Origin of the sequence: Glycomyces buryatensis, from assembly GCF_004912275.1 — a bacterium.
GTDB lineage: Bacteria > Actinomycetota > Actinomycetes > Mycobacteriales > Micromonosporaceae > Glycomyces > Glycomyces buryatensis.
In genome coordinates this window covers 55,200-109,099 of sequence record NZ_STGY01000056.1, presented here as the reverse complement: position 1 = coordinate 109,099, position 53,900 = coordinate 55,200, and the positions used below count along the sequence as shown (strand labels likewise).

The following is a 53,900-nucleotide window of genomic DNA, read 5'->3' as shown; positions in this document are numbered from 1 at the left end:
CTTCGTCGTCGGGGTGAAAACCGGCTCGGGCAGCTTGGAACCTTCAAGCAGTCCCTCGGGGAGCTGCACGCCGGAGATCGCCCCATCGCGCGTGTACTCGCGCAGACCGAGGCCGGCCAGGTAGCCGCGGGCGATGCACTCGACCGGCAGCATCTCCAACTTCTTGCAGCGGATCGCACGTCCCGCGAATTCGGCAGGGACGTCGTCAGCCGAGATGACGTGGTTGGGTACGAGGTCGGCGAGTTGGTTGAACCACCACAAGCTCAACGCGGTCAGGAACTTCCCCTTCTCGGGGATCGGGGTCGGGAGGACGACGTCGTAGACGGAGACCTTGTCGGAGGCGACGAGGATGATGTCGCCGCGGTCCTCGTAGACATCCCTTACCTTGCCGGAGTGAAGTAGTTGCACAATCTCAGTCCTCTGTCTCGGAGTGGATCTCGTAGCTGTAGGTCGACCAGCGGTCGGCAACACTCACGGACTCGCCGTACTCGACGACGTCGCCCTCCGCGTCGGTCAACCAGTTCCGGCCTCGTTTAATCGGCGAGCCGACCTCGACCTGAAGCAGTTCGGCGTCGCGCTCGGCGGCGGCCGAAGCCGCGGACTGGTCACGGCCCGCGGTGATACGCCGGTTGGTGGTGCGCTCGATATACGCGGGCGTTCCTTCCGGAAGTCGCTCCGCCACGAGCAGGTCTGGAGAAGTGGTGGCGAGGCTTCCGTTGAACCAGCTTGTCGACACGGAGACCGGCGTCTCAGATTCCCGATTGATCGTCACGCGCAGACGACGGATCACCGGGGATCCGGTCTCGAGCCCTAGGGCTACCGCGACCGGTTCCGGCGCAGGCACCAGCTCGGTTTCGAGGATGCGCGCGTATTCGTTGTCGGGGTAAATCCGCCCTGAACTGCGGATCGAGCGAAGCCGGTCCTGGGCGGTCCTGTGAGCCTGTTGGTCGCGGACGAAGGTTCCCTTCCCAAGGATCGTCTCGGTGAGCCCCTCGCGCCGCAGCACGGTCAACGCCTTCATAGCGGTGTTGGGCTGCACATCCCAATCGTCGGCGAGCTGCCGTGCCGAGGGCACCTTGTCGCCGACAGCCAGATCGTCATTGGCGATCTTGTCGCGCAGGTCTTCGTAGATCTGCTCGTAGGCCGCTTTCGTGCGTTGAACTTTCGGCGACACCGCAGTCCTCCTAACTCCGTGGTACACCGTGTACTACTACACAATAGCTTGCCGTGAACTCGCAAGCATCTTCGCAGGCAGGCGGGTGATTTGGACCCCAGGTTGACATGCGTAGTACTACACGATACAGTCGTGTGTAGCACTACACGCCTTGACGTACAAGGCGGCTCTGAATGTCAGGTGCTGCGGCAAACGCCACCGGTGTGTGAAGCAGCCCAAGGCATTCGCTCTGTCGAACAGTCGCTCGCGACTCGACGACGAAGCGTGTTGTTTGAGATCTCAACAGGGTGTTTGTGGTTCCTGTCCCGCCGGTCGACGTGCCGCGTGGGGGCAGGAATACGGCCCGGTGTGCAAGGTCGCCCGCTCGAACAAGAGCTACGGGCCTCCTCGATCCGGGACGCCCACAGCGCTGGGGACACAGCGCCACCCGCCCGCACTCGCGGGCAAGAGAATGGGGCCTGACATCCGTCACGGATGTCAGGCCCCAAGCAGGTTCTGGAACAAGCTGTTCCCAGTTCAGTTGCTCAGCATCACCAACGCGTAGGCCGCGATCGTGGAGTCATCCGTGATTTCGCCGGCTTTGATCATCGTTTCGACGTCGGCTCGGCTGAACCACTTGTGGATCATGTCTTGTTCCTCGGTCTCCCGGTTTGGAGTGCCGTGCTGAAGCTCGGTTGCCACGAAGATGTGGAATCCTTGGCTGCTCATTCCCTTTGCGCAGTAAAGAAACCCGATCTTCTCAAGCTGGCCAGCAGCTATGCCGGTCTCCTCGGCCAGTTCCGCAGTAGCAAGAGCTTCTGCCGTGCCGGTCTTGCCCTGTGGAAACGTTCCCTGCGGGAACTCCCAGCTTCGAGCGCCAACAGGGTAACGGAACTGTTCGACCAGCCAGAACCCATCCGACTCCTCAGGAACGATGAGCGCGAAGTCGGGCTTCTCGACGACCGAGTAGATGCCTCTCGAACCGTCACGCCTCTCGATCTCATCTTCCCTGAGGGTCATGTAGGGGTTCTGATATGCGACTTTGCTCGCCACTTGTTTGATGTCGGGATCCCGGTCTGCGATGGTCACGGCCGTCCTCCAAAGCGGTAGATCACATCATGTCGCTCACCGACGATGATCTTGTTCGTGACCTCCATGATTCGTTCCCGCTGGTCGTAGCACCGTCGCCAGGTCGTGAGGACTGGCTGGCTCGCCTCGATCTCCAGAACTTCTTGTTCGTGGGCTCTCGGGAGCCGGCAGGTGACGGATTCTTCGAACATGAGGTCGTGCCCCTTCTCCTCGAATCGAGAGTAGATGCCACCGGGACCGGTGTTGACCTGCATGAGGGCCGGAAACTCCGCCATCGTCTCAGGCGGAATCCACGTAGTCGAAATCTGGAATGGCGGGTCGCCGACGACACCTTGAAGTCGTGCGCGCTCAACTAGAGGCGCTCCTGTGGTGACCCCAAGCCATCGCGCGAGGCGAGCATCAGCGACCGCCTCAGACACTTTGGTCTCCGTGAAGGGTTCCCTTCCGGACTGAGTGATGGAGACGTGCACTCCTCGCCAGTCGCCCACCTGGCGGGTCACATCAGCCGCATCTCGTTGAAGAGTTTCGCCTGCCCTGACCTGCGCGCCGACCCCGGACTTGATGACGACCAGTTCTTGCTCTGCGAGCATCCGCACCGCTCTGCGCACCGTCGAGCGATCGACCTCGTACTGGTCTGCCAGCTCGCGTTCGGCTGGAAGCCAGTCTCCTGCTTTGTAGGTGCCCTTGAGAATCAGCGCGCCAAGAGCATTGGCGACCGTCTCAGCCTTGGTTGGTGGTTTAGCCATGCCTCCCCCTAATCCGGACCAGCACCCAACCATAGCCCTTCCATGAGGACCTACCAAAAAACTTCCATTGGTAGGTTGACGGTAGCTTCATGGTATGCCTACCATGAACCAACCAAATCGCTTCCTGGGTTTCTGTCCAAACGGTCACCAGCTCTGGAAGTTCGTTGGAGGGCCAATTGCGGTCTGACAGCGGGGTGCGTTGTTTGAGAACTCAACAGGGTGTTTGAACTGTTCCCGTCGCCGCGCAGATCGCGCCGTGGCCGGAACGTCCCGGCAAGCAAGGACGACCACTCCCTCACCGGGAGCCACGGGCCCATTCCCTGACTGGGGAATAACGGGCCTCCTCGAGACCGGGACCAACCCTGAGCGGAGGGACACAGCGCACTCTCGCCGCAAACACTGGCGAGACACCACCGGCCCGTCGTCGTTCTCAACGTCCGACGGGCGCACCCAGGCCGCGGGGGCGCGGACCAGTCCGCGCCCCCGCCCCTGAACACGATTCAGCCCCTTCGCGGCGTCGAGCCCCGCTCCGCCGCACCTCACAGACCTTCCCCATTTTCGTTTCACGGCAGCGCGAACCGCGCCGGTCGTTCACCATGCCGCACTCATTGCGGCGCAACCGAAAGGAAATTCCTTTGCAGTCTGTCAACACCGAGAACCTCGACTTGAAGGGTGATGCCGCTACCGCCATCAAGGCGCTGCGTATGCGCGCTCGGGGAATCCTCCCGTCGAAGATCATGAAGTTCCTCGACATCGACTATGCGACGTACCGGAACTGGATCACCGGCGGCCTCGACGACACCGACGCCGAATACGAGATCGTCATCGACCTGACCGCCGAAATTCGGCGCCTGGGCACCTCGGCGGTGGCCGCATCATGAGCCGCCCCCGCCGAATCTCCCGTCCGCACGCTCCGCACTTCAGCTATACGCATCCGCTCGCCGAAGCCGCGACCCGCCGCTGCAAGACCGAGCATCCGCTCTACCGCAGCGGCAAGAACAAGGTCGCCTGCGGCAGATGCTGGGAGGCGGTGATCCGCGCCGACGCGCTCCTCGCCGCCGACGTGCAACTGCCACAGCATCCGCCGGCATTTGACCCCAAACTGGTCGACCAGGTCGCGGTCGACCGAGCCATGAACGGCGAGGCGCCCGCACCGAACCTGACTCCGACTGAACGAGACATGGCCGTACGCAAGCTGCGCGACCAGGGGCTCAAACGCTCCGAGATCGCCCTACGCCTCAGCGTCTCGAAAAGCATCGTCGATCGTGCCCTCGCCGAGCGAAGCGAGCGGCCGCCACCGGTACTGAGCATCGCGGCCGCGTGAATCTCCCGATCGATGCCTTGGCGGCACTGACCGCCGCCACCCAATCGGCCTTCCCCGGCCGGTCCAACCCTGAAGGGAGACAAGTATGACCATGGCCCTCGCCTCCAAACCGCTGTCGGCAATGACCGAGCGGTACTACAAAGTGTCCGAGGTCCCGGCCTTCGTGCCGCTCAGCGAATCGGAGGTTCGCCGACGCCTTGAGAGCGGTGGACTCGGCGGCATCCGGCTCTCCACCCAGTCCTGGCGGGTTCCGGCCTCAGCCCTGCGGGCGATCGATGCCCAGCTGCGAGGCATGCCTGTCGAACCGCCTGAGCCGTTCGGCGACAAGACCTTCCTGCGACTCCAGGAGGCCGCGAAGCTGCTGCGGATCGACCGGCGGCACCTGACCGCTTTGATCGACTCCGGCGCCTTCCCCGGCGCTGTGCTCGGCAAAGTCCGGTTCATCTCCGCTGAGTTCCTGCTCGACCTCGAACGCGAGGCGGTCGAAACCCAGACTCTGGTCGACGTCCAGGAGTTCTTCCTCCTGCGCCAGGTCGCCGCCCAGAACCTTGAGGCGGTGAACGGCTGATGGGCAGGGACATCACGCTCGGCCGAGGTCGTGTCGGGCACACCTCGTGGGAGCGGCACAGCGACCGGTGGGGCTCGGTCTTCCTGGTTCCCGGGCCGGGGACGTTCGACGAGCGCACCGCCGTCGACTTCGCCAAGGCCCCGGTCGGCAAGGTCGGCGAACTGCGCGCCATCGTCACTGTCCCCTACCGGCCGGGACGCCCTCCTCGCACCGAGGCCGCCAAGAAAATGCGCGAGCACTGGAGGAAACAGGCGCCGAAGCAGGGCACGGTCTTCGTGCTCGGCCACGGCGAACTGTTCGCCTGGACCCTCGACGAGGGCGGCCGCGTCGGCGAAACCGGCCGGAAGGTCCTCATCGGCGTCAAGCCCCTCGACGGGCGCGACGAGGACTGGCTGGATCTGACCGAGGTCGGGCGTGTCGACGAGGTCGAGCTGTTCTTCCGCGAAGGCGGTGAACCTCGATGAGACTGCTCGATCGGCTCAACGCGGTGCCCGGGTCGGCGAACTCGGTGCTCTACGGCGAGGCCGCGCAGATGCCGCGGCTCGTGTTCGGGCACACCAGGGCTGGCGGGTTCAACGCACTTCCCTCGCCGATCCGGTTCGCGCCCGGGCCTGAGTCTCTGGTCGCGTTCGCGGCCTGGGCGAACATGGCCGGCCACTACCAGCTCGCTCCCGCCGAGCGCGACACGCACGCGGCCGGCGAGTTCGAGTGCCGGGTCTACCTCGCCGGGACCGAGGTCCGGGTGTGGGTGCCGTTGTACGGCATGAGCGTCCAGACCGCGATCGACGTTGTCGATGCCGCCCGCCGGAAGGCGGTGGCCGCTCGTGGCTGAGTTGCAGATGCGCCTGACGGGCCGATCCGCCGAGGTCATGGCGGTCGTCGAGTCCATGCGCGAGGAGGCGGTTGAGGATGATCCGCCGATCCTGCTGAACGTCTCGCCGCCCTACCCCACCAGGGGCGGCAGCGGCGATGTCCGCGTCTATCTGAAGTTCGACGGCACCCGCCTGGCCGCCGAAATGTGAATCACCCAGTCCAGCAACCAAATTCGAAAGGAACTCCTGCCTTGAGCATCAAGACCGACCTCTACGCCATGTGGGGCGCACGGGCCACTGAAGCGGCTAAGCGCATGAACGAGACGGGCTACTACTCAGCCGAACACACCATCAACCGCCACAAGCTCGACGCCTATGAGGACGGCTGCCGCCTGGTCCACTCCGCCGAGGGCACCGGTCACCTCAAGAACGCGCTGCGCAGGCGGATGAGCAACTACTTCCAGCGGGAACTGCGCGACTTCTACGCCCGCATGCTCAACGACGTCGAGACCGCGCTCGAGGGTGACGATGCGAAGAAGGAGGTGCGGTGATGGACCCAGCGATGATCACCGGCTTCGCCGCCGGCGTTGCCGTCTCCTCGTCCGCGGTCGGTCTGACCGCCTGGGTTACGGCACACCGGCTGCTTGGCCGGGCCGAACGCGAAGCGCACACCGACGCCCTGACCGGGCTGCTGAATCGGAGGGGGTGGGAAAGGGCCGCCGGGGCAAGGACCAACTCGACCGGCGGCGCCCAGGACCTGTATGTGATCCTCGCCGATTGTAACGGCCTCAAGCAGGTCAACGACGTCTACGGGCACGAGGCCGGCGACGAGCTCATTGCCGACGCGGCCGCCGCGCTGAGCGCGGCGGCCCCGGGTGCTCTGGTCGCCCGCCTCGGCGGCGACGAGTTCGCACTCCTGGCCACCTCGAGAGTCTTCGAGGCGCTGCGGGCCCGGCGTGCGCCGGTGGTCGCGATCACCGAGCAGGCCCCCGGCGGGGATACCGTCTGGTCGCGCATCGCCATGGGCGCGGCGCGATTCGACGGCGATCTCTCCGAGGCGATGCGGCGGGCGGATGCGGCGATGTACCGCAACAAGGCCACCGGCGACGGCATCTTGTGCGTCTTCGACCCCTATGCCGACGACCACGCCACGGCCGACCGGCCGGCGTTGCGCACCCGCGACCTCCCCGCCCGCACCGACGTGCCCGTCCACCAGGTGGAGGTGGCCTAACTTGTCCACTGTCTATCAGCGGGCGCTGCTCGCACTCGAGGACGCCGGTCTGCCGACCGGCACCATCGGCCCCGCCCACGCCGGGCTTCCCGGCCTGGGCGAACGGTCCGGCTCCAAGCTCGTCGAGCAGCTCCTCGAACTCGATGAGGACCAAGCCGAGACCCTCGCCGCCGCCGTGAGCGAACACGCGGGTGGTGAGGGCCGGTGAACGAGACCATCGCTGTTTTCGCGGCCGTGAGCGCCATTTTGGGAGCGGCTCACGCGGTGGGTGACCACTGGATCCAGCATCAGGCCGACTCGGACGCCAAGGGACTGCCGGGCTGGATCGGTCGTCTCGCGTGCGTCAAGCACGTCGCGACCTACACCGCCACCGCCGTCATCGGTTTGGGGCTCGCGCACCTGTACCTGGACCTGAGCACCGAGCCCGTCCCGACCGCGATCGGCCTGGGCGTCTCGGCGGTCAGCCACTACATCGCCGATCGGCGCGAGCCGCTGCGGCGCATCGCGAACGCGCTCGGCAAGCAGGACTTCTACCGTCTCAAGTCTTTCGGCATGAACGGCGCCTACCTGCTCGACCAGTCGTGGCACGCCGGATATCTGGTCTGGGCCGCGCTCATCATCGCCGGCGGCACCGACCGCTTGGCACTGACCGCGCTCCTGGCGGTCACGGTGACCGCGTTCCTCGGCTACAAGGTGGCCCGCGCCGAACAGCGCTCGGGGCGCCTGGCCGAACAGGTCGCACCGGTCTCGCCCGCGGTCGCCACGCCCGTCCGCCAGGAGGTGGAGGTCTAGATGCGCGCCTTCACCGTCCGACCGCCGTGGCCGGACTTGATCGCCCGTGGCGGCAAGACGATCGAAAACCGTGTCCGCCGCACCAACTACACCGGGCCCGTCGCCGTCCACGCGGGTAAGACGCTCGCCGTCGCCGAATGGGAATGGGCCCGCAAGACCTTCGGCCCCATCCTCATCCCCCGCAAAGACAACCTCGTCTTGGGCGCGGTCGTGGCGGTCGCCGATCTGGTCGACTGCCACGCCGCGGGTTGGCCTTCGGCGTGCAACACGGCCGCCTGCAAGTCCTGGGGCGAGATGGGCGGCGACATCTGGCACTGGGTCCTCGCCGATGTCCGTCCCCTCGCCGAACCGGTCCCCGCCAGAGGCCAACTCGGGCTGTGGACCCCCGACCCCGACCTCACTGCCGCCATTGAGGCGGCCCTCGACTGCAAGGAGTAAGAGCGCTTTGAAAATCCACATCGACGGCTCCACCGTCATCATCGACCACACCACCTTCGTCGTGCCCCCGAACACCCACCACACCCACCGCGGCATAACCATCAAATCCGACGCCTCCGGGAAGGTCACGATCGTCGGCCCCGACCCCCGCTTCGACCTCACCGTCACTGTGGAGGCCACTCGATGAAGTCCACCTCCGAAACCGACGTGATCTACGTCGACGACCTCCACGCCTGGGCCAAGGGCGACCTGCGCACCATGGCCGCCCTGCAGTTGCTCGACGAGTCGAACCTGATCGCACACATCTGGATCGACCGGTTCATCAAGACCGATCCCTGGCTGCATTTCGACTTCGACGCGATGAAACGCCAGATCCGCCGCGCACCGTTCTCGGGCGCCGAGCAGTCCATCGCCGAAGCGGCCCTGTCGCTGGCCGGGAAGCTCGACGTCGACCTCGGCTCCCTCGCACTCAGCCTCGACCAGACGAACCTCACCGCGCTCCTGGACGCCATCGCCCAAGCGAGCGGAAAGCCGGAGGTGCGCTGATGGGCAAAAGCAAAGCAGCACAGCGCATCCACGGTCTCGCTCTGATCGCCGCCAGTGCCGTTATCAAGCGCGAACTCCGCAAGGAAGTGAGCGCCGTCCGCAAGGCCGACTTCGCCGCCCTAGACCTGACCTGGTACCTGACCGACTACGACGATGACGCCGACTTCGAGGCGACCTTGTACATCAGCGATCGCCAAGACCTGGTGGCGTTCGGTCGCCTGACCGTGCGGTACGGCGACGGGACGTTCAACGAGCGGTTCGGCGACTTCGAGACCCGCATACGCCTAGGCGACTTCACCGTCCGGGTGCGCACCACATGCGCGAAGTACACGTTCGGGTCCACTGAATCCGGTCAGGTTCTGCAGGACGCAATCACCAAGGCTTCCGGGGTTTTGGAGGCGGCCCGGTGATCCGCATCGAGGACGACCGGATGGTCGCCGAGGCTGGCGGGCACGTCGCCCTCCGCAGTGACACCGGGGCGTGGCGGGTGCCGTGGATGCCCGAACGCAACCTGACCGAATACGCCGCCCGCGCGGCAATGGCAATCGCCGAACGCGACCTGGCCCGGCTCGGGCCGCTCCAGGCCGGGGACTTCCTGGCGCTGGAACGGTTCCAGATCGACCGGGCCCAAGCGCTTCCCTGGGCGGCCCCGGTCAACTATTACCCCCGGCAGTGGAATCGCGAGACGCTCACCGCGATGGCCGATCGGATCGGCGAGGTCCTCGCACACGTCGGCACCGTGCCCGACGTCGGCGCCTGCAAGGCGGGCGAGTACCTCACCGCCAAGCTCGGCTGCGAGGTCTCGCCCGAGGCCGTGACCGAACTGGCCCGCCAGGGCCTGATCGATACCGCCGGGGACTACAAGGACCACCTCCTCTACTCGGGCTACAGCCTCGAATCCTTCGACGACGCAGCAGCCGCTACTCGCGCAGGCGAGAGCGGCCGTGAACTCCACGGCGACGAGGCCGCCGCCGTACTCGGCATCCGCCGGGCCGACTTCGACCACCTCGTACGGGCCGAACGCGTCGTCCCGGTCCGCACCTACCAAACGCGGTTCGGCACCGCCGTCGCCCTCTACCGCGCCAGCGACCTGACCGAACTCGAAACCAAACACCGCGACATCGACTGGGCCGCAGTCCGCGCCACCGGCAAAGGGCGCCGCTCGGCCCTGGCCGCTCTGACGACCTACACCGAACCGACCGACACCGACTAACGCTCCGGAAGGAGGCGACCGACCATGCCCACAACCGACACCGACGACAACGAACCGATCCTCGAATGGTGCCCCCGCTGCGACCGACCGGACGCGATGTGCGAGTGCGACCGAACACCGAACACGACCGTCACCGGGCACCCCCGTCAGGGGCGAACCGAGCCAGGACCGAACACCGGACACGAGACCGAACACGCCACAGCCGAACACCGGACACCGACCGAACAGACCGAAGCCGAGGTGGCGAACACCCGCCGAACAAAGCATCGCGAACACAAGACCAAGCCGCCGGGCGAACAGCGATGGTGGGACGCCCTGGCCGCGTGGATGGTCGAGTGGGGCGCCCTGGTGCCGATCTGGTTCCTCGCCGGCGCGCTCGGCGTCGCCGGGTTCGCAGTGTCCTTCCTCACCGTGGAAGAGAAAGCGCGAAGCTGGTCCCCCGAGGGTTACGCCTGGCTGTTTCCCACCGGGATCGACCTGGGCATCATCACCTTCACGCTCTTGGACATCTTCCTCGCCCGCCGCGGCAAACGGATCCCCTGGCTGCGTTACGTGCCTTGGGGTTTGACCATAGCGACGATCTACCTCAACGTCACCGCCTACACCGCGCTCGAAGCGCAGATCGCCCACGCGGTCCTGCCAAGCCTGTGGGTGGTGTTCACCGAGGCCATCGCCCGGATCATGAAGCTCAAAGCCAAGGAAGAGGCCACGACCACCCGCACCGTCCCGCTCATCCGCTGGGCCTGCGCCCCGATCGCCACATTCATTCTGTGGCGGGCGATGCAGCTCTGGGCCATCGACTCCTACGAGGACGCGTTGAAGCGCGAGGAGGAACGCCAACTGGCCAAGGCGGTCATGAAGGCCGAGTTCGGTTCGGTCCGCGGTGCCAAACCGGAGCTGCGGGTCCGCTACCGACAGCGGAAAATCACCGTCGCCGAAGTCCTCACCGCCGCGAGCGAACACGACATCGGCAAGTCTGGCGCATCGGGACGAGGGCGCGAGAAAACTGTTCGCCGAACGTTGTCCGACCGGCGTTCGGCCCCTGCCGACGGCTCGGGCCGCAACCCTGTTCGCGATTCCAGAACCACCGAACACCGGACACCGAACAAGCCCGGGGCCCCTGTTCGGCCGCAGCCGAAGAAGACCGGACCGAACACGAACGGCCGAACAAGCAAGGACGGCCGTTCGGCGAGTGTTCGGCTCGGCGAGGCGCTCGCCGCGTTCCGCGCCGAAGGCGTGCCGAACCCGACCGTTCGCGACCTCGCCGACCGCGCCGAGTGCGCCCCGTCGACCGCGCACACCTTCGTCGCCGATCTGAAGAAACGAAACGGCAAGTAATGGCCGGGCGCAGGCGAGGCACGGGACGCACCCGGCAGTCACTAGCCCGAATCCATCGGCGGCGAGCGGATCTGCCAGATCCGCTCGCCGCCGAACCTCGAAAGGAGAACCGACATGACCGCTGAAGCAGCGCCGTGGAGCCCGTTCGAGGACGTGCCCGCGGACGCCGAATCGCCCACTCAGAGCCCGGCAGTCCCGGCTAGGGACACCGAGCCTGCACCCTGCACTCTGCAGCGGCATCTGCACGTCGTGCCCGAATCGAACGCAGGTCAGGCGGGCGATGCCACTGGCGAGACGCTGCACTCTGCACCCGATCCGGCCCCCGCGAGTGCAGACTCCGCCGCGGCCCCGCCCGTCCCCGAACTTGCGGAGACGAGCGAGGCGGCGGCAGCCGAGGAAGCCCCAGTCGAGGTGGCCGCGACTGGTCCTTCGATGGCCGACCGGCTCGCCGGGGTGCGGGCGATCTGGGTGCCGCCGAACTGGCGGACCGAGCGTCCGGCCTCGCTCGACGAGGTCATCGCCTACGCCGACACCGCGCCCTGGTGCGCCGGGGACGGCAAGGCCCGAAAGGCCGGGCGCGCCTACAACCGTCTCGTGGCCGTCCCGGTCTCGGCGCTCGCCTACGTCATCGCCTGGATCTTCCAGCGGCCCGGCCGCGCCGCCACCGTCGGCCTGGTGGCTGGCCTGTGGGGCCTGGTGCTCCTTGTCGCGTTCTAGACCACTTCCGCATCGAACCCTTTCCACCGCAATCGACTACACCGAAACGAGGTACGACTCATGGAATTCATCGCAACCGGCAGCCTGATCACCTGGGCGGTGCTCGCGCTGTTCAAAGTCCACCCGAAAGCCCAGTACGTCTTCTTGTTCCTGTTCGGTCTCGGCGTCGCCGGCGGCATCGCCGGGGAATGGCTGGGCAAGATCGGCGCCTGGCTGGTCGAGCTGTCCTCCATGGGATCGGGCGCCCTGCTCGGCGCTTCCGCCGGGTGGGCGATCGCCCTGGGGATCGTCCTGTTCTGGACCCTGGTGATGATCCCCAACAACCTGGAGCCGGCCGGGGCCGAGTCCGCTGGGGGGAAGGGCTGGGTCCACTGGACCAGCATCGCCTTCTCGCCGCTGGTCGCCCCCATGTTCGGCATCGTCTTCGGCACGCTGACGGCGCTGGGTTAAGGGGTAGCAATGATCGAACTCATTGTCATCGCCGCCATCACCACCGTGTTCACCCACGCGGTCGGCATGCGCGTTACCGACAGCATCCATGCCGTCAAGGGCACCGAGACAGCCCGGATGAAAAAGCTCGCCGCCCGCCGCGAGGACCGCGCCAACGGCAACCGCCGCGGCTTCGGCCTCTACATGGACGAAGCGTGGGAGTCCGCCGCGGCCCGGCGGCGCAAGACCATCGACGAGTACGGCTACCGGCCCGGGCTGCGGGCGTGGCTGGCGTCGAAGTGGATTGCGGGCTGGGCCAAGGCGATCGACCGCCACGGCCCGACCGCCGACCAGGTCGAGCCAACCAAGTCCAAACCGGACTCGGAAGAACAGGTCACCGACCAGGACACGCTCGGCGCGCCCGTCGTGATCGATGCGGAGTTGGAGACCAAGTCGGGCGACACCGTCGCCGACGCCTTCGACTCGATCCCCCGAAGCCGCGAACCCGAGCCGGAGGTGCCACCCGCCACCGTCGATGACGGGCCAGAACCGGTCACCGGCTTCGAAATCGAGGTCCCGACCATGCCCGAGTGGGAGGGCGGCACAGCCGCCGAGAACCACGCGGCCGAGGACACGGAAATGAACTGGACTCCGTTCGGAGCCGTGTCGGAGCCTGCGCGGACCAATCCACTGTCGGCGTTCAGCGGGGCCCGAAACCCGCACCTGCTCGAACGAGAATCCGAGCACGAGTACCTGCGCGAGCACTACGGCGCGACCGACGCCGACATCCTGTGGCTGCTGACCGACCACGTGCTGCCGAGCCAGTCGATCAAGCCTGACCTTGGCGAGTGGGTTACTCCCGGGCAGCGGCAGGAGAAACTGCTCGACCATGCCCGGGACATGGCGCGCAACGCCTACGACGACTCCTACGGCTACTCCCATGCCTACAAGTCCGCGCCGCCGCGCGCCTACGCGCAGCTGCTGGAGGACGTCGGCGGCGAGCCGAAGGACCGGCTGTGGGCCGACCTCATCCGCAAACAAGCCTCCGGCGACGACGCCGAGGACGAACGCAAGATCCGAACCCAGTGGCTGCTGAACCGCGGCGTCGCCATACCCGAACGGCCCGACGGCGCACCAGAGGACTGGAAATGGCCCGGCTTTGCCTGGGACGAATTGCTCGATCACGAACAGGCCCAACAGGAGCAGCCCGCAGCTACCTCTGACCAGAACCCGTCCGACAACGAACCGATCAACAACAACATCCAGGAGGAATCCATGTCGAACACCTCAGGCGAGGTCCCCACTCTCCCCGCCGCTCTGCGCTTCAGCGCCGAAATGATGGAGCAGATCACCAACGCGATGGTCGCCGTCGACCAGTCGAGAGCTTCTCTTCTAGACGCCGGGGTTGACAACGAGCCCATCTCAGCGCTGCACCGAGCGCTGGAGGGCCTGAGCGCTGCGAGGACCGCCTTCAACGAATTTGCGGCCGAGATCGGCCGTCACCAGTCCGTGGCCGACGCCCTCCGCGCGGCTCCGTCGGCCGGTAACAAGGAATACCTGCTCGGCGGGTAATCACCCAACGGCGGCAGGGCCGGTGGCCCTGCCGCCCCCAACCATCGAAAGGAGCAGACGACCATGACGGCGATCAGCCGCGACGACAAGGGGCGCTTCGTCACCGCCGAATCCGAGGCCGGCCCGATCCGCGCTCAGGCACTGCCGCACCTGCTGGCCGGCTTGGCCTGCGCCGCAGCCACTCTCGGTTGGGTCCTGGCCGCCTTCGCCGATCTGCTCGGTCTGGTCATCGCCGCGACCGTTGCCACCACGGCCGTTGCCGCCGTCGCCGTCGCGATCGCCGCGAAAGCTCGCACCTGGCCCCGCTCCCGCGTCCTCGCCGCCTCAGCCGCCATCGCCCTGGCGTGCGGGTGGTCGCTGGTGTGGGTAGTGGCCGGCCCGTCCCTGACCGCCGCCGCCATCGGCGCCACCCTCTGGCTCCCGGTCTCATGGCCCTGGTGGGCCCCGCGGCGCCTGGCCAACCCCGACCCGAACGCCTTGCCCGTCACCGAGGTCCTCGAAGGCGAGATCATCGAACCCGAACCTGAGCTTGGCTCAGCTGAGCAGTTGGTTGTCAAGTGGACCGAGCGCCTGGCCAAGTCCGGCGGCGTCCTGGCCGGCACGATCCTGAGCTGGGAGTTCGAGACCGAACACACCATCGTGTTCCGGCTCCAGCTGGTGCCTGGCGCCCAGACGCTCACCGAAGCGGTCAACGCCCTCCCCAAGATCGCCACCGGGCTGAACACCCTGGCACCCAAGCTCATCGTCGAAGACCACCCCGACTTCGAAGACGCCTCTCTGGGGCGTTTGACCGTGGTCACCGGCCGCCCGATCGGCACGACCGTCCCCTACACCGGGCCCACATTCGACAGGGCGATCGAGCAGATCCGCCTCGGCCCCCACACCGACGGCGCGGGCACTGCGAACTGGCGGGTGTTCGAACCGAACACCTTCCACGGCGGGTTCGTCGTCGGCCAGAAGGGATCGGGCAAGTCCCGCATCATCGACATCATCTGCCACTCCCTGATCGCCGACGGCCGCACCGTGGTCTGGTACGGCGACCCCGAAGATGGCGCCTCCTCCACGGCCATGGCGGCCAACGCCGACTGGTGCGCCCGCGGCATGGAAGCGATCAAGACGATGCTTCGCACCGCGCAGCGTGTCATGAAGTTCCGGAAGGCCGAGAACAGCGTTGAAGGCTGGGACGGGTTCACTCCCTCCCCCCAGCGTCCGGCGCTGATGATCGTCATCGACGAGTTCTCCACCGCCTGCAAGGACAAGGAGATCCGTGAGGCTCTGCTCGACCTAGCCCGCCGGGGCCGCAAGGTCGGTGTCCAGCCCCTCGGTGGCGACCAGCAGCTCGACCTGGGCACCTTCGGTGATGAGGCGCTGCGCAACAACATCGTCTCCTCGAACCTGATCATGCTCAAGACCACGTCGAGCAACACCAAGGACCTCGTCGGCGGCGTGGCCGACGGCATCGACCCGACCCTGTTGCCCGACGTCCCCGGCTATGGCTACCGGTCGGCGCCGGTCGGCGGCGACGGCCGCTCCATCGGACGTTCGGCCCCGTTCCGCGCCTACCACCTCGGCGACGACCCCGGCGCGTCCACGGACTGGTTCGACCAGATCCCGCTCTCACAGCGCGCCCGGCTCGACATGGGTTCGGCGACCCAGGCCGGACCGGCCTACGCCGGCCGACACCAGAGCGACACCGAACGACTCGACCAGATGCGCGCGCTCGTGGCATCGGCGCGCGCCGGCATCGCGCCGGTTGAACACGACGACAAAGACACGAACGCTTCAACTGCCGGGAACGACGGCGAGCACTACGGGCAGGTCATCGCCTTCCCCACCTGGGCTCAGTTCGACCCGGCCGTCGAGGCCGAAGCGAACCTCACCGACACCGCTCGGAAGGTCCTCGCGCTCATCCGCGACGGCGCCGACCAGCCCGTCAAGTTGCAAGAGGCGACCGGATTGTCCGAACGCCAGGTCCACAACATCCTCAAGACGCTCACCACCGTTCCCGCGCTCATCCGCAAAGTCGGGCACGGCCGCTACGAGGCCGTCCCCGTCCACCACGACCAGGAAGGGCCCCATGCCTGACGACCCGATCGCACCGGACTTCACCGAGACCCGCAACCGGGCGAAATTCCATCTCGAAGAGGCCGCCCGCGTCCTCACCGCCAAGTACCCCTTGTGGGCGGGCAACAAGCCCACGCCGATCCAACGCGGTGTCATGCGCCGCGCCGCCCGCTACACCAATAAGGCCATCAAGCAACTCGACCTCCCAGCCGCCAACGACACCCCGACCGATACCGGCCGCTGACCGGCCCGATCGTCATCCGCTCCACCGAAATGAGAAGGCCTGGTGCGCTGCCTGCATGGTCCACACCGGTCCAACCACAGATCCACCATATGAGCGTTGAAGGGGTTCCGCCTTGACCAGTCCTCCTCCCAATCCGATCGACCAGGCTGTCGAACACGATTTGAAGGAAACGATCGTGGCACTGCGCGAGCACACTCGCGCGGCCGATAGCAAGGCGCAATTGCTCGGCAGCGTCCTGATTCCCAGCATTGTCGGCGCAGTCGCCACCGGCGTGTTCGCCCACTTGCCAGCCATCGCCGCCATCACCGCCTGGCCAGCCGCTGGATTTTCATTGGCGGCTATCGCGATCCTCGGAGGCGTGGTCTGGCCCCAACCGCCGGGCCAACTCGGCATCGGAGACGTCGAAGCCACACTCACCACCGCCCGGCGCAAAGCCACCGCCCCCAAATGGCGGCTGACCGCACTCGCCGCTGAACACAACCATCTGGCGCGCATCGTCGCCGCCAAGTGGCGGCGCCTGAAATGGGCGCTCCGCATGACCGGTGGCGCGCTCGCACTCGGGACCGCCACCGTCATCCTCGCGGTCCTGAACTAAACCGCCCGCTCACATCAAGAAAAAAGAAAGTATGCACTGGAACTACGTCAACTTCCTCAACATCGACGAGTCACCGACCTCCTACGGGAGAACGACCGTTGCCACCCGCCACCCGCTCAACTCCGAGAACGCGATTGATTCGGTCGCCCACCTGATTCGCGACCAAAAACGCCTGGCCAACCTCTCCATCATGGGGATCTTCAAGCTCGAGTCCTGAGGCCACCTGCCCGAATACGACAACGGCCCGGCGCAGTACTTGGCGGTGCGCGCCGGGCCCGCTTCCCAACCATCTGCTGATCAGAAAGGCCCACACAGTATGACAGTGGCGACCACTGCTGCCCAAGAACAGCCCGAAGCGCGCGTCTTCGACCGGACCCCGCCCCACGATGTGATGGCCGAACGTTCGGTCCTGGGCGGCATGCTCATGAGCTCCGACGCCATCGCCGACGTCGTCGAGCTATTGCGCCCCGACGACTTCTACAAGCCCGCGCACACAGCCGTCTTCGAAGCGATCTGCTCGCAGTTCTCCCGCTCCGAGCCGGCCGACGCGGTCACCATCGCCGCCGCGCTCAACGACACCGGGCAACTGGTGAGGATCGGCGGCGGCCTCTACCTCCACGAGCTGCTCGAGTCCGTCCCGACGGCGGCGAACGCGGGATACTACGCGCGGATCGTGCGCGACAAGGCCATCCAGCGGCGAGTGATCGCCGCCGGCACCTACGTCTCCCAGATCGGCTACAACGACGGCGGCCGCGATCTCGACGAGCTCCTGGTCCTGGCTGAGAAGACGTTCCTGGACGCCGTCGACACCGAGACGACCGCCGGGCCGACCCCGTTGGCCGACTACCTGACCGGTGTGATCGACGGCCTCGAAGCCGACGAGACCGAGGTCGGGCTGTCTACCGGACTGGCCGACCTCGACAGATCCCTCGGCGGCATGCGTCCGGGCCAGTTGATCGTGATCGCCGCCCGGCCCGGAGGGGGCAAGAGCGTCTTCGGCGGCGACCTCGCCCGCCACGCCGCGCTCCATCTGAACGTGCCGACTTTGTTCTGCTCGTTGGAGATGAGCGGCGAAGAGCTCGCCGCGCGTCTGGTGTGCGCCGAAGTCGGCGGGAACCTCGCCTGGTTCACCGGCACCGCGCGCATCCCCGACGACCAGATCGCCCGCACCGTCTCTGGCGCGGCGAAGCTCGCCGACGCGCCGTTGTTCATCGACGCGGCCACCGACACCACCATCACCCGGCTGCGTTCGCGTGCACGGCGCTTGGACGCCCAGCATCGGGCCGTCGGCGGGCTCGGCCTGGTCGTCGTCGACTACCTGCAGCTGATGCCCTCAGGCAGTCGGGGCGATTCCCGCGAACGGGACATCGCCGAGATCAGCCGCGGCCTGAAACTACTGGCCAAGGATCTGGGCTGCCCGATCGTCGCCCTCGCCCAGCTCAACCGCAATGTCGAAGGGCGACAGGACAAACGCCCGATGCTCTCAGACCTGCGCGAGTCCGGCGCGATCGAACAGGACAGCGACGTCGTCCTCATGCTCCACCGCGAGGACTACTACACGCCTGACACACCCCGCAAGGGCGAGATCGACATCATCATCGCCAAACACCGCTCCGGACAGTGCGGCACCGTCACCGCCGCCGCCCAACTCCACAAAGCCCGCATCGTCTCCCTCGCCTGAATATCCAGGGACGGCCCATCGAAAGGAGTGACCCCACATGGCAAGCAGTTTCGAAGTCGACTTCTTCGAGGTCGAGCCGTACGACGACCCGTACGTCCGCACCCCCCTGGAATGGTGCCGCGCCAGCTTGCACTGGGAAGACTTGGGCTTGCTTACGTGGCTGCGCAGCCACCAGCCTGGCTTCCAGTTCACCGAATCCTTCATCGTCAACGCCTCACCCGCTGGGCGCGACAAGGTCCGCGTGATCCTCCGGCGACTAGAGAAAGCCGGGTACCTCAAGCGGTCCAAGATCCGAGACGCAGAAGGGAAGATTCGCGGCGCGAAACTAGCCCTCCGCGCCACTGCCGACCCGGTCGTGGCCGCACTCCGAGCAGCGAAGCGGGCCGAGCCATCGACGGAAAATCCGTCCTTGGGTGTTGAGCAGCGCGAACACCTCGGATTCGAGGCCCCGCAGGCACTTCCGACGGAAAATCCGTCCGAAGTTGCTGATCAGGGGAAACAGGGTGTATCCGCAGGTCGGGTACTTAAGACGGCTTTGCCAACGTTGGCTAATCCGCAACAAAGAAAGAACATATATAAAGAACCCCCTCCCCCTACCCCCTCCGGGCCGTCGGCGGCTTCAATCGCCGCAGTGGCCCGACCGGAGGAGGCGGAGGGAAACGACGAAATCCGAAAAGCGGCTGTCGCCCTCGTCGCCACCCTGCCCGGCAACCTCACTGGCGGTCAACGCCACCGCCTCACCGCTGCCGTCGCCGCTCGTTTGAACACGGGATGGTCTGCGGAGTCTTTGACGACGGAGCTGACCACCGACCTTGCCGAGGTCCGCAGCCACGCGGGACTTTACAAGCACCGCCTTGCTGAGCTGCCCGCCGATCCGCCTACCGAAGTGTCTGCGCCGCAACCGGATCTGCCGCCGCTGGGCGACGACGCCCACGACTTCGACCCGGACCCGGCCGACCCGGACACGTGCCTTCGGTGCCCTCGGCCCCGCGAGAACCGCATCCACCAGGCGGCCCCACGGGCCGTCTCCGCGCCCAACACCCCGATCCGGCAGCACGGGTCGGGGTACCGCGATCCGGGTGCGACACAGGCCCGCTCAGGCCGCCGCACCACCGCCGGTCCGGTCGAGGCCGGCCGGTTGCTGCACGGCCTGCTGCCGGCGGGGGCGAGATCCGATGCCGCCTAACGACACCGCGGTCAAGCCACCGGTGCCGTACTACGGCGGCAAGCAGCGCCTGGCCGAGCCGATCGTCGAACTGCTCTCCCGCGTCCCGCATCAGCACTACGTCGAGCCCTACGCCGGTTCACTCGCGGTCCTGTTGACGAAGCCGAAGGCGCGCATGGAAACCGTCAACGACCTCGACGGCGACCTGATGACGTTCTGGCGCATCGTGCGCGACCGCCCCGACGACTTCGAGCGGGCGGTCGCGCTCACCCCGCACTCGCGGGCCGAATACGCCGCCGCCTGCGCACCCGCCGGAGTCGACGCCTGCGAGGTCGAGGTCGCCCGGCGGGTGTGGGTCCGACTGACCCAGTCCCGCACCGGAACCCAGCGGGCCGTGGGATGGCGCCACCACCAAGACCCCAACGGCTCATCGATCGGTATGCCGGCCTACTTGGACGCCTACCGCTCCCGCATGCCCGCCGCAGCCGCCAGGCTCCGGGGCGTCTCCCTTGAAGCTCGGCCCGCGCTCGAGGTCATCGCCGCCTACGGCCGCCATTCGGGCGTGCTGCTGTACGTCGACCCGCCCTACCTCGGCTCGACCCGGGCCCGCAACTACCGGCACGAGATGCGTACCGAGACCGACCACCAGGCCCTCGCCGAAGCCCTGCACACCTGCCGCGCCGCCGTCGTCCTGTCGGGCTACGACTCCGAGCTGTACCGGGAGCTGTACCCCGGCTGGCACCGCGTCGCGATCGCCTCGGGGACCAGCCAGGGCGGCACCTGGCACGAGCGCACCGAGGTCATCTGGTCCAACCGCGACCTCACCGCCCAACCGACCCTGTTCGACCTGCAACCCAAGGACGCCGGCCGATGAGCTACCTCGCCAAATACGACGACCCGACCGGAGACCGGTTCGGGATCCCGACCTTCAACTACCGATTCGCGCCGAGCGGCCTGTGCACCCGCCGCCAGCTCGCGGCGAAGGGCCTGACCCCCGGCCGCCAGCCGATCGCCGCGCAGATCCTGTGGCGGCGTGGCAAACGAGTGGCCTACCTCTTCCGCGAGGACCTGGCCCGTCCGAAACGGCCCCCGACCGACGCGCAACTTGCCGCGCTCTCGAAGGCATGGGTGGCGAACTCGACGTGCCCGACCTGCGGCACCGAATACGGCCACTACATCCCACGCAGCCTCGGCGAATGCCTCAACTGCCACGAACGCACCGACACCGAAGGAGACCCGCTGTGACCACCGCAGGCTGCACCACCAAGGCCCGCCCTCCCGCGATCTGCATCGCCACCGACGAGTGCGCCGAACTGTTCGAGGGCGACCGCGAGACCAGTGAGGAGTTCGAACGCACCGTCGCCGACGCCTTGGCCCTGCTCAACCGCACCTGCAAGCACCCCACCAACGCTGAGGAGCGCTGACCGTGCCCCACATCGAGATCAACAACCGCCAGGTCACCATCGACCATGCCACCACTCTCACCATGGCTCCGAACTCGCAGGCCACCGTCGAAGGCGTCACGCTCCGCTGCGACAAGCACGGCATCGTCAACGTCGAGCACTGCGAGGGCGGCTCCTACTCGCTGCATCAGAAGATGGGCCACCTGCCCGCAGGCGTCTCCGTCACCGGCGTCGTCCACCGCCAGGCCCCGCGCCCGCCCAGCGGCACTCCGATTCCGCGCCAGCGAAAGGCCGGCCCCTACCCGCCCGCCGCAGCAACGCCCACCGACGCGGGGGTTCCAGACCTCGCCGACTTCCCGGCTATCGCTGCTCTGGATCCGGACCGGCTGCTGGAGATGATCGAGACCGTCTATGCCGCCCAGGTTGCCCTCGCCGACGGCCGCGCCGACGAGTCGGCCCGGATGGTCAACGAGATGGCCCACAGGCTCGGCATCGCCGCCGACATCAGTGAGCTGATCAAACGGTTCCCCGGCCTCGGAGGTAATCACCAGTGAGCACCGCAAGCCGAGACGCCGCTCAGGAGGTGCCGATCATCAGCACCACGTTCAGCAACATCAACCACTTCGGCGCCGTCAAGAACGGTGCGCTCCAACCGATCTGCGGCACCCGCGGCCAGCAATGGAAGCCGATGCCCACCCGCGCCTACGTCTACGGCAGCAAGACGTACCAGGTCAAGCCCGAGGTGTCGTGCTTTCGATGCCTGAAACTGCGAGGCAAATAGGACCCGCCGCTCGAATCGAAACGCATGCCGACCTCGCACACCCACGGCCCGGCCGAGCACGACCGCTCGGCCGGGCCGAACCGTATCCACCGCATCCAGAAAGGCTCTCTCATGGCGCTCAACAACTCCGAAGCGCGACTCGTCGACGACCTGGTCCGCATCATCGACCTAACCTCCCGAGTCTTGAACGCACCGCCCGGCAGCCACTACCAGTGGGACAAGTCCCGTCAGCTCGACGCCGACGTCAAAGGGTTGGCTGACCGGCTCGGCGGCGACCACTACAAGAAGCTCCCCGACCCCATCGACTCCGAGAAGGTAATTGCCGCCGTCGCCTCCGATTCCCAGCGCTACTCGATCGGAAGGGCCTTGTACGGCACCAACCGCTGATCTGTCTCTCACGATCACGACGACATCCAGAAGGAGCACCAATGGACCGCCGCAAACTGCGCTACCGACTCGAATGGTTTGCCCAGCAGGCCAAGGTCGTCGCCAAGTCCGTCTTGCAAGGGAACAACTCCTACGCCGCCGAAGAACGACCACGACTCGACCAGGCCCGAGCCGACGTCCTCGAAATCCTGCCCGCCCGCGACCACAAGGCCGCCATCGCGAACCTGGACGCCATCGTTGAATTCGCCGGCATCATCGAGCAGTACCGCTGGGACGCCTGGAACGCACGCAGGAACGCCGACAAGATGCGATACAAGGCTGAAGCCGACCTCCAGGAAACCGAGATCGAACGCCTGATCGTCGAAGTCTCCGGCCACATCGGCCACCAGTAAACCCTGTCACGGCACCCCAGCGCCGAATTCCCACACCAACATTCGACGGCCCGACCGAGTACAAAGCTCGGTCGGGCCGTTCCGTATCCCGCCACCAACCGAAAGGCACCCATGACCACCACCGTGCTCGGAGAGGGCTTCCTCGAAGTCGACCTCCCCGCCCGCCGCCGCGACCCCGACGCCTACCGCTGGGACGACATCGTCACCCTCTTCCACCGCGGCAACATCTATGGCGACGACGTCGAGTTCCCCGCCGACCTCGCCGGCCAACGAGGCACCCTCGTCGCCGTTGTCAACCGTGAACCGCGCAAGCAAAACGAAGTCGACCACGCTATCCGCCGAGGCGCCGGCACCCCGCCGCTCGGCAGCGAAGTCGTCCTCGGTACCGGCACCGTTCACTTCCGCAAGCGCACCATGAGCGGCCACGCCTCCGACTTGTACGAGAACAACGCCATCGGCATCAAACCCCGGCTCGACGGCGACGCCGTCCGCTCCCTGATGAGCCAATGGGCTAAACGAACATCACGTACAGGCTTCAACCTAGTCGGAAAACTCGAACTCCACCAGTAATCCGCCTCACGGGGTCGGGACGCATCGGCGTCCGGCCCCGCCGCTGTCCTCCGACCAGATAGGCCATCACATGGACCTGCGTGACCAGCTCTTCGACTACGCCGAGCTCGCCGAGAAAACCGTCGTCTCCGAGAACGAGGGCTACCGCGACGCCGCCGCGCTCAAGCGCGAATTCTCGGGCCTTCGCCAAGCCATCTCCGCAGCGGTCGACCGGTCGATCCGCGCCGAGGTCGAGGCCAAACTCGACCTCATCAAGGCCCTGGGTCGTACCTACGTCGAGGCCAACGAAGCCATGCGCCCACTGCCGCCGAGCAAGTGGGGCCAACTCGGTGAGACGGCTCGAACCGCAGAGCAGAACAAGCGTCGGATCCTCTACCAGCTCGTCGAACTCATCGAATGCTGACCTGCGTGTCTGCCGCCGCGACAAGTTCGCAGCGGCAGACATGCTTCACCCGAACCGAGAGGACCTGCATGCGTCTCGAAGACTTCCTTCCCAACGGGCAACGCGAACTCCTGCTCGAACTCGCCGAGGCCGACGACCGAGGCATCACCGTCGTCCACGACCGCAACGCCGACCGCCTGGTCAAGCGCGGGTACGCGACCCAATCCGGCTACACCTGCGCCATTACCGACGCCGGCTGGGCTTGGCTGCGCGAAGCGCTCGAAGACCGAGTCCCGGCCCAAGTGGCCACCGACTCGACCGAGCTGCGGCGATGGCGCGAGATCCGCGCCGCCTTCGCCGCCATCGGCATCACCCTCCCTGATATCGGCTAGCGCACTCCGCCACGCGCTCCTTGCCACGAAAAGAGCCCGGAAGCGACCCTTCCGGGCTCTTTCGTTTCCGAACCTGGCTACGCCCCAATACAATCCGGCCTACCGCCTCAAAAATAGGACCTGTAGACGGCGCCAGGAGCGCCGAACTCCATCTGGCCCTTGGTTGCGTCATGCATCGCGTGCCGGGCGCGGGAGAATCTAAATAGCGGCGTCCATGCAGGTCGGGCGTATCATGCCCCGCCACAGGTCCTCCGCAATCTCCCATTACTGCCTGTAGTCAGATCTGGGTTGACACTGGTCGGAACTGAACGAGCAAGGCGGACCACCGTGAGTCCCTCGTGGTACCAACTGTGGTGCGAATCGTCGCGACACGCCGACGTGGAACCACTCTTGTGCTGGAATGCGAAGGCTAAACGCGCAGCTAGGGACCGGGGTATCCCGCCTATGGCGCCTTTGCAAGGCGGAGGTTAGGGGTTCGATTCCCCTTGGCTCCACTATATGGCCTGGCCTTGAACTCAGGGCCATGTGAATATCGTTAGCGGCATCGGCCTTCGGGCTGGTGCCTGAACAGGCAAAACGCCCCCGGTTCCGATCAGATGATCGGAACCGGGGGCGTTTTGCCTGTTCACCACCACGGTGCGTCTGACGCGACGGCATCGGGATGGGACACGATCCCCCGCAATTCAACGAAAACATTGACATTTGCAACTATTCTGATGGATCATAGTTTCACTAGTTGATCCAACAAACATCTCATCCGGAAGTCCACTTCTGGCTGAGATGCACCTCGAGAGACGGTGGTCCAGTCGTCAGCCCTTCGCGACGGCCAGGTCCGCTGGAACACCGGCGTCGACAGGTTCTTCGAACGTCACTATCAACAGGGAAGACGAGGAAGGGAAATTGCTCGTGGGTTCAAGAAAGGGAAGGTTCAGGGCCGCGTTCGCCGCCGTGATCTTGGCGGTTGGCGTATCGGTCACCAGCATCTGGACGACCCAGGCGTCGGCCGACACCATGACGCAGCTGGACGCATCGCAGATCGCCGCCGACATGGGCGCCGGCTGGAATCTCGGCAACAGCCTGGAAGCCAACGCCAACGGGGTCCCGAGCGAAACCGCCTGGGGCAACCCGACCGTCACCCAGGCGCTGATCGACAGCGTGCAGGCGGCAGGGTTCGACACGATCCGGATCCCGGTGTCCTATTTGAATTCCATCGGGTCCGGACCGGACTACGCGATCGACGCCGCCTGGCTGAACCGAGTGCAGGAAGTCGTCGACTACGCCTACGACCGGGGCATGTATGTGGTGATCAACATGCACGGCGACGGCTACAAGACCGTCGACGGTTCCTGGCTGATCTGTGACGCGTCCGATCAGACGACGATCGTGGCCAAGTATCAGAGAGCATGGGAGCAGATCGCCACCAGGTTCCAGGATTACGACGAGCGCCTGATCCTGGAGTCCATGAACGAGGAGTTCGACGGGCAGTTCGGCGAGCCCACTCAGCCGTGCTATTCGAACATCAACAGCTACAACCAGATCTTCGTCGACACCGTGAGACAAGCCGGCGGGAACAACGGTTCGCGGTGGCTGCTCGTCCCCGGCTGGAACACGAACATCGACTACACCACGGGGGACTACGGCTTCGAGATTCCGACCGACGACCACCGATCCCCCGATATTCCCAGCGACGAGCAGCGGATCATGATCTCGGTGCACTACTACGCTCCGTGGGACTTCGCTGGGGAGGAGAACGGCACCATCACCCAATGGGGTCCGGGCGCGACCGATCCGTCGAAAACGTCCACCTGGGGGCAGGAGGACTACATGGACGCGCAGCTGAAGCTGACCTACGACGCCTTCGTTACCAAGGGGTACCCGGTCGTCGTCGGCGAGTACGGCTCGGTCGACAAGTCATCGAACGACTCGGCGAATAGTCAGTACCGTGCGGACTTCGCGCGCACCATGGTGGCCACCGCCAAGAAGTATGGGGCCTCCACCATCTACTGGGACAATGGCGTCAACGGTCAGTACGGGTTCGGGCTGTTCGACCGATCCTCCAATGCAGTGACCCAGTCCGGCATTGTCGATGCCATCATGAGCGGCCTCGGTGATGTATGACCCGGTCAACCTTCCGGTAGACCTGACCGCATAGGCATCGACCACTGCGGCCTTGGGAGGGGGCGGCACCGCGATGCGGTGCCGCCCCCTCCTTTGATTGCGGCGGATCACCATCGCGCCGAGGCCAGGAGATCAGGCGGGTCAGGTCACCAAACCCTGCCGGTAGGCGAACACCACGATCTGGACCCGGTCGCGGAGGCCGACCACCAGTCAGCAGACTGACCAACCTCCCTGGACATCACACCTAGCCGGTGGGGCCTTGGGTGATTCGGTCGATCGCCGCGGTCACGATCGTTCGGTCCTGCGGTTCGGTGTCGAGGGCCCGGTGGATGGTGAGGCCCTCGATGAGGGCGTCGAGCATGCGGGCCGTGGCCGGGTCGAAGTGGCGCTCCAGGGCGGTGCGGCTGCGGGCCATCCAGGCGTTCGTCAGCTCCCGGAACGCCGGTTCGCGGGCGGCGAGCGTATAGAGCTCGTGGGTGATCACGAGGTCGCGCCGGGAGTAGGAGTCGCCCGCGGCGATGAGGCTCACGAGCTCCAGTTTCGCCTGGTCCCGGTCCCGGACCTCCGCCATGCGCTGCTCGAAGTAGCCGGCCATCGCGGCGGAGAAGCGGCCGAAGGCCTCGCGGAGGAGTTCGTCCATGCCCGAGAAGTGGTAGGTCATCGACCCCAGCGGGACGTCGGCGGCGGCGGCCACCCGGCGGTGCGAGGTACCCGCGACCCCGGATTCGGCGATGACGTCCAGGCAGGCGGCGATGATCCGTTCGCGCCGCTCGGGGTCCTGGCGTCTGGTGCGCGGGCCCGGGTCAGTCACGATCGGACTCGAACTCGCGGACGACACGGGCCGGGTTGCCGACGGCTACGACGTTCGCGGGGATGTCGCGGGTGACGACGGCCCCCGCGCCGATCACCGAGTTCTCGCCGATCGTCACGCCGGGGCAGACAATGACGCCGCCGCCGATCCAGACGTTGTCGCGGATGGTGATGGGCTGGGCGGCTTCGAGCTTGTCGCGGCGCGGGCCCGGTTCGACCGGGTGGGTCGGCGTCAGCAGCTGTACGTTCGGGCCGATGAGGCAGTCGTCGCCGATCTCGATGGCGGCGACGTCGAGCGCGGTGAGGTTGTAGTTGACGAAGGACCGGGCGCCGATGGTGATGTGCGATCCGTAATCGACGAACAAGGGCGGCTTGACGAACGACCCCTCGCCGAGGCCGCCGAGCAGCTCCGCGAGGATCGCGCCGGCGCCGTCCTCGCCGGCGACGACGGCCCGGTGGTAGGCGTCGGTCAACTCCAGGGCGCGCTGGGCGGCAATCGCCAGGTCGGGGTCGTCGGCGATGTACAGGTCCCCGGCGAGCATCCGTTCGCGCATGGTGCGGTCGTCGCCCGCGAAGTAGTCCACCTCAGTCATGCGTACGATCGTACACGGATAATGTACGGTCGTACACATCCGGCGGGGCGGTCGGATTCGGCCGGTCAGCGCCAGCGGTAGCGGCGTTCGGGACGGCCTCTTCCGGCGTAGCGGAGGCCCACGTCGGCCTTGCCGGATTCGGTGAGGTGTTCGAGGTAGCGGCGGGCCGAGACGCGGGAGACGCCGATGCGTTCGGCGCATTCGGCGGCCGACAGCGTTCCGCTCGTCTCGCGCAGCGCGGTCTCGACCAGCCGCACCGTCTCTGCGCTGAGCCCCTTGGGCGGCAGGGCCGCCGCGGGTCCGGACGCGGGCGGGGAGAAGGCCCGGTCGACGTCGGCCTGGTCGTGCACCGCCGCGGCGGCCAGGCCCGCGCGCCGCGTCGCATACTGTTCCAGGCGTTCGCGGAAGTCGTTGAAGCCGAAGGGTTTCAGCAGGTAGGAGACGGCGCCGGAGCGGACGGCACCGCGCACCGCCTCGGCCTCGCGGGCGGCCGAGATGATCATGACGTCGCACTCGCGGCCCTCGGCGCGCAGCCGCGCCAGCACGTCGAGTCCGAATGCGTCGGGCAGGTACAGGTCGAGCAGTACCAGGTCGGGGCGGTGTCTCTCGACGGCTTCGAGGGCCTCGGCGCCGCTCGCGGCGGTGCCGACGACGCGGAAGCCGTCGACCTTGGCGACGAAGCCGGCGTGGATGTTCACCACCCGGAAGTCGTCGTCGACTACGAGCACGTCGATCATCGCACTCCTTTGTGGATGGTCAATTCTTCGGTGGGCGGACCGAACCCGGAGAGCGCCCCTGGGGCGAGGGGCAGCCGGGCTGAGAAGCGGGCGCCGTCGGCGGTGTTGGCCACCGTGACCTCGCCTCCGTGATGCTCGCACACGAGTTTCGTGAGCGCAAGACCGATGCCGCGCTCACCCGAAGCGGCCGCCTTGGTGGTGTAGCCGTGCGCGAAGACCTCCTGGGCGGTCTCCGGCGGGACCCCCGGACCCGAGTCGGTGACGGTGATGTCCACGCCCCCTTCGGTTTCGCGGATCTCCACCGACACCCAGGCGTCGTCTCCCCCGGCGGCGGCGTCGAAGGCGTTGTCGACCAGGTTGCCCACGACCGTGCCGACGTCGGCCGAATCGGTCGCCTCCAACGGTCCGAGCGCCGAACCGGGAGCGACCTCGAGCCGGACCTGCCGCTCGGCGGCCTGGGCGGACTTGGCGGCCAGCAGCGCCGCGACGGCCTTGTCGCGGATCGGGCCGTCGATCGAAACGTCCAGCCCGCGACGTTGCCGGCCCAGGGCCTCGACGTACGCGACGACCTCGTCGTGCTCGCCGATCTGGATGAGCCCGGAGATGGTGTGGAGCTTGTTGTCGAACTCGTGGGCCTGGGCGCGCAGGGCCTCGGCCGTGGAGCGGAAGGCGCCGAGGTCGCGTTCGAGCTGCGCCAGTTCGGTGCGATCGCGCAGCGTCGCGACCGAGCCGAGGTCGCGCCCGTCCTTCTCGACGCTCATTCGGTTCACCACCAGGACCCGGCCCGCCTGCACCACGACCTGGTCGGCGCCGGTGACGACACCGGTGAGGACATCGCGCAGCCGCCCGGACAGATCGAGGGAGTCCAGCGACCGGCCGACCGAGTCGGCGGGCAGGTCGAGCAGCCGCCGCCCCACGTCATTGACGAGCGTGATCTGCTCCGCGGAATCCAGAGCGACCACGCCCTCGGCGATCCCGTAGAGCATCGCCTCGCGGTGCTCGGCCAGCCCGGCGATCTCCCGCGGCTCCATCCCGAAGGTCGCGCGCTTGATGCGGCGGGCCAGCAGCCACGAGCCGCCCAAGCCGAGGACGCTCGCGACGCCGAGATACAGCAGCAGGTTGGGGCTGGCATCGACCAGGCGCTCGCCGACGGTCTGCGAATCCTGGCCGACCATGACGACCCCGAGGACCTCGCCGAGATTGCCGCCCCCGGTGCCGCCCGCGCCCCCGGCGCCCATGACCGGGACCTGCGCGACCAGCTCCCGGCCGCGGCCGACGTCCAGCTCGCCGCGCCAGCCCCGCCCGTCGAACACGCCGGGATCCCCAGTCGGCAGCTCGGTGCCGACCAGCAGCGGATTGGTCGAGACCAGCACGGTCCCGTCCGCATCCGCGATGGTCACCGACGCGACCTGGGAATGCGTGAGGGTGCTCTGCACCAGCGGCGCCAGCGTCTGCGACGGGGCCGGCTCGATGATCCGGGCGCGCACCAGGTCGTCCGAGGCGAGCCGCTCGGCGAGCTGGGTGACGCGGCGGCCCTGCTCGGCATTGAACGTCGCCTCCGACTGCGCCAGCGACAGGGCGGCGACGACGGCGAGCACGCAGAGGACGACCGTCAGCTGGAAGACGAGCAGCTGTCCGGCCAAGGTCGGGCGGGCGGGGATCGGGAGCTTGAACACAAAGAACTCAATGATCGTTACGGACACAATGCTGACGCCGGGCGGGCGCAGGGGTGACCATCGTCTCTCGAGCACCCCCGAAATGAAAGAGCAACCACCATGAAATTTTCCAGGAGGGCCGTCCTCAGCGTCGCGGCGGCAGCCGGGGCAGCAGCGACGGCCAGCGCATGCGGACTGACCGCCGACGATGGCTCCGGATCCGGCGGGCCCCTCACCGGCCTGAGGATCATGGTGCCGAACAGCCCCGGCGGCGGCTACGACACCACCGCCCGCTCGATCGCCCGCGTCATGGAGGACGAGGGCATCGCGAAGGCCATCGAGGTGTTCAACCTCGAAGGGGCCGGCGGCACGGTGGGTCTGCAGCGGACGGTGAGCGAGTCCGGCAACGGCGACCTCGCCATGCAGATGGGTCTGGGCGTCGTCGGCGCCTCCTATACGCAGGCGTCGGAGGCGCGGCTGACCGACACGACCGCGATCGCGAAGCTGGTGGAGGAGTCGGGCGCGATCGTGGTGCCCACGGCCTCCCCGTTCGAGACCATCGACGACCTGGTCGCGGCCTGGGCCGAGGATCTGGACGGTGTCACGGTCGGCGGCGGTTCCTCCCCCGGCGGCCCGGACCACCTGCTGCCGATGCAGCTGGCGGGTGCGGTGGGGATCGACCCGACGAAGGTCAACTACGTGTCCTATGACGGCGGCGGCGAGCTGCTGCCGGCGCTGCTGGGCGACAAGGTCTCGTTCGGCGCCAGCGGCGTCGGGGAGTTCATCGACCAGATCAACGCGGGGCAGCTGCGGGTGCTGGCCGTTTCGGGTGCGGAGCGGGTCGACCTGGTCCCCGACGCCCCCACGTTGGTCGAGTCCGGGATCGAACTGGAGTTCACGAACTGGCGCGGCTGGGTGGCGCCTCCGGGGATCGAGGACGCCGACCGCCAGAAGTGGATCGACGCGCTCACCGACATGCACGAGTCGGACGCCTGGCAGGAGGAGCTGGAGAAGCAGGGCTGGACCGACGCGTTCATCACCGGCGACGACTTCGGCGACTTCCTGACCGAGCAGGACCAGATGGTCGCGGACGTGCTGGCGGAACTGGGCCTGGCATGACGATGCCGGACGAAACCGCGGTGCGTCTCTCCGAGGAGGAGGGGCGCACCCCGCCGCGCGGGAGGGACCTGGCCCAGTTGTGGGTGTGCGGTTTCCTGGTGCTGCTGGGGATCCTGGCGATCATCGACGCTTCGAGGCTCGGCGGTTTCTCGGCGTCGAACGACCCGATCGGGCCGAAGCCGGTGCCGATCATCCTGGGGATCCTGCTGTTCGTCGTCGCGGGGTGCTACGCGCTCGACGTGCTGCGCGGGGGGCGCGGCGAGGCCGAGAACGGCGAGGACGACGGGAACTTCGACTGGCGGACGGTCGGCCTGCTGTGCGCGGTGTTCATCGCGAACGCGGTGCTCATCGACTGGCTCGGCTGGGTCATCTCGGGTGCGCTGCTGTTCTGGGGCGCGGCGATCGTGCTGGGCTCGCGCCGTTACCTCCTGACGGCGGTCGCGGCGGTCGTGCTGTCGCTGGCCACGTTCTACGGCTTCGCCATCGGCTTGGGCGTCGGCCTGCCCGCCGGTGTGCTGCAAGGGATTCTGTGATGGACAACTTCAATGCCCTGATGGACGGGTTCGCCGCGATCCTGACCCCGGGCAACCTGCTGATCGCGCTCATCGGCGTCACGATCGGCACCGCCGTCGGGGTCCTGCCCGGACTGGGGACGGCGATGGCGGTGGCGCTGCTGCTGCCGATCACGTACGGCATGGAGCCGACGCAGGCGTTCATCATGTTCGGCGGGATCTTCTACGGCGGCATGTACGGCGGCTCGACCACGTCGATCCTGCTGAACACGCCGGGCCAGTCCTCCTCGGTGGTCACGGTCCTCGAGGGCTTCAAGATGGCCAAGGCCGGACGCGGCGGGCAGGCGCTGGCGACGGCCGCCATCGGCTCGTTCGTGGCCGGGCTCATCGCGACGACCGCGCTGGTGTTGGTCACGCCGATCACGGTGCAGTTCGCGATCACGTTGGGCGCGCCGGACTATTTCGCGATCATGGTGCTGGCCTTGGTCGCGACCTCGTCGGTGCTCGGGGCTTCGCGCATCCGCGGGTTCGCTTCGCTGCTGGTCGGGCTCATCATCGGGACCATCGGGATCGACGCGGTGACCGGGCAGCAGCGGCTGACGTACGGCGTCGCCGAGCTCGCCAGCGGGGTCGACGTCATCATCGTGGCCGTCGGTGTCTTCGCCGTCGGTGAGGCGCTGTGGACGGCGGCGCGGCTCAAGGTCGCCGGCGACGATGTCATCCCGGTGGGCCGGGTGTGGATGGGCCGGTCGGACTGGAAGCGGTCGTGGGGGCCGTGGCTGCGCGGTTCGGCGCTGGGGTTCCCGTTCGGGGCGGTGCCGGCCGGCGGTGCCGAGCTGCCGACCTTCCTGTCGTACATCACCGAGAGGCGACTCTCGAAGCACAAGAAGGAGTTCGGTCATGGAGCGATCGAGGGAGTGGCAGGACCGGAGGCGGCGAACAACGCCTCGGCGGCGGGAACGATGGTGCCGATGCTCGCTTTGGGCCTGCCGGTCAATGCGACTGCCGCGGTGATGTTGGCGGCGTTCCAGAACTACGGCATCCAGCCGGGCCCGCTCCTGTTCGAGAAGGAGTCGGCGCTGGTGTGGACGATGATCGCGAGCCTGTTCGTGGGCAACGTGATGCTGCTGGTGCTGAATCTGCCGCTGATTCCGCTGTGGGTGAAGCTGCTGCGCATCCCGAAGCCGTACCTGTACGCGGGGATCTTGTTCTTCGCGTCGATGGGCGCCTATGCGGTCAATGCCCAGCCGTTCGACCTGTTCCTGCTGTTGACGCTCGGGTTGGTCGGCCTGGCCATGCGGCGGTTCGGGCTGCCGGTGCTGCCGTTGATCGTCGGTCTGATCCTGGGGCCGATGGCGGAGCGGCAGGCGCGCATGGCGTTGCAGCTGTCCGGCGGCGACCTGGGCGGCCTCGTCGGCGGCCCGGTGTCGTGGACGGTTTACGGGATCATCGCCCTGATCGCCTTGTGGCCCTTGGTGACGCTGACTCGGCGTCGCCTGGCGCGGAAGCGGGAGGCCGAGCCGGTCTCGGTCTGAGGTACTTGTGCGGGGAGCGACGCGGACCGGCCTATTCGGGCCGGTCCGCGTCGGCGTTCAACGCAGGAGTCGTTTCTGGAGCAGTTCGGCCGGGCCGGTCTCGAAGCGCCGCAGCCACAGGCGCGAGCCGATGAGCAGGACGGCGGAGATGGCGAGCCACAGGCCGACGACGAACAGCGGGCTGGTGCCGAATCTCGCCGCGAGGCCGAGGCCCCAGCCGTAGCAGACCGCCGAGGCGAGTAGGTTCTGCAGGATGTAGCCGCTGAGTGCGCTGCGGCCCAATGACTCCAGGGACTTCATGAGCGGGCCGCGACGGACGCGCTCGACCGCGAATCCGATCAGGCCGATGTATCCCAGCATGACGATCGGCGCGGCCACATAGCGTTCGATGAAGAACAGCTGGTCGGGTCCGGCCATGATCGCCAGGTTGAGCGGGATCCCGGTGCCGAGGCCCCACCACAGGAGCCTGCGTCGGATGAGCCGCGCGCGGTCGTCGGCTCCGAAGGCGCTGGCCCGGAGCAGCCTGACGCCCAGCATGAACAGGAACACCAGCAGCGGGAACGTCACGACCGGCTCGATGCGGAAGGCCAGGGCATTGTCGAGCCGGAACTGGACCTGCTCCCACCACGAGCCGGAGGCGTAGAGCGCCTGGACCTCGGGGTCGGGCTGCGGGTCGATCGCCGAGCCGCCGAACATCGCCGTCGTGATCAGCGCGATGAGGGCCAGGTGCACGCCGAGCGCGGCCCACATGACCGCGTGCTGCGCCCGCCGGGAGCGGGTGAGCAGCCAGGCCACGACGATCGCGGTGACCGCGTAGCCCATGAGGACGTCCCAGGCGAAGATCAGTGTGAAGTGGATCGTGCCCTCGATGAACAGGAACGCCGCCCGCCAGTGGTAGCGGCCGGGCCAGCGGCGTCCGTGTTTCTCGGACGACCTGAATTGAATGGCGAGGCCGACGCCGAACAGGACGGTCAGCATCGACAGGAACTTGCCGTTGGTGAGCAGTTCGAAGACGCCGCCGAGGAGGCTGTCGTCGGTGGCGGCGTAGCCGATCAGGGGACCGGCCTCGCCATGAACTGAGGCGAAGATCCAGATATTGGTGCCGAGCGTCCCGAGGATGGCGATGCCGCGCAGGACATCGAGCAGCGGCAGTCGCTGCGGGCGAGACGGCTGATCGGTCACGGCCTGGGCCGCGGCGGTGGCCCTTGAGGAGTTGGTGTCCATACTCTGAGTCTGTGCCGGTGCGGGCCGTGATGAATCCTGCTGCGGGACGGAGTTTGCCCCGGTCCTGGCCTACCTGCGGCGCAAAGGAAACCGAACCGAAGGTGGGAGGCCGGGACCCTGAGCCTGCGACGAAAGTCGGAGCCGCCGCGCCTGGTTTTCGCGGCGGCTCCTGGCTTAGACCGACCGCGAATCAGCCGGTTGCGGTGCGGGGCGGGGGCGCCGCTTCGGGCGCCGGTCGAGCCACCACTGGGCGATCATGAGGTTCACGATCCAGCTCATCCAGATCGATGCGACCGCCGCGTCTTGGATGAGCGGGTCCATGTCGCCGCCGTAGTAGCTGTCCTGGAACGGCATGAGGATCAGCATGAAGACGACGACCCACAGGCGATTAACCACGATGGACCAGCACAGCGCGAAGCTGCGGATCATCCAGCGGCGGTGCTCCTGGTAGCGGTGGCGCCGGGCGGCGACGATCCCGGCGAAGGTGGTGCCGAACCACAAGAGCGCCAGGAACATGTTCCCGATCTTGCCCGCCGGACCGATCACCGAGATGACGCCGACGACCAGGGCGAACAGCCCCGAGGGGACCACCCCTGCGAACACGTAGACGCGGCCGGTGATCCGGTGGACCTTCGGGTGGTTGAGTCGCAGCCACGGCCACACCTGCATCGAGCAGGCGAGGATCGCGATGGAGCCGAACAGAATGTGCCCGCTGAGCAGCAGGTAGTGGGTCTCGGGAAAGGCCTCCTGGAGGTCGACGAGGGAGTCGCCGGTGTCGAAGGTCAGGTACGAGGGCAGCCGGGCCGCCACGAAGAAGACCGCGAGCACGAACAGCGGGACGATCCAGGGGCGGCGGTACCACTTCGGCTTCGCGGGAACGGGAGTGCGGACGGGAGGGACGGGATCCGATGCGAGGGTCGGGGAGGTCAAGGGGGTCTCCGATCATTCCGGCAACATTTCGCGTACGACATACGCTTATTAGCGTATAACATACGCATCATGTCGCGCCAGGAGTAAGCTCCAGGCGGAGACGGCGGCCGGACCGGCCGCGAACGGAAAGGGTGTGCATGGGACAGGACGCCTACCGAATGCTGTGGGGGCCCGGCGAACGACCGACGCGGGGGCGGCCCGCCACCCTCAGCCGCGGCCGCATCGTCGCCGAGGCCGTCGCCATCGCCGACGCCGAAGGCCTGGAGAAGGTCTCGATGAAACGGATCGCGGAACAGCTCGGCAGCGGCGTCATGTCCCTGTACCGCCACGTCCCGGGCAAGGACGAGCTCATCGCGCTCATGATCGACACCGCCATCGGCACGCCACCCCAGCTCCCGATCGAGGACGGCTGGCGGACGGCGCTGGCCGAGTGGGCCCGCGCCACCCGCGACTTCTTCGTGGCGCACCGCTGGGCGCTGCCGCTGGCGACCCTCTCCCGGGTCATCGGACCGAACGAGACCCTTTGGCTGGACCGGGGATTGAGCGCGCTCGCGGGCGAGCCGCTGAGCGGGGAGGAGCGGATGTTCACCGTCATGGCCGTCAACGGCTACGTGCGCGGCGCGGTGCAGCCCGAGCTGAACGGGGCCGACGACTCGCCGGAGTGGTTCCGGTTCGCGGCCGATCCGGCCGGGCGCGAACGGTTCCCGAACGCGACCGCGCTGCTAGCGGACGGCAGCCTGTCCGCCCGTACGCCCCAGCGGTACTTCGAATTCGGCCTCGAACGCGTCCTCGACGGACTGGAGCGCTACATCGAGGAGCAGCGCAAGCCGGACGCGTAGCGCAGCGCAAAGCCGGCTCGTGGGGCTGTACTTTGCGGGCGGGGCATCGACTCAGCCTGACTTAGATCTGATCTTAGTAAGATAGAATCTTACTAAGATCAGATCTAAGTCAGGAAATTATATGACCGATAGTCCGTTTATTGGGCGTGAGCGTTATCTGAAGGCGCTGCGAGACCGGACCGCGATGATCGAGAGCGACGGGCGCGGAGCGGCCGTCGCTCTACGAGGACGTCGCCAGGTGGGCAAGTCGCGCCTGGTACAGCGATTCTGCGAGCAGGCCGCTCTGCCCTATGTCTATTTTCAGGCCGATCGGGGTATGTCGCCCGTCGAATCGATGGCGCGGTTCGTCAGGGTGCTGCGCGAATCGGATCTCCCCGCCGCGTCCGAGATCCCCGAAGATCCGGTGTGGACTTGGCGAACCGCGCTGCAAGCGCTGAAGACGGCACTGCCTCAGAACGGTCCCTCCGTGGTAGTGCTCGATGAGCTGCCCTGGCTCCTCGAACAGGACAAGACCCTTGAGGGGATCCTCCAGACCGAATGGGACCGCGAGCTCAGTCGCCTCCCGGTGCTGCTCATCCTTATCGGCAGTGACATGCGGATGATGGAGTCCTTCTCCGGATACGACAGTCCGTTCTATGGCAGGGCCGATCCGATGCTGGTCGACCCGCTGGACCCGCGAAACGTTGCACAGATGACCGGTCTCGGCGGCGCGAACGCGCTCGACGCGCATTTGATCACTGGTGGGTTCCCCGGATTGTGCAGGGCCTGGCCCGACGGCATGACGCCGGCGGACTTCATTCGACACTCCTGCGAGAACGCGTACAGTCCGTTGTTCACCCTGGGCGAGACCATGCTCGCTTCCGAGTTCCCCGCGCCTGACCAGCACCGCCGAGTGCTCACCGCGATCGGCAGTGGTGAGCGGACCTTCGCGAACATCGCACGTGCGGCCGGATCCGGTCCGGGGGCACCGGTCCAGTCCGGCTCGCTTGGCCCGATCCTGCGAACACTGGAGCAGAAGCAGGTGGTGGCGGCCGATCAGCCGCTGTCGGTGGTTGCGGGCAATGGCGGAAAGTTGTATCGAGTGAGCGATACCTACCTCCGCCTCCACCTCTCGGTGTTGGCGAACGCCAATGAGGACATAAAACGCGGCCGTCCCGAGCTGGCGGTGGCGAAAATCCAGCGGCAGTGGACGAGCTGGCGCGGGCGCGCGATCGAGCCGGTCATCCGCGAAGCACTGTATCGATCCGTGGTCGAGGTTGATTTCCCCTGGCCGGAGGCTGAAGCGGTCGGTGGCTGGTGGCCCCGGAGCTTCGACCCCGAAATCGACCTGGTCGGAGCGGATCGAGGGCCGGTCGCCAAACACCTCCTGTACACCGGTTCGATCAAATGGCTCAGCACACCCTTCGACGGGCACGACTTCGCAAGTCTGGTCCGTGGATCGACGAAGGTCCCAGGAGTCGATCCGGAGCGGACCGGCCTGGTCGTCGTCAGTCTCTCCGGCACCACCGACGAAGTCGAAGCCGACCTCGTCTGGGGAGCTGGTGAAGTGCTCGCTGCCTGGGATTCCTGACAGCGGAATTCCGGACGCATAGCGCGGGGGCCGCCCCGAAGGACGGCCCCCGCATTTCAGGAGAGGACGAGGACTATGCGACCGGTTGGAGCTCGGGCTCACCGGACTTGTTCCGGGCGTTGGCATCGCGTACCGACGCGGCCTCCGATTCGGCCGCGGACTTCGCATCGGCGGCGTCCTTCGAGGCGAACGCGGTGGGCTCGTCGTCGAGGGGGCGCGGCGCGGTGTCGTAGACCGCGTGGTCGAGCAGGCCCTCGGACCTGGAGACCAGGACGGGGACGACCATCTGGCCGGCCACGTTGGTGGCGGTGCGGATCATGTCCATGATCGGGTCGATCGCCAGCAGCAGGCCGACGCCTTCGAGCGGCAGGCCGAGCGTGGAGAGCGTGAGGGTCAGCATGACCGTCGCGCCGGTGAGCCCGGCGGTCGCGGCCGAGCCGATGACCGAGACGAACACGATCAGCAGGTAGTCCTGGATGCCCAGGTCGATCCCGTAGACCTGCGCGACGAAGATCGCGGCGATGGCCGGGTAGACCGAGGCGCAACCATCCATTTTGGTGGTGGCGCCGAAGGGCGAGGCGAACGAGGCGTAGTCGCGGTTGACGCCGAGGCGCTCGACCACGATGCGCTGGGCGAGCGGCATGGTGCCGACCGAGGAGCGCGAGACGAACGCGAACTGGATTGCCGGCCAGGCCTTGCGGAAGAACTGGAGCGGCGAGACCTTCGCGACCAGGCGCAGCAGGATCGGGTAGACCACGAGCATGACCAGCAGCGAGCCGACGTAGATGTCGATGCTGAACACGGCCAGCGGCTCGAGCAGGTCCCAGCCGTAGGAGTAGATCGACTTGCCGATGAGGCCGGCGGTGCCGATGGGGGCCAGGCGGATGACCCACCACAGGGCCTTCTGCGTCAGGTCGAGGAACGACTGGTTGAACTTGAGGAAAGGCTCGGCCTTGGGGCCGATCTTCGCGGCGGCGGCGCCCACCAGAATCGCGATGAAGACGATCTGGAGGACGTTGACGTTCAGGAACGCGTCGGCGATATTGGTCGGGATGATCCCGGTCAGGAAGTCGGTCCACGACCCGGTGGTCTCGGGGCGCGCGGCCTCGGCGCTGAGCTGGACGCCCTCGCCGGGATTGGTGACCAGGCCGATGGTGAGCCCGATGCCGACGGCGATCAGGGCGGTGACGGCGAACCAGACCAGGGTCTTGGCGACGAGACGGCCGGCATTGGCGAGGTTGCGCAGGTTCGCGATCGAGGCGACGATCGCGGTGAAGACCAGGAACGGGACGACCAGGAACAGCAGCTGCACGAACAGGGTGCCGACCTGTTCGAGCGTGGTGCCGAGCCAGGCGACGGACCATTGGCGGGCGACGTAGCCGAGCACGAGACCGGCGACGAGACCGATGATGAGCTGGGCCGCGAACGGCAGGCGCCGTTTGCGTCTGGTTTTCGCTTCAGGAGCGGACATGGAGAGACCTCCGGAATTTCGGGCAGGCGGCAGCGGACTGGGCTGCGGTGCCAGGGTGAAGGAAAGAAGGTGCCGGAGCGGGCGGGATCCAGCGAGGAGAAGCGGTGCGTCGGCGTGCCCCCGCCGGTGAGGTGTTCGGGAGAGCTAACGACACAGGACGGTCGACACGCGGCAGAAGTCGAGGTGACGCCTGCGTGTCAGATGCTGGTTCGTAACTGTGTAGCTCATCGCCTGGTAACGGTAATACCGATCGGAATCGATGCGCAAGCATCGGTGAGCGATCGCATACGTGGGAATAACCCCGAGCGGATAGATTCGACCCCATGTCCGAGCCGCCGCGCCCGCCAGTGGGTCACGTCCTGCGGGCCACGCCCGTCTCCGCGCTCGTCGCCGTCTCGGCCGGCGGGGCCATCGGGGCGCTCGGCCGGTACGGCCTGACCCGCGCGTTCCCCTCTGATCCCAGCGAGTTCGATCTCGCGACGTTCACCGCGAATGCGGCGGGGGGCCTGCTCATCGGCGTGCTCATGGTCGTCGTCACCGAGGTCGCCCCCGGGGGCCGCCTGGTCCGGCCCTTCCTCGGCGTCGGGGTGCTCGGCGGCTTCACCACCTTCTCCACTTACATCGTCGACATCGGCCGCGCCGCGAACGCCGGCGACACCGCCCTCGCGGTCGCCTACGCGTTCGCCACCATGGCCGTGGCACTGCTGACCGCCGCCGCGGGCATGTACGGGACCCGCAGGGTTCTATTGCGTAGCAACCGGGGCGAGGGGGCCCGGTGACCCTGCTGCTCGTCGCGGCCGGCGCCGCATTCGGCGCGCCCGCTCGCTTCCTGACCGACCTGATCGTCGCCCATTACGCCGGGCGGCGCCTGCCGTGGGGCACGTTCGTGGTGAATGTCGTCGGCTCCGGGTTGGCCGTGTTCCTAGCGGTCGCGGTGGCGAGCCCGGGATGGTCGGCGCTGCTCGTGGTCGGTTTCTGCGGTGCGCTGACGACGTATTCGACGTTGTCGTACGAGACGCTTCGACTGGTCGAGGACGGCCGTTGGTACCACGCGCTGGGGAATGTGGCCGCGAACCTGGCGGGGGGCCTGATCGCCGGGTTGGCGGGATTCGCCTTGGCGCATTTGATCACCGGCTGAATCGGTGCGGGCGCTGGGCCGACACGCATTGCTGCTCGGGGGCTAAATCCGGGGTTCGGGGCCCTTGGTGGCCGACGATCGGGGTCCTGCCGTCCACCTTGAGAGGAACCCCTATGCCGGGCCGCTCACTCCCGCTCGCCGCCGTAATGGCGATCCCGCTCATGTTCGCCGCTCCACCGGCGTCGGCCGCCGGGGGTGATGGGGCCGAAGCGGTTTGGCTGGTCGAGCTCGAACCGGGGGTCGGTTCCTCCGCGTTGGAGGCGGTCGGGCACGACCTCGACTTCGAGGTCCGCCACGATTTCGAACGCATCTGGAACGGCGTGTCCGTCTCCGCCGACGCCGCCACCGCGCGCCGGCTCGAAGACCTCGCGCCGGTCGAGCGGGTGTGGACCGACGTCGCGCTCTCCTCCCCCTCCTCCCCCACTCGCCCCACCGAGAACGGGAACGCCGAACAGGCCGAGACCGCCGAGCCCGTTCCCGAACTCGCCCAAGCCATCCAGACCACCCGCGCCGATACCGCCCACGACCGTGGCATCACCGGCACGGGCATCCGAGTCGGCGTCATCGACACCGGGATCGACTACACCCACCCCGACCTGGGCGGCTGCTTCGGCGACGGCTGCCGGGTCGCCACCGGCACCGACTTCGTCGGCGACGACTACGACTCCGACGATCCCGAACTCGCCGAACCGAAACCCGACACCGACCCCGCCGACTGCGCCGGACACGGCACCCACGTCGCCGGGATCGTCGGCGCCGACGGCCAGGTCACCGGCGTCGCGCCGGACGTCAGCTTCGGCGCCTACAAGGTCTTCGGCTGCGAGGGCGCCACCAGCGCCGAGGTCATCATGCAGGCCCTCGAAACCGCCCTAGACGACGGCATGGACGTCGTCAACCTCTCGCTCGGCCAGTCCTTCCAGTGGCCCGGATACCCGACCTCCGAGGCCGCCGACGCGCTCGTCGCCGAGGGCGTCACCGTCGTCGCCTCGATGGGCAACGACGGCCAGTCCGGGATCTACTCCGGCTCGGCCCCGGGCGTCGCCTCCGACGTCATCGGGGTCGCCTCCACCGACAATCCGGCCCAGCGCATGGACGCCGCCCACGTCGAGGCCCTGGACCGCAAGATCGGCTACAACCTCATCGACTACGCGGCCGAACCCGAGCCGGGTTCCGTCACCGACCCCCTCGCCTGGCTCGGCCGCGCCTGCGAGGGCGACGAATCCGCGAGCGACGTCAGCGGCAAGACCGCCCTGATCGTGCGCGGCGAGTGCACCTTCAACGAGAAGTACGCCCGCGCCGTGAAAGAGGGCGCCACCGCCGTCGTCATCCACAACAATCGCTCGGGTCCCTACGGGGGCACCGGGGCCGAGGACCTGGACGTGCCGCTGGTCGCGATCACCGAATCCGACGGCGAAGACCTGCGCGACGCGGTCGAGGCCGGCCAGGAGCCGACCCTGGAGTTCTCCGGCGGCACCGTCATGGTCGACCTGCCGCGCGGCGGCTTCGCCTCCGACTTCACCGCCTTCGGGCCCGCCCCGGACCTGTCGTTCAAGCCCGACCTGGCCGCGCCCGGCGGCGGCATCTGGTCGACCGTTCCCGTCGCCGACGGCTCCTACGACTCGATGTCCGGAACATCGATGTCGTCGCCGCACGTCGCCGGGGCCGCCGCGCTGCTGCTCCAGGACCGGCCCGATCTCGAACCGGGCGAGGTCCGCACCCGACTGGCGAACACCGCCCGCCCGGCCCTGTGGGCCGAGGACCCGGAGCAGCAACTCATCGAGGCGACCCACCGGCAGGGGACCGGCGTGGTCGACGTCGTCAGCGCCCTGGACGCGGCGGGTTCCATGTCTCCCACCGGGATCAGCGTCGGCGACGGCACCGGCCCGCGCACCTTCGAGGTCACGCTCGCCTCCGATTCGCGCCGGACGCAGGCCTATCGGCTCTCGCACCAGAACGCGGTCTCGACCACCGGGGACATTCGCGACACCGGTTTCGAGGCGGGAGCGTCGAAGGCGACGTTCGAACCCAAGACCGTCACGCTGTATCCCGGTCAGCGGACCACGGTGGAGGTCACCGTGACCCCGGACGCCGAACTGCCCGACGGCAGCGTCTTCGGCGGCCGGATCGTCGCCCGCCCCGAGGGCCGCGGCGAGAACCTGGCGGCCGCCTACGCCGGCTACATGGGCGACTACCTGGACATCGAGGTTCTCGCGCACCCCGACTACCCGCGCCTGGCCGTGCCGATCGGCGAGGACGAGATCACTGGCGAGATCGACTACCGCGACCTCGAACCCGACGAGAAATTCTCGATCGCGGACGGGCCGGTGCCGACGGCACTGGTCTATTTGGAGCGTCAGGTCGCGGCGATGGAGGTCGACCTCGAGAACACCGAGACGGGCGAGGTCGTCTCCTGGGGGAGCGAGGAGTTCGTGGAGCGCTCGCCCGGACCGGACGACGCTGCCGCCATCGACCTGGCCCAGTTCATCGAGGACGACCCGGACGCGCTCGCACCCGGCAAGTGGCGCACCCAGGTCCGCGTCCTCAAGGCCCTCGGCGATTCGGAGAACCCGGACCACTGGGAGCACTGGCGCTCACCGGAATTCACGCTCACCGAATAGGTCCATTACTCGGATCTCCGGATTGGCAGGGGATAAGACGCGTCAGGGGGCGGACCGACCGGTCCGCCCCCTGAGGCTTGAGTCTGTCTCGCCGCAGTCCGTGCTCGCCGTCTACTTCGCGCGGTGGACCTGGCCCGGGCCGATCTGGTCGCGCGGCATGATCGTGAGCTGGTCGATGTTCACATGCGAGGGCCGGGTAGCCACCCACACGATCGATTCGGCGATGTCCTCGGCACGCAGCGCGGTCATGCCCTCGTACACCGCGTCGGCCTTGGCCTGGTCGCCCTCGAAGCGCACCAGGCTGAACTCGGTGTCGACCATGCCCGGGTCGATCTCGCAGACCCGCACCGGCTCGCCGAGCAGCTCGATGCGCAGGACCCGCGTGAGCGCGGCCTCGCCGTGCTTGGCGGCGTTGTACCCGGCTCCGCCTTGGTAGGGCGTGCGCGCGGCGATCGACCCGATCGTGATGACCTGGCCGTCCCCGGAGGCGATGAGCTTCGGCAGGAGCGCCTTCGTGACGCGCACCGTGCCCAGGACGTTCGTGTCGTACATCCGCTGCCAGGCATCGAGATCGGCGGTGGCGACCGTGTCGAGGCCGAACGCTCCACCGGCATTGTTCACCAGCAGATCGCAGCGCTCGACCTGCGCTGCGAACGCCGCCACCGAAGCCTCATCCGTGACGTCGAGCGCCAGCGCCGTCCCCCCGCTCTCCTTCGCGACCTCGGCCAGGCGATCGGCGCGCCGAGCCCCGATGATCACGTCGAATCCGGCCTGCGCCAACGCTTTCGCACTGGCGGCGCCGATGCCGCTCGAAGCCCCGGTGACGACGGCGACGGGTCGGATGCTCATGGGTCCTCCAAGTAAGTGGGCTCTCTCGCTGCGCGACGATACTCCGTTTCGCAAGGCCGCGAACGCACGTACCATCGGCTGCGACGTTGGTTCCGGGACCCGCGCCGCGACCGGCCGCAGGCCTTGAGCGGCTTGGGACTCGGCTAAGAGGGAACTCTGGTGCGAATCCAGGACTGCCCCGCAGCGGTGAGAGGGAACGAAAGCCGTCATCGGCACTGGGCGTCGGCCTCGTTTCCTATAGGATATATCCTATAGGAAGTGGGGCTGAGTTTGGGAAGCGACGGCCGGTAGGCGCCGGGAGACCGGGCTGCCCTTGAGTCCGAATACCTGCCCGCGTACCGCGCTCCGCGCGGTCCACGTTGTCGCGAGTTCGAGGGAACTGACACATGAACGACGAACTGAAGACCCTGCACGCCACCGTGATCGGCTATCCGCGCATCGGCGCGGACCGGGAGCTCAAACGGGCCCTGGAGGCCTACTGGTCCGGTCGGCTCGATGAGCCCGGCCTGGACGCCGCCGCCGCGACCGTTCGCAGCCAGATGTTGGACGATCTCGCCGCCGCCGGTCTCGACTCCGTTCCGAGCGGCACGTTCTCCCTGTACGACCACGTTCTCGACGCGGCCTTCGCCGTGGACGCGATCGCGCCCCGCCATCGCCGCGACTCCCCGACGGACGCCTACTTCGCCGCCGCCCGCGGCGACGCCGAGGCCGCGCCGCTGGAGATGACGAAGTGGTTCGACACCAACTATCACTACCTGGTTCCCGAGATCGGACCCGACACCGAGTTCCGGTCCCGGCCCGCCAAGGCCCTCGCCGAGTACGACGAGGCCGTCCTGCGCGGTCTGAACGCCCGCCCCGTCCTGCTCGGTCCCGTCTCATTCCTCCTGCTGGCCAAGGCGACCGATAACGCGCCGGAGGGCTTCCAGCCACTGGACCGACTCGATGAACTGACCGGTGTCTACGCCGAACTGCTGACCGCGCTGGTCGATGCCGGTGCCACCCGGGTGCAGCTGGACGAGCCCGCGCTGTGCGCCGACCGAACCGAGGCCGAACTCGAGGCCGTCCGCACGGTCTACACCGAGCTCGGCCGGATCGCCGACCTGCTCGTCACCGGCGGATACGGGCCGTTCGGCGAGTCGCTGCCGGTGCTGCTCGACGCCGGCGTCGCGGGCATCGCTCTCGACCTCGTCTCGGGCCGCGACGACCTGGAGACCCTCGAATCACACGGTGTTTCACGTGAAACATTCATCGTTGCCGGAGTGGTCGACGGCCGCAATATCTGGCGCTGCGACCTCGCGGCGGCCGGGGCCGACATCGAACGCCTGCAAAGACTCAGCGACAACGTCGGAGTCGGCTCCTCGTGCTCGCTCCTGCACGTCCCGATCGATCTCGAGGCCGAGTCCGGTCTCGATCCACTCCTGACCGAGCGGCTCGCCTTCGCCCGCCAGAAGCTGCGCGAGATCACGAGCCTCGCCACCCCCGGAACGGGCCGCCCCGGCCGACCCGCCTCCCCCGAGTCCTGGCGCGACGAGATCGTCCGCGCCCGCCTCGCCGACCTCCCCACCGGGGCCGACCGCCGCGCCGACTACGACGAACGCGTCAAGCAGCAGCCGGACCTGGGCCTCCTGCCGACCACCACCATCGGTTCCTTCCCCCAGACCGCCGAGCTGCGCCAGGCCCGCTCCGCGCACCGGCGCGGGCTGATGATCGACGCCGACTACCGCGCCCGCATGAAGGCCGAAGTCGCCGCCGTCATCGCCGAACAGGAAAAACTCGGCCTGGACGTCCTCGTGCACGGCGAACCCGAGCGCAATGACATGGTCCAGTACTTCGCCGAACAGCTCACCGGCTTCGCCACCACCGACGCCGGCTGGGTCCAGTCCTACGGCTCGCGGTGCGTGCGCCCGCCGATCCTCTACGCCGACGTCGCCCGCACCGCGCCCATGACCGTCGAATGGACCGGCTACGCCCAGTCCATCACCGACAAGCCCGTCAAGGGCATGCTCACCGGCCCCGTCACCATCCTGGCCTGGTCGTTCGTCCGCGACGACCAGCCGCTGGCCGACACCGCCGACCAGGTCGCCCTCGCCCTGCGCGGCGAGGTCGCCGACCTCGAGGCGGCCGGGACTCGGGTCATCCAGGTCGACGAGCCCGCCCTGCGGGAACTCCTGCCCGTCCGCGCCGCCGGACGCGAGGCCTACCGCCGGTGGGCCACCCGCGCGTTCCGCCTCGCCACCGCCGGGGCCGCGCCGGGCACCGCCATCCACACCCACCTCTGCTACTCCGAGTTCGGCGAGATCATCGACGCCATCGCCGAACTCGACGCCGACGTGACCTCCATCGAGGCCTCCCGTTCCAAGATGGAAGTCCTGGCCGACCTGGACCGCGTCCATTACCACCGCGGCGTCGGACCGGGCGTGTGGGACATCCACTCCCCGCGCGTCCCCCAGGTCGAGGAAATGGCCGAAGCGCTGCGGCTCGCCGCCCGCGCCACAGGCCCCTCGCGCCTTTGGGCGAACCCGGACTGCGGACTCAAGACCCGCCGCTACGAGGAGGTCCGTCCCGCGCTGGCGAACCTGGTCGAGGCCGCCCGGATCGTGAGGGCCGAACACTCCTGAGCGAGACGGTGCCCCCACAGCACGTCCTGCGATGACACGTGAGGTTCATCGGGGTGTGCCGTGGGGGCACGTACGCTTGAAGCGTGGCGATGGACAACTACCGCATCATGTCGGCCCCGGTTCACGGCGGCATGTCCGGCCTGGCGAAAGCCGGCATGGACTGGCGCCGTCTGGCGCACAATGTCGAGACCCTGGCCGGCCTCACCTCGGTCCCGCTCATGGCGATGGTCAAGGCCGACGCCTACGGGCACGGGATGATTCCGGCCGCCCGCGTGGCGGCCGAGGCCGGCGCCGCGCGGCTCGGCACCGCGACCCTCCGCGAGGCCTGGCAGCTCAAGCAGCTGCCCGACCTGGCCGACGTGCCGGTCATGGCCTTCCTCTACGAGCCCGGGCAGTCCGGCCTCGCCGAGTGCATCGAGGCGGGCATCGAGATCGGGGTGTCGTCGCTGGCGCAGCTCGAGGCGATCAGTGCCGCATCCGAGAAGGCCGGACGGCCCGCCCGCGTGCACCTCAAGGGCGACACCGGGATATCGCGGGGCGGCATCGGCGAGCACGACTGGGCCGAGTTCTGCGAGAACGCCGCCAAGTACCGCGCCGCCGGGGCGATCACCGTCGTCGGCGCCTGGAGCCACCTGGCCTGCGCCGACGAACCGGACCACCCCGCCAATGCGCTGCAGAAGGCCGCGTTCGAGCGCTACCTCGCCGCGGTCGCCGCGGCCGGGCTCGAACCCGAGGTGCGGCACCTGGCCAACTCGGCCGCGCTCATCAACGACCCCGAAACCCACTACGACCTGGTCCGTCCCGGGATCGCGCTCTACGGCTACAACCCGCTGCCGCGGATCCCGGTCGACCTGCTGCCGGTGATGGAGCTGCGCGCCAAGGTCATGACCGTCAAGCTCCTGCGGGCCGGGACCGGCATCTCCTACGGCCACACCTACCACCTGGAGCGCGACTCGAACGTGGCGCTGGTGCCGCTGGGCTACGCCGACGGCATCCCCCGCGCCGCCTCCGGCAAGGCCGAGGTCTACCTGGCCGGGAAGCGCCGCCGCGTCCTGGGCCGGATCTGCATGGACCAGTTCGTGGTCGACCTCGGCGACGACCTCGTCCCGCCGGGCGAGAACGCCGTCCTCATCGGCGCCGCCGACCACCATCCCGACGCCGACGACTGGGCCGAGTGGGCCGGCACCATCCCCAACGAGATCCTCACCGGCATCGGCTCCCGCGTCCCCCGTTACTGGAACCGGGGCGTCGGAGGCGAAAAATGAGCCGCCGGGGCGGGCGCGGACTGGCCATCGCGGGCGGCGTCGCCGGGGGCGTGGCCGCCGGAGCCGCCCTGGCCATCGGCGTCCCCCGCTACCTGGCCCGCCGCTCTAGGGGCGCCCACGGCGACCCGTACGCGAGCGAGCCGTTCGAGCTGCCGCCGACGAACTCGGTGCTGACCGTCAACTCGCACGACGACGTCCACATCCACGTCGAGACCGCCGGGCCCGATGACGCCGCCCTCACCGTCGTGTTCGCCCACGGCTACCTCCAGGACTCGGCCACCTTCTATTTCCAGCGCAAGGCCATCGCCGAGGCCGCCGCGAACGGGGCGTCGCTGCGCGCGGTCTTCTACGACCAGCCCGGGCACGGGCGAAGTGGCCCCCTTCCGCGCACCGAGTACTCGATCGACGACCTCGCCGCCACCCTCGATGACGTCCTGGCCGCCACCGCCCCGACGGGCCCGCTGTTCTTCGTCGGGCACTCCATGGGCGGCATGACCATCCAGGCCTGGACGCGCCTGCATCCCGAGGAGTTCCGCGAACGGGTGAAGGGCATCGCGTTCCTCGCGACCACCGCCGCCGGGCTCGACACCGTCGAGACCAAGCCGATGCGGGCGCTGCGCCGGCTGCGGCGCACCGTCCTGCCGATGCTCCAGCAGATCACCTCCTGGACCCCGCAGCTGATCGACCGGGCGCGCCTCTTGTCGGGCGACATCGGCTACCTGGTGACGCGCCGCAACGCCTTCGGCGTCGCCGACCCGCCGCACTCCCTGATCACCCTGGTCGAACGCATGAACCGTCACACGCCCGTGCAGAGCGTCGTCGGCTACGTGCGCGCTATCTTGGATCACGACGAGACGGCGGTGCTGCCGAGCTTCGCCGGACTCCCGGTACTCGTGGCCGTCGGCGACTCGGACGACCTGACGCCGCCGCAGCATTCGCGGCGGCTCGCCGACGCCATCGAGGGATCGCGATTCGCCCTCATTGCCGAGGCGGCCCACTCGCCGCAGCTTGAGTATCCTGGAGAGATCTCACAACTATTGTTGGAGATGATCGATAAAGCCGCGGTCGGCATCGAATCGGCGGTCGGCGCCCCGGTCGCCCCGGAAGCGCAGGCCAGAGGCCACTCGGGCCCGAACGACGTCCGTCCGCGGCGACGCTGGACCCCGTTCTCCCGGCATTCATCGGCCGGCTGACGGGCACACCGCCCTGCGGCACTCCCGCCGCCGCATCGGAACACTGACAGAGGAGTGACAACGTGAGGCTGAACCTGGCCACAGCCGCCGACACCCACGAGTTCGGCGTCCGCCTCGCCGGCGCCCTGCGCGCGGGCGACCTCTTGATTCTCACCGGCCCGCTCGGTGCCGGCAAGACCGCCCTCACCCAGGGCATCGGCGCCGGCCTCGGCGTCGACGGACGCATCACCAGCCCCACCTTCGTCATCGCCCGCACCCACCGCGCCGGGACCGCCGGACTGCCGCTGGTGCACGCCGACGCCTACCGCCTCGAAACCCTGGACGAACTCGACGACCTCGACCTTGACACCGACGTGGCCGCCTCGGTGACCGTGGTCGAGTGGGGTGCGGGCCTGGCCGAGCGCCTGGCCGAGTCCCACCTGGAGATCGCGATCGAGCGCCGCACGGGTGTCGACGGCGCCGGTGAGACCCGCGAGCTCGCCCTCTCGGGCCACGGCGGCGACTGGGCCGAACGCCTTGCCGCCCTTGACGCCCGGCAGGTGGCAGCCGTATGACCTCCCCGTTCGACGCAGGCGCCCGCTTCGTGCTGGCCGTCGACACCGCCACCAGCGCCGTCCAGGCCGCAGTTGTCGAGATCGACGGCGATGAACTCTTCCTCGCCTCCTTCCGCCGCCTCATCGACGGACGCGGGCACGTCGAGCGCCTCGCCCCGTTCATCGAGGAATGCCTGGCCGAAGCCGGAAAGACCCGCGCCGACATCGGTGCCGTCGTCGCCGGGGTCGGCCCCGGGCCGTTCACCGGCCTGCGCGTCGGCATGGTCACCGCCGCCGCCTACGCCGACGGCGCCGGCATCCCCGTCTACGGGGTCTGCTCGCTCGACGGGATCGGCGGCAATACTCGGGGGACCGCCCTGGTCGCGACCGACGCGCGGCGCAAGGAGATCTACTGGGCCGTATACCAAAACGGCGAACGCGTCGGCGAACCGCAGGTCGGCAAGCCGGCCGAGCTGCCCGACACCGGTGCCGACTACGCGCTCGGCGAGGGCGCGGCGAAGTACGCCGCCGAGCTCAAGATCCCGGCCGAACCCGACGCGGTCTATCCCGACCCGGTGAAGCTGGTCGAGCTGGCCGCGCCGCGCATCCGCGCCGGGGCGCCGACCGAGCAGCTGACGCCGCTGTACCTGCGCCGACCCGACGCCAAGCCGGTGGACCAGCGGTGAACTGCGCCCGGTTCCTGGGCCGGTCCGGCTCACCGTGGTAAAGCTGTAACTGTGCTGGATCCTTTGAACCGCGAGTTGCGAACGGACCGGCTGCGGTGGTGGCACCTGCCGGCCGTGGCCGAGATGGAACGTGCGATCTTCGGGCCCGAGGCATGGAGCGAGGGACTGCTGTGGACCGAGCTCGCCGCCGGGCACGACTACCGAGCCGTCTTCGACTGCGCCGGTGACGGCCCTGACCGCATCGTCGGCTACGCCGGGGTGGCGCTGAACGACCACGAGGCCTGGATCAATAACATTGCCGTCGACCCGGCCGCCCGCCGCCGGGGCGTGGGCACACGTCTCATGGAGGACGCGATCGCGCGCGCCCGCGCCTCCGGGGTGAAGTCGGTGTTCCTGGAGGTCGCAGTCGACAACGGTGCGGCGCAACGGCTCTACGACAACTTCGGCTTCTACGGCATCGGCTTGCGCAAGAACTACTACCAAACCACGGGCACCGACGCGGCGGTGATGAGGATGGATCTTTAAATGAGCGAACCACTGGTGATGGGCATCGAGACCTCGTGCGACGAGACCGGGGTCGGCATCGTGCGCGGCACCGAGCTGCTCGCCGACGCGATCGCGTCCTCGGTCGAGGAGCAGGCCCGGTTCGGCGGCATCGTACCCGAGGTCGCCAGCCGCGCGCACCTGGAGGCCATGGTCCCCACCGTGCAGCGGGCACTCGACGACGCGGGAGTGCGACTCGCCGACCTCGACGGCATCGCCGTCACGGCGGGCCCGGGCCTGGCCGGGGCGCTCATGGTCGGCGTCGGCGCCGCCAAGGCGTACTCGATCGCCACGGGCATCCCGCTGTACGGCGTCAACCACCTGTCGGCGCACATCGCGGTGGACACCCTCGAGAACGGCCCGATTCCGCAGCCGGCGATCGGTCTGCTGGTCTCCGGCGGGCACTCGACCATCATGATGGTCGAGGACCTGGCCGGGAAGGTGAGCCAGCTTGGCGCCAGCATTGACGACGCCGCCGGCGAGGCTTTCGACAAGGTCGCCCGCCTCCTCGGCCTGCCGTTCCCCGGCGGGCCCTACATCGACAAGGCCGCTCAGGAAGGCGACCGCACCTATGTGGACTTCCCGCGCGGATTGAGCAATGCGAAGGACCAGGAGAAGCACCGCTACGACTTCTCCTTCTCCGGACTCAAGACCGCCGTCGCCCGCTGGATCGAGAACCAGCAGGCCGAAGGGAACAACATCCCCGTCAATGACGTGGCCGCCGCCTTCCAGGAAGCGGTCTGCGACGTCCTGACGAAGAAGGCCCTCCTCGCCGCGAAGGAGCACGGGGTCGAGACCCTGCTGCTCGGCGGCGGCGTGGCGGCCAACTCCCGGCTCCGCGCCATGGCGACCGAACGGGCCGCCCAGGCGGGCATCAACCTCCGCTACCCGAGGCCGAAGCTCTGCACCGACAATGGCGCGATGGTCGCGGCCCTGGGCTCCCACCTCGTGGCGGCGGGGGCCTCCCCTTCGGAGCTCCACTTCCCGGCGAACTCCTCAATGGACGTCACCATCGTCAGCCTCGCCAACGACTTGGCCTGAGCGGCGATCCAACGCCAGGCCGGGCCGGTCGATCCCCACCGATCGACCGGCCCGGCGTTCGGGTGTGGTCAGGCGGGTGGTTCGGTGCTGCTCTGCGGAGCGGTGGGCGGCTCGGTCGGCGGCTCGGTGGGCGGTTCGGTCTTCCTCGGGGTGAAGCGGCGGAGCCATTGGGGGGCTTCGCCTTTGGAACGGAACTCGCGGATGATCTCGTGATCGAGGCAGTTCCAGTAGCAGGCGACGGCGAGCTGGACGATGCGGTCGGCGCGGTCGTTGGCGGCGGCCCAGGCCTCCTCGTCCAGGAGGGTCGCGTAGGACGGCTGGATGTGGTGCAGTCGGATGACCGCGCCGATGGGCTGGAACTTGCGTTCGACGGCGGCGACGTAGACCTTGTCTTCAGCGCCGTCGGGCAGGAAGAACTCCAGGGTCCGGTCGTCCACGGTGATCTCGGCGATCTTGCGTCCGACGGGACCGGTGGCCTCGCCGGTCACCTCGCCGGTCACCTCGCCGGTCACCTCGGCATTGAGCTCTCGGTCGGCCTCTCCGATGGCCTCAGTGGTCGGGTCGGCGGTCGCCTCGGTCGTGGCCTCGGTCGTGGCCTCGATCGCGGGGATATCGGCCGTGACCTCACCTCCGAGGGTGTCGGGTCGGGTCTTGGTGCGGTTCATGCTTTCTTGGTTCATGGTCAGCCTTCGCATTCGCGGGTGATGGCGGCCCAGATGCGGGCGGCTTCGGTGGTGATGGCGTCGCGGTGTTCGGTGGCCCATTCGGTGTGGAGCGGGGCCGAGACGGTCAGGCGCGGCGTTTCGGTGTCGAGTCCGGTGACGGAGCCGAGCACTTCGGGTTTCGCGCCGGTCCCGGTCCCTGAGTCGGAGTCGGCGGCGGCGCTGGCGGCGGTGTCGGCGGCGATGGTGATGACGATCCGCAGCCGGGCTTGTTCGCCGACGGGTTCAAATCGGAGGCGGCGGCCCTCGATCCAGGCGGCGGCGAGGAAGTGCAGTCGCAGGGCCTTCTTGATGCGGCCATTCGCGTTTCGGGTAGGGACGGGGCGGTTCATGCTGTGGCCCTTCCGAAGTAGTGGGTGCCGATCCCGAAGCGGTGCCCGGCGTCGAAGGCGTGTTCCCACGCGTCTATGAACGACGGAGCTTGCGGCGGTTCGCTTCTGGCTCGCCTGGCGCCGCGCAAGGCGGTCGCGAATCGGGCGGTGCGGGCCTGGTGTGAGGCCGCGCGCCCGTTCCAGGTCGGCACCGGGCAGGGCCGGGGCCGGTCCTGGCGCGGGCGTTGCTGCGGGATCTGCGGTGTCGGCCTCTGGCGCTGTGGCGTGGGCTGGTTCATCTGAGGTGCAGGCGCTTCGGGGGCGCGTCTGCGGATCGCCGGACGGATCAGGTCCTTGCACCAGCCGGTTGTCTTCGTCCAGGCCCGTTCCCACCGGCCCGGTTCCATCTCGGAGTCGTGGGCGCGGGCGAACGCTTCGGAGCCGTGCATGAACCGGTCGAACGCCGCCTCCCGCATTGATGAGAACCGGTGCGACTCATCGGGATCCGGTCCCATACCAGCGTGGTCGGTGCCGGGCCAGAACCGCCCGGGGTGGCGCGGACCGGGGCTCGGTCGGCCGGACGGGACGGACTCGGCCGCGGGGCCGCCGGTGGACCCAGCCGTGGGCGGCCTTCGCCTCGGCGGTGACGGTTCGGCATCGGCCGCTTCGGGTTCGGGCACGGCTTCGCGCTCCTCGGGCGGGAGCGGGTCGGGCAGTTCGCTGCGGCGGTGGCGGCCGGTGCGGGGGTCGGGCTTCCAGTCCGGGGAGCCGTACGGTCCCAGGTCGTCGGGGTCATACGGCCGGTCCCGGTCGATGATCCACGTGTCGCCGGGCCGGTGGCGCAGGTGTGGGGGTTCGTAGTGCGGGTTGGCCGGGTCGGACTCGGGCGCGGACGGGTCGCACAGGTCAGGGCGGGCGCGATACCGGTACGCGCCGGGCACCATCGGGTCCGGTGACCCGTCAGGAAGGAACCCCACAACCGCCTCGGATTCACCGGCCCGACCGGCGTAGGCGGTGGTGTCCGAGGTAAACGAGTGGTTGTTTTCAGGAACGCTGGAATAGCGTATCGTCGTAAACGACACGGAAGTACTCCTTCTTGTGTTGGCCGCCCGGCGGGCACTGATTTAGCGGTCTGGGACCGCCGGGCGGCGTTTACATTCTGGCCTATCGATAAAGGCCGATGGAATCTGGTTGCTTCGTAAGAATCCCCGTTCGATACGTAAGCGAATGGCTTGCCCTGCAATGA

Annotated in this window: 67 protein-coding genes and 1 riboswitch (1 of these 68 only partly in view); of the genes, 51 read left to right on the top strand and 16 right to left on the bottom strand. The window is 68.0% G+C overall.

What is annotated here, in order from left to right:
* The 4 genes from FAB82_RS15100 to FAB82_RS15085 all read right to left on the bottom strand — a co-directional run.
* Positions 1 to 408, bottom strand: the 5' end (the start) of a protein-coding gene (locus FAB82_RS15100; RefSeq protein WP_136535365.1) for a phosphoribosylaminoimidazolesuccinocarboxamide synthase. The gene continues 423 nt to the left of window position 1, outside the view; the window shows 408 of its 831 coding nt (coding positions 1–408); its start codon is at positions 406 to 408; its stop codon lies off the left edge, out of view.
* A gap of 4 nt (positions 409 to 412) precedes the next feature.
* Complete coding sequence (locus tag FAB82_RS15095; RefSeq protein WP_136535364.1) at positions 413 to 1,174, bottom strand: GntR family transcriptional regulator; 762 nt, start codon at positions 1,172 to 1,174, stop codon at positions 413 to 415.
* A gap of 516 nt (positions 1,175 to 1,690) precedes the next feature.
* Positions 1,691 to 2,173, bottom strand: a complete 483-nt coding sequence (locus FAB82_RS15090) for an NUDIX domain-containing protein (protein ID WP_136535464.1) — start codon at positions 2,171 to 2,173, stop codon at positions 1,691 to 1,693.
* Positions 2,174 to 2,238: 65 nt separating this feature from the next.
* The gene (locus tag FAB82_RS15085) at positions 2,239 to 2,988 is read right to left on the bottom strand and encodes a GntR family transcriptional regulator (protein ID WP_168801610.1); all 750 of its coding nucleotides are present in this window, start codon (positions 2,986 to 2,988) and stop codon (positions 2,239 to 2,241) included.
* A gap of 635 nt (positions 2,989 to 3,623) precedes the next feature.
* Between FAB82_RS15085 and FAB82_RS15080 the strand changes: the two genes are divergently transcribed.
* The 35 genes from FAB82_RS15080 (at position 3,624) to FAB82_RS14910 (ending at position 24,024) form a co-directional block, all read left to right on the top strand.
* Positions 3,624 to 3,869, top strand: a complete 246-nt coding sequence (locus tag FAB82_RS15080; protein ID WP_136535362.1) for a helix-turn-helix domain-containing protein — start codon at positions 3,624 to 3,626, stop codon at positions 3,867 to 3,869.
* Positions 3,866 to 4,312 (top strand): hypothetical protein, encoded by a 447-nt coding sequence (locus tag FAB82_RS15075; RefSeq protein WP_136535361.1) that lies wholly within the window; start codon positions 3,866 to 3,868, stop codon positions 4,310 to 4,312. Before FAB82_RS15080 ends, FAB82_RS15075 begins: the two co-directional genes overlap by 4 nt.
* 85 nt (positions 4,313 to 4,397) lie before the next feature.
* The gene (locus FAB82_RS15070) at positions 4,398 to 4,880 is read left to right on the top strand and encodes a helix-turn-helix domain-containing protein (RefSeq protein ID WP_136535360.1); all 483 of its coding nucleotides are present in this window, start codon (positions 4,398 to 4,400) and stop codon (positions 4,878 to 4,880) included.
* Positions 4,880 to 5,344, top strand: coding sequence for a hypothetical protein (locus tag FAB82_RS15065; RefSeq protein ID WP_136535359.1), 465 nt, complete (start codon positions 4,880 to 4,882; stop codon positions 5,342 to 5,344). Before FAB82_RS15070 ends, FAB82_RS15065 begins: the two co-directional genes overlap by 1 nt.
* Complete coding sequence (locus FAB82_RS15060) at positions 5,341 to 5,712, top strand: hypothetical protein (RefSeq protein ID WP_136535358.1); 372 nt, start codon at positions 5,341 to 5,343, stop codon at positions 5,710 to 5,712. Before FAB82_RS15065 ends, FAB82_RS15060 begins: the two co-directional genes overlap by 4 nt.
* Entirely contained in the window at positions 5,705 to 5,902 is a 198-nt protein-coding gene (locus FAB82_RS15055) for a hypothetical protein (protein WP_136535357.1), read from the top strand. Before FAB82_RS15060 ends, FAB82_RS15055 begins: the two co-directional genes overlap by 8 nt.
* A gap of 41 nt (positions 5,903 to 5,943) precedes the next feature.
* Positions 5,944 to 6,243, top strand: a complete 300-nt coding sequence (locus FAB82_RS15050; RefSeq protein WP_136535356.1) for a hypothetical protein — start codon at positions 5,944 to 5,946, stop codon at positions 6,241 to 6,243.
* Complete coding sequence (locus tag FAB82_RS15045) at positions 6,243 to 6,923, top strand: GGDEF domain-containing protein (protein ID WP_246039666.1); 681 nt, start codon at positions 6,243 to 6,245, stop codon at positions 6,921 to 6,923. The genes FAB82_RS15050 and FAB82_RS15045 overlap by 1 nt, the downstream gene beginning before the upstream one ends.
* 1 nt (position 6,924) lies before the next feature.
* On the top strand, positions 6,925 to 7,131 hold the full coding sequence (locus FAB82_RS15040; protein WP_136535354.1) for a hypothetical protein: 207 nt from the start codon (positions 6,925 to 6,927) through the stop codon (positions 7,129 to 7,131).
* Positions 7,128 to 7,715 (top strand): hypothetical protein, encoded by a 588-nt coding sequence (locus tag FAB82_RS15035; RefSeq protein ID WP_211116612.1) that lies wholly within the window; start codon positions 7,128 to 7,130, stop codon positions 7,713 to 7,715. The genes FAB82_RS15040 and FAB82_RS15035 overlap by 4 nt, the downstream gene beginning before the upstream one ends.
* Positions 7,716 to 8,153 carry an ASCH domain-containing protein gene (locus FAB82_RS15030; RefSeq protein WP_136535353.1) on the top strand — a complete coding sequence of 146 codons (438 nt, stop codon included), beginning with the start codon at positions 7,716 to 7,718 and terminating at the stop codon, positions 8,151 to 8,153.
* A 7-nt stretch (positions 8,154 to 8,160) separates the two neighbouring features.
* Positions 8,161 to 8,340 (top strand): hypothetical protein, encoded by a 180-nt coding sequence (locus FAB82_RS15025; RefSeq protein WP_136535352.1) that lies wholly within the window; start codon positions 8,161 to 8,163, stop codon positions 8,338 to 8,340.
* The gene (locus FAB82_RS15020; protein ID WP_136535351.1) at positions 8,337 to 8,699 is read left to right on the top strand and encodes a hypothetical protein; all 363 of its coding nucleotides are present in this window, start codon (positions 8,337 to 8,339) and stop codon (positions 8,697 to 8,699) included. The genes FAB82_RS15025 and FAB82_RS15020 overlap by 4 nt, the downstream gene beginning before the upstream one ends.
* On the top strand, positions 8,699 to 9,109 hold the full coding sequence (locus FAB82_RS15015; protein WP_136535350.1) for a hypothetical protein: 411 nt from the start codon (positions 8,699 to 8,701) through the stop codon (positions 9,107 to 9,109). The genes FAB82_RS15020 and FAB82_RS15015 overlap by 1 nt, the downstream gene beginning before the upstream one ends.
* Entirely contained in the window at positions 9,106 to 9,912 is an 807-nt protein-coding gene (locus tag FAB82_RS15010; RefSeq protein WP_136535349.1) for a DUF6397 family protein, read from the top strand. Before FAB82_RS15015 ends, FAB82_RS15010 begins: the two co-directional genes overlap by 4 nt.
* A gap of 24 nt (positions 9,913 to 9,936) precedes the next feature.
* Complete coding sequence (locus FAB82_RS15005; protein WP_136535348.1) at positions 9,937 to 11,250, top strand: DUF2637 domain-containing protein; 1,314 nt, start codon at positions 9,937 to 9,939, stop codon at positions 11,248 to 11,250.
* A 114-nt stretch (positions 11,251 to 11,364) separates the two neighbouring features.
* Positions 11,365 to 11,967: a hypothetical protein gene (locus tag FAB82_RS15000; RefSeq protein WP_136535347.1), complete on the top strand. Its 603-nt coding sequence runs from the start codon at positions 11,365 to 11,367 to the stop codon at positions 11,965 to 11,967.
* Positions 11,968 to 12,027: 60 nt separating this feature from the next.
* Complete coding sequence (locus FAB82_RS14995) at positions 12,028 to 12,417, top strand: hypothetical protein (protein WP_136535346.1); 390 nt, start codon at positions 12,028 to 12,030, stop codon at positions 12,415 to 12,417.
* Between the two features lie 9 nt (positions 12,418 to 12,426).
* A complete protein-coding gene (locus tag FAB82_RS14990) occupies positions 12,427 to 13,968 on the top strand; it encodes a hypothetical protein (protein WP_136535345.1) in 1,542 nt (513 codons plus the stop codon).
* A gap of 63 nt (positions 13,969 to 14,031) precedes the next feature.
* Complete coding sequence (locus FAB82_RS14985) at positions 14,032 to 16,053, top strand: hypothetical protein (RefSeq protein ID WP_136535344.1); 2,022 nt, start codon at positions 14,032 to 14,034, stop codon at positions 16,051 to 16,053.
* Entirely contained in the window at positions 16,046 to 16,276 is a 231-nt protein-coding gene (locus tag FAB82_RS14980) for a hypothetical protein (RefSeq protein WP_136535343.1), read from the top strand. The genes FAB82_RS14985 and FAB82_RS14980 overlap by 8 nt, the downstream gene beginning before the upstream one ends.
* Positions 16,277 to 16,388: 112 nt before the next feature.
* Positions 16,389 to 16,871, top strand: a complete 483-nt coding sequence (locus FAB82_RS14975; RefSeq protein ID WP_484103622.1) for a Pycsar system effector family protein — start codon at positions 16,389 to 16,391, stop codon at positions 16,869 to 16,871.
* A 31-nt stretch (positions 16,872 to 16,902) separates the two neighbouring features.
* On the top strand, positions 16,903 to 17,088 hold the full coding sequence (locus FAB82_RS14970; RefSeq protein WP_136535341.1) for a hypothetical protein: 186 nt from the start codon (positions 16,903 to 16,905) through the stop codon (positions 17,086 to 17,088).
* Positions 17,089 to 17,187: 99 nt separating this feature from the next.
* Complete coding sequence (gene dnaB, locus FAB82_RS14965) at positions 17,188 to 18,552, top strand: replicative DNA helicase (protein ID WP_136535340.1); 1,365 nt, start codon at positions 17,188 to 17,190, stop codon at positions 18,550 to 18,552.
* 37 nt (positions 18,553 to 18,589) lie between these two features.
* Positions 18,590 to 19,738, top strand: a complete 1,149-nt coding sequence (locus FAB82_RS14960; RefSeq protein WP_136535339.1) for a hypothetical protein — start codon at positions 18,590 to 18,592, stop codon at positions 19,736 to 19,738.
* Entirely contained in the window at positions 19,728 to 20,591 is an 864-nt protein-coding gene (locus FAB82_RS14955; RefSeq protein ID WP_136535338.1) for a DNA adenine methylase, read from the top strand. Before FAB82_RS14960 ends, FAB82_RS14955 begins: the two co-directional genes overlap by 11 nt.
* Positions 20,588 to 20,962, top strand: coding sequence for an RRQRL motif-containing zinc-binding protein (locus FAB82_RS14950; protein ID WP_136535337.1), 375 nt, complete (start codon positions 20,588 to 20,590; stop codon positions 20,960 to 20,962). The genes FAB82_RS14955 and FAB82_RS14950 overlap by 4 nt, the downstream gene beginning before the upstream one ends.
* Positions 20,959 to 21,141, top strand: a complete 183-nt coding sequence (locus FAB82_RS14945) for a hypothetical protein (protein WP_136535336.1) — start codon at positions 20,959 to 20,961, stop codon at positions 21,139 to 21,141. The genes FAB82_RS14950 and FAB82_RS14945 overlap by 4 nt, the downstream gene beginning before the upstream one ends.
* A 2-nt stretch (positions 21,142 to 21,143) precedes the next feature.
* On the top strand, positions 21,144 to 21,674 hold the full coding sequence (locus FAB82_RS14940; protein WP_136535335.1) for a tellurite resistance TerB family protein: 531 nt from the start codon (positions 21,144 to 21,146) through the stop codon (positions 21,672 to 21,674).
* On the top strand, positions 21,671 to 21,901 hold the full coding sequence (locus FAB82_RS14935) for a hypothetical protein (RefSeq protein ID WP_136535334.1): 231 nt from the start codon (positions 21,671 to 21,673) through the stop codon (positions 21,899 to 21,901). Before FAB82_RS14940 ends, FAB82_RS14935 begins: the two co-directional genes overlap by 4 nt.
* Positions 21,902 to 21,925: 24 nt before the next feature.
* Positions 21,926 to 22,288 (top strand): hypothetical protein, encoded by a 363-nt coding sequence (locus FAB82_RS14930; RefSeq protein ID WP_136535333.1) that lies wholly within the window; start codon positions 21,926 to 21,928, stop codon positions 22,286 to 22,288.
* A 41-nt stretch (positions 22,289 to 22,329) separates the two neighbouring features.
* A complete protein-coding gene (locus FAB82_RS14925; RefSeq protein WP_136535332.1) occupies positions 22,330 to 22,680 on the top strand; it encodes a hypothetical protein in 351 nt (116 codons plus the stop codon).
* A 111-nt stretch (positions 22,681 to 22,791) separates the two neighbouring features.
* On the top strand, positions 22,792 to 23,250 hold the full coding sequence (locus FAB82_RS14920) for a hypothetical protein (RefSeq protein ID WP_136535331.1): 459 nt from the start codon (positions 22,792 to 22,794) through the stop codon (positions 23,248 to 23,250).
* Between the two features lie 70 nt (positions 23,251 to 23,320).
* Complete coding sequence (locus FAB82_RS14915; protein WP_136535330.1) at positions 23,321 to 23,653, top strand: hypothetical protein; 333 nt, start codon at positions 23,321 to 23,323, stop codon at positions 23,651 to 23,653.
* A 68-nt stretch (positions 23,654 to 23,721) separates the two neighbouring features.
* Positions 23,722 to 24,024 (top strand): hypothetical protein, encoded by a 303-nt coding sequence (locus FAB82_RS14910; RefSeq protein ID WP_136535329.1) that lies wholly within the window; start codon positions 23,722 to 23,724, stop codon positions 24,022 to 24,024.
* A gap of 809 nt (positions 24,025 to 24,833) precedes the next feature.
* On the opposite strand, the gene FAB82_RS27545 is transcribed toward FAB82_RS14910, so the two are convergent.
* Complete coding sequence (locus FAB82_RS27545; RefSeq protein ID WP_136535328.1) at positions 24,834 to 25,037, bottom strand: hypothetical protein; 204 nt, start codon at positions 25,035 to 25,037, stop codon at positions 24,834 to 24,836.
* Between FAB82_RS27545 and FAB82_RS14900 the strand changes: the two genes are divergently transcribed.
* Entirely contained in the window at positions 25,036 to 26,142 is a 1,107-nt protein-coding gene (locus tag FAB82_RS14900) for a glycoside hydrolase family 5 protein (protein WP_136535327.1), read from the top strand. The genes FAB82_RS27545 and FAB82_RS14900 overlap by 2 nt on opposite strands.
* 244 nt (positions 26,143 to 26,386) lie before the next feature.
* Here FAB82_RS14900 and FAB82_RS14895 read toward each other — a convergent pair whose 3' ends face one another.
* From FAB82_RS14895 to FAB82_RS14880, 4 genes are all read right to left on the bottom strand, one after another.
* On the bottom strand, positions 26,387 to 26,953 hold the full coding sequence (locus FAB82_RS14895) for a TetR/AcrR family transcriptional regulator (protein WP_136535326.1): 567 nt from the start codon (positions 26,951 to 26,953) through the stop codon (positions 26,387 to 26,389).
* The gene (locus tag FAB82_RS14890; protein WP_136535325.1) at positions 26,946 to 27,545 is read right to left on the bottom strand and encodes a sugar O-acetyltransferase; all 600 of its coding nucleotides are present in this window, start codon (positions 27,543 to 27,545) and stop codon (positions 26,946 to 26,948) included. The genes FAB82_RS14895 and FAB82_RS14890 overlap by 8 nt, the downstream gene beginning before the upstream one ends.
* 65 nt (positions 27,546 to 27,610) lie before the next feature.
* On the bottom strand, positions 27,611 to 28,282 hold the full coding sequence (locus FAB82_RS14885; RefSeq protein ID WP_136535324.1) for a response regulator: 672 nt from the start codon (positions 28,280 to 28,282) through the stop codon (positions 27,611 to 27,613).
* Positions 28,279 to 29,958 carry a sensor histidine kinase gene (locus tag FAB82_RS14880; protein ID WP_211116611.1) on the bottom strand — a complete coding sequence of 560 codons (1,680 nt, stop codon included), beginning with the start codon at positions 29,956 to 29,958 and terminating at the stop codon, positions 28,279 to 28,281. Before FAB82_RS14880 ends, FAB82_RS14885 begins: the two co-directional genes overlap by 4 nt.
* A 99-nt stretch (positions 29,959 to 30,057) precedes the next feature.
* Between FAB82_RS14880 and FAB82_RS14875 the strand changes: the two genes are divergently transcribed.
* The 3 genes from FAB82_RS14875 to FAB82_RS14865 are packed head-to-tail and all read left to right on the top strand — an operon-like array spanning position 30,058 to position 33,103.
* The gene (locus tag FAB82_RS14875) at positions 30,058 to 31,056 is read left to right on the top strand and encodes a Bug family tripartite tricarboxylate transporter substrate binding protein (RefSeq protein ID WP_136535323.1); all 999 of its coding nucleotides are present in this window, start codon (positions 30,058 to 30,060) and stop codon (positions 31,054 to 31,056) included.
* Positions 31,053 to 31,589 carry a tripartite tricarboxylate transporter TctB family protein gene (locus FAB82_RS14870; protein WP_136535322.1) on the top strand — a complete coding sequence of 179 codons (537 nt, stop codon included), beginning with the start codon at positions 31,053 to 31,055 and terminating at the stop codon, positions 31,587 to 31,589. The genes FAB82_RS14875 and FAB82_RS14870 overlap by 4 nt, the downstream gene beginning before the upstream one ends.
* Complete coding sequence (locus FAB82_RS14865; protein WP_136535321.1) at positions 31,589 to 33,103, top strand: tripartite tricarboxylate transporter permease; 1,515 nt, start codon at positions 31,589 to 31,591, stop codon at positions 33,101 to 33,103. Before FAB82_RS14870 ends, FAB82_RS14865 begins: the two co-directional genes overlap by 1 nt.
* Positions 33,104 to 33,160: 57 nt before the next feature.
* On the opposite strand, the gene FAB82_RS14860 is transcribed toward FAB82_RS14865, so the two are convergent.
* Together FAB82_RS14860 and FAB82_RS14855 are read right to left on the bottom strand one after the other, a co-directional pair.
* Positions 33,161 to 34,327: a DUF418 domain-containing protein gene (locus tag FAB82_RS14860; RefSeq protein ID WP_136535320.1), complete on the bottom strand. Its 1,167-nt coding sequence runs from the start codon at positions 34,325 to 34,327 to the stop codon at positions 33,161 to 33,163.
* 174 nt (positions 34,328 to 34,501) lie between these two features.
* Positions 34,502 to 35,257 carry a DUF2306 domain-containing protein gene (locus tag FAB82_RS14855; RefSeq protein ID WP_136535319.1) on the bottom strand — a complete coding sequence of 252 codons (756 nt, stop codon included), beginning with the start codon at positions 35,255 to 35,257 and terminating at the stop codon, positions 34,502 to 34,504.
* A 137-nt stretch (positions 35,258 to 35,394) separates the two neighbouring features.
* Here FAB82_RS14855 and FAB82_RS14850 point away from each other — a divergent pair, with 137 nt between their 5' ends.
* On the top strand, positions 35,395 to 36,096 hold the full coding sequence (locus tag FAB82_RS14850) for a TetR/AcrR family transcriptional regulator (protein WP_136535318.1): 702 nt from the start codon (positions 35,395 to 35,397) through the stop codon (positions 36,094 to 36,096).
* Positions 36,097 to 36,412: 316 nt separating this feature from the next.
* Complete coding sequence (locus FAB82_RS14845; RefSeq protein ID WP_211116610.1) at positions 36,413 to 37,666, top strand: DUF234 domain-containing protein; 1,254 nt, start codon at positions 36,413 to 36,415, stop codon at positions 37,664 to 37,666.
* Between the two features lie 73 nt (positions 37,667 to 37,739).
* Here the strand turns inward: FAB82_RS14845 and FAB82_RS14840 are convergent, their stop codons facing one another.
* On the bottom strand, positions 37,740 to 39,137 hold the full coding sequence (locus FAB82_RS14840) for a dicarboxylate/amino acid:cation symporter (RefSeq protein ID WP_136535316.1): 1,398 nt from the start codon (positions 39,135 to 39,137) through the stop codon (positions 37,740 to 37,742).
* Positions 39,138 to 39,460: 323 nt separating this feature from the next.
* Here FAB82_RS14840 and FAB82_RS14835 point away from each other — a divergent pair, with 323 nt between their 5' ends.
* From FAB82_RS14835 to FAB82_RS28400, 3 genes are all read left to right on the top strand, one after another.
* Positions 39,461 to 39,916 carry a fluoride efflux transporter FluC gene (locus FAB82_RS14835; RefSeq protein WP_136535315.1) on the top strand — a complete coding sequence of 152 codons (456 nt, stop codon included), beginning with the start codon at positions 39,461 to 39,463 and terminating at the stop codon, positions 39,914 to 39,916.
* Positions 39,913 to 40,275, top strand: coding sequence for a fluoride efflux transporter CrcB (gene crcB / locus FAB82_RS14830; RefSeq protein ID WP_136535314.1), 363 nt, complete (start codon positions 39,913 to 39,915; stop codon positions 40,273 to 40,275). Before FAB82_RS14835 ends, crcB begins: the two co-directional genes overlap by 4 nt.
* A gap of 113 nt (positions 40,276 to 40,388) precedes the next feature.
* Complete coding sequence (locus FAB82_RS28400; RefSeq protein WP_136535313.1) at positions 40,389 to 42,893, top strand: S8 family serine peptidase; 2,505 nt, start codon at positions 40,389 to 40,391, stop codon at positions 42,891 to 42,893.
* Between the two features lie 111 nt (positions 42,894 to 43,004).
* On the opposite strand, the gene FAB82_RS14820 is transcribed toward FAB82_RS28400, so the two are convergent.
* The gene (locus FAB82_RS14820) at positions 43,005 to 43,742 is read right to left on the bottom strand and encodes an SDR family NAD(P)-dependent oxidoreductase (protein WP_136535312.1); all 738 of its coding nucleotides are present in this window, start codon (positions 43,740 to 43,742) and stop codon (positions 43,005 to 43,007) included.
* Positions 43,743 to 43,843: 101 nt separating this feature from the next.
* Positions 43,844 to 44,091: riboswitch (cobalamin riboswitch) on the top strand.
* 37 nt (positions 44,092 to 44,128) lie between these two features.
* Here FAB82_RS14820 and metE point away from each other — a divergent pair.
* The 7 genes from metE to tsaD all read left to right on the top strand — a co-directional run bounded on the left by metE (position 44,129) and on the right by tsaD (position 51,621).
* Positions 44,129 to 46,360, top strand: coding sequence for a 5-methyltetrahydropteroyltriglutamate--homocysteine S-methyltransferase (gene metE / locus FAB82_RS14815; RefSeq protein WP_136535311.1), 2,232 nt, complete (start codon positions 44,129 to 44,131; stop codon positions 46,358 to 46,360).
* Positions 46,361 to 46,491: 131 nt separating this feature from the next.
* Positions 46,492 to 47,625 (top strand): alanine racemase, encoded by a 1,134-nt coding sequence (gene alr, locus FAB82_RS14810; protein ID WP_136535462.1) that lies wholly within the window; start codon positions 46,492 to 46,494, stop codon positions 47,623 to 47,625.
* Complete coding sequence (locus tag FAB82_RS14805; RefSeq protein ID WP_136535310.1) at positions 47,622 to 48,818, top strand: alpha/beta fold hydrolase; 1,197 nt, start codon at positions 47,622 to 47,624, stop codon at positions 48,816 to 48,818. The genes alr and FAB82_RS14805 overlap by 4 nt, the downstream gene beginning before the upstream one ends.
* Positions 48,819 to 48,880: 62 nt before the next feature.
* On the top strand, positions 48,881 to 49,372 hold the full coding sequence (gene tsaE / locus FAB82_RS14800; RefSeq protein WP_246039657.1) for a tRNA (adenosine(37)-N6)-threonylcarbamoyltransferase complex ATPase subunit type 1 TsaE: 492 nt from the start codon (positions 48,881 to 48,883) through the stop codon (positions 49,370 to 49,372).
* Entirely contained in the window at positions 49,369 to 50,037 is a 669-nt protein-coding gene (gene tsaB / locus FAB82_RS14795; RefSeq protein WP_136535309.1) for a tRNA (adenosine(37)-N6)-threonylcarbamoyltransferase complex dimerization subunit type 1 TsaB, read from the top strand. The genes tsaE and tsaB overlap by 4 nt, the downstream gene beginning before the upstream one ends.
* 51 nt (positions 50,038 to 50,088) lie before the next feature.
* A complete protein-coding gene (gene rimI, locus FAB82_RS14790; RefSeq protein ID WP_246039656.1) occupies positions 50,089 to 50,562 on the top strand; it encodes a ribosomal protein S18-alanine N-acetyltransferase in 474 nt (157 codons plus the stop codon).
* On the top strand, positions 50,563 to 51,621 hold the full coding sequence (gene tsaD / locus FAB82_RS14785) for a tRNA (adenosine(37)-N6)-threonylcarbamoyltransferase complex transferase subunit TsaD (protein ID WP_136535308.1): 1,059 nt from the start codon (positions 50,563 to 50,565) through the stop codon (positions 51,619 to 51,621).
* Between the two features lie 68 nt (positions 51,622 to 51,689).
* Here the strand turns inward: tsaD and FAB82_RS14780 are convergent, their stop codons facing one another.
* The 3 genes from FAB82_RS14780 to FAB82_RS14770 are packed head-to-tail and all read right to left on the bottom strand — an operon-like array spanning position 51,690 to position 53,736.
* Positions 51,690 to 52,301 carry a hypothetical protein gene (locus FAB82_RS14780; protein WP_168801608.1) on the bottom strand — a complete coding sequence of 204 codons (612 nt, stop codon included), beginning with the start codon at positions 52,299 to 52,301 and terminating at the stop codon, positions 51,690 to 51,692.
* Positions 52,302 to 52,303: 2 nt separating this feature from the next.
* On the bottom strand, positions 52,304 to 52,675 hold the full coding sequence (locus tag FAB82_RS14775) for a hypothetical protein (protein WP_136535306.1): 372 nt from the start codon (positions 52,673 to 52,675) through the stop codon (positions 52,304 to 52,306).
* Positions 52,672 to 53,736: a hypothetical protein gene (locus FAB82_RS14770; RefSeq protein WP_136535305.1), complete on the bottom strand. Its 1,065-nt coding sequence runs from the start codon at positions 53,734 to 53,736 to the stop codon at positions 52,672 to 52,674. Before FAB82_RS14770 ends, FAB82_RS14775 begins: the two co-directional genes overlap by 4 nt.
* Between the last annotated feature and the right edge of the window lie 164 nt (positions 53,737 to 53,900).

Coding starts and splice junctions, on each gene's coding strand:
- FAB82_RS15090 (WP_136535464.1), bottom strand. CDS start 2,173: ATGACCCTCAGGGAAGATGAGATCGAGAGGCGTGACGGTTCGAGAGGC.
- FAB82_RS15085 (WP_168801610.1), bottom strand. CDS start 2,988: ATGGCTAAACCACCAACCAAGGCTGAGACGGTCGCCAATGCTCTTGGC.
- FAB82_RS15075 (WP_136535361.1), top strand. CDS start 3,866: ATGAGCCGCCCCCGCCGAATCTCCCGTCCGCACGCTCCGCACTTCAGC.
- FAB82_RS15070 (WP_136535360.1), top strand. CDS start 4,398: ATGACCATGGCCCTCGCCTCCAAACCGCTGTCGGCAATGACCGAGCGG.
- FAB82_RS15065 (WP_136535359.1), top strand. CDS start 4,880: ATGGGCAGGGACATCACGCTCGGCCGAGGTCGTGTCGGGCACACCTCG.
- FAB82_RS15060 (WP_136535358.1), top strand. CDS start 5,341: ATGAGACTGCTCGATCGGCTCAACGCGGTGCCCGGGTCGGCGAACTCG.
- FAB82_RS15045 (WP_246039666.1), top strand. CDS start 6,243: ATGGACCCAGCGATGATCACCGGCTTCGCCGCCGGCGTTGCCGTCTCC.
- FAB82_RS15030 (WP_136535353.1), top strand. CDS start 7,716: ATGCGCGCCTTCACCGTCCGACCGCCGTGGCCGGACTTGATCGCCCGT.
- FAB82_RS15020 (WP_136535351.1), top strand. CDS start 8,337: ATGAAGTCCACCTCCGAAACCGACGTGATCTACGTCGACGACCTCCAC.
- FAB82_RS15015 (WP_136535350.1), top strand. CDS start 8,699: ATGGGCAAAAGCAAAGCAGCACAGCGCATCCACGGTCTCGCTCTGATC.
- FAB82_RS15005 (WP_136535348.1), top strand. CDS start 9,937: ATGCCCACAACCGACACCGACGACAACGAACCGATCCTCGAATGGTGC.
- FAB82_RS15000 (WP_136535347.1), top strand. CDS start 11,365: ATGACCGCTGAAGCAGCGCCGTGGAGCCCGTTCGAGGACGTGCCCGCG.
- FAB82_RS14995 (WP_136535346.1), top strand. CDS start 12,028: ATGGAATTCATCGCAACCGGCAGCCTGATCACCTGGGCGGTGCTCGCG.
- FAB82_RS14990 (WP_136535345.1), top strand. CDS start 12,427: ATGATCGAACTCATTGTCATCGCCGCCATCACCACCGTGTTCACCCAC.
- FAB82_RS14985 (WP_136535344.1), top strand. CDS start 14,032: ATGACGGCGATCAGCCGCGACGACAAGGGGCGCTTCGTCACCGCCGAA.
- FAB82_RS14980 (WP_136535343.1), top strand. CDS start 16,046: ATGCCTGACGACCCGATCGCACCGGACTTCACCGAGACCCGCAACCGG.
- FAB82_RS14970 (WP_136535341.1), top strand. CDS start 16,903: ATGCACTGGAACTACGTCAACTTCCTCAACATCGACGAGTCACCGACC.
- dnaB (WP_136535340.1), top strand. CDS start 17,188: ATGACAGTGGCGACCACTGCTGCCCAAGAACAGCCCGAAGCGCGCGTC.
- FAB82_RS14960 (WP_136535339.1), top strand. CDS start 18,590: ATGGCAAGCAGTTTCGAAGTCGACTTCTTCGAGGTCGAGCCGTACGAC.
- FAB82_RS14955 (WP_136535338.1), top strand. CDS start 19,728: ATGCCGCCTAACGACACCGCGGTCAAGCCACCGGTGCCGTACTACGGC.
- FAB82_RS14950 (WP_136535337.1), top strand. CDS start 20,588: ATGAGCTACCTCGCCAAATACGACGACCCGACCGGAGACCGGTTCGGG.
- FAB82_RS14930 (WP_136535333.1), top strand. CDS start 21,926: ATGCCGACCTCGCACACCCACGGCCCGGCCGAGCACGACCGCTCGGCC.
- FAB82_RS14925 (WP_136535332.1), top strand. CDS start 22,330: ATGGACCGCCGCAAACTGCGCTACCGACTCGAATGGTTTGCCCAGCAG.
- FAB82_RS14920 (WP_136535331.1), top strand. CDS start 22,792: ATGACCACCACCGTGCTCGGAGAGGGCTTCCTCGAAGTCGACCTCCCC.
- FAB82_RS14915 (WP_136535330.1), top strand. CDS start 23,321: ATGGACCTGCGTGACCAGCTCTTCGACTACGCCGAGCTCGCCGAGAAA.
- FAB82_RS14910 (WP_136535329.1), top strand. CDS start 23,722: ATGCGTCTCGAAGACTTCCTTCCCAACGGGCAACGCGAACTCCTGCTC.
- FAB82_RS14900 (WP_136535327.1), top strand. CDS start 25,036: ATGACGCAGCTGGACGCATCGCAGATCGCCGCCGACATGGGCGCCGGC.
- FAB82_RS27545 (WP_136535328.1), bottom strand. CDS start 25,037: ATGGTGTCGGCCGACGCCTGGGTCGTCCAGATGCTGGTGACCGATACG.
- FAB82_RS14890 (WP_136535325.1), bottom strand. CDS start 27,545: ATGACTGAGGTGGACTACTTCGCGGGCGACGACCGCACCATGCGCGAA.
- FAB82_RS14885 (WP_136535324.1), bottom strand. CDS start 28,282: ATGATCGACGTGCTCGTAGTCGACGACGACTTCCGGGTGGTGAACATC.
- FAB82_RS14875 (WP_136535323.1), top strand. CDS start 30,058: ATGAAATTTTCCAGGAGGGCCGTCCTCAGCGTCGCGGCGGCAGCCGGG.
- FAB82_RS14870 (WP_136535322.1), top strand. CDS start 31,053: ATGACGATGCCGGACGAAACCGCGGTGCGTCTCTCCGAGGAGGAGGGG.
- FAB82_RS14865 (WP_136535321.1), top strand. CDS start 31,589: ATGGACAACTTCAATGCCCTGATGGACGGGTTCGCCGCGATCCTGACC.
- FAB82_RS14860 (WP_136535320.1), bottom strand. CDS start 34,327: ATGGACACCAACTCCTCAAGGGCCACCGCCGCGGCCCAGGCCGTGACC.
- FAB82_RS14850 (WP_136535318.1), top strand. CDS start 35,395: ATGGGACAGGACGCCTACCGAATGCTGTGGGGGCCCGGCGAACGACCG.
- FAB82_RS14845 (WP_211116610.1), top strand. CDS start 36,413: ATGTCGCCCGTCGAATCGATGGCGCGGTTCGTCAGGGTGCTGCGCGAA.
- FAB82_RS14840 (WP_136535316.1), bottom strand. CDS start 39,137: ATGTCCGCTCCTGAAGCGAAAACCAGACGCAAACGGCGCCTGCCGTTC.
- FAB82_RS14835 (WP_136535315.1), top strand. CDS start 39,461: ATGTCCGAGCCGCCGCGCCCGCCAGTGGGTCACGTCCTGCGGGCCACG.
- FAB82_RS28400 (WP_136535313.1), top strand. CDS start 40,389: ATGCCGGGCCGCTCACTCCCGCTCGCCGCCGTAATGGCGATCCCGCTC.
- FAB82_RS14820 (WP_136535312.1), bottom strand. CDS start 43,742: ATGAGCATCCGACCCGTCGCCGTCGTCACCGGGGCTTCGAGCGGCATC.
- metE (WP_136535311.1), top strand. CDS start 44,129: ATGAACGACGAACTGAAGACCCTGCACGCCACCGTGATCGGCTATCCG.
- alr (WP_136535462.1), top strand. CDS start 46,492: ATGTCCGGCCTGGCGAAAGCCGGCATGGACTGGCGCCGTCTGGCGCAC.
- FAB82_RS14805 (WP_136535310.1), top strand. CDS start 47,622: ATGAGCCGCCGGGGCGGGCGCGGACTGGCCATCGCGGGCGGCGTCGCC.
- tsaB (WP_136535309.1), top strand. CDS start 49,369: ATGACCTCCCCGTTCGACGCAGGCGCCCGCTTCGTGCTGGCCGTCGAC.
- tsaD (WP_136535308.1), top strand. CDS start 50,563: ATGAGCGAACCACTGGTGATGGGCATCGAGACCTCGTGCGACGAGACC.
- FAB82_RS14780 (WP_168801608.1), bottom strand. CDS start 52,301: ATGAACCAAGAAAGCATGAACCGCACCAAGACCCGACCCGACACCCTC.
- FAB82_RS14775 (WP_136535306.1), bottom strand. CDS start 52,675: ATGAACCGCCCCGTCCCTACCCGAAACGCGAATGGCCGCATCAAGAAG.